This window comes from Streptomyces sp. NPDC002156, from assembly GCF_053593675.1.
The window spans coordinates 1-57,671 of sequence record NZ_JBSFDA010000041.1 but is presented as its reverse complement, the minus strand read 5'-3'; the positions used below and the strand labels follow the sequence as shown (position 1 = coordinate 57,671).

Genomic DNA, 57,671 nt, shown 5'->3' with positions numbered 1-57,671 from the left:
AAGGCCGAGGAGCAGGCCCTGGTCGGACAGTTCTACGCGGACGTGAACTTCGTCCCCGACGACCGGATCAGCGAGGGATTCCTGCTCAACCTGCGCGAGGTCACCCGCACCGGCGTCCCCGTGCGCTACGAGACCTTCGGCGTCAACGCGGACGACGGCCGCGAATACGCCTGGAGCCTCGAGATGTGGCCGGTGCGCGACGACTCGGGCCGGGTCGCCTCGGTGGGCATCGCCGCGTTCGACAGCAGCGAGGAACACTGGGCGCGCCGACGGCTCGCCCTGCTCAACGAGGCCGCGACCACCATCGGAACCACCCTCGACGTGGTCCGCACCGCCGAGGAACTCGTCGAACTGGCTGTGCCCCGGTTCGCCGACTTCGTCAGTGTGGACCTGCTCGACTGGGTGCTCGGCGCGGACGAACCCCCGACAGCGGCCGACGAGATCGTGCTGCGCCGGGTCGCCCACGGATCCGTCACCGAGGGCACCCCCGAGGCCGTCATACCGCTGGGCGCGAAGGACACCTATCCGCCGTCCACCCCGCCCGTGCGGGCGATGGCGGAGGGCCGGGCGCTGCTCGGCCGGGCCGGCGAGCAGGCGTTCGACGAGTGGGTGGCGGAGCGCAACGCCCGCGAGCCCGTCGGCCGCCCGTACCGCAAGGGCGTCCACTCCATGGTCACCGTGCCGCTGCGGGCCCGCGGCACCACGCTGGGCGTCGCCGTCTTCCTCCGCATCGCCCGCCCCGACCCCTACACCGAGGACGATGTCGTCCTCGCCGAGGAACTGGCCAGCCGCGCCGCCGTCTGCATCGACAACGCCCGCCGGTTCGCCCGTGAACGCACCACCGCGCTGGCCCTCCAGCACAGCCTGCTGCCCCGGGGACTGCCCGGCCAGGCGGCCGTCGAGGTCGCCCACCGCTATCTGCCCTGCGGCTCGGTGGCCGGCATCGGCGGCGACTGGTTCGACGTCATCCCGCTGTCCGGCAGCCGTGTAGCCCTCTGCGTCGGGGACGTCGTCGGCCATGGCATCCAGTCCTCCGCGACCATGGGACGGCTGCGGACGGCCGTACGGACCCTCGCGGACGTCGATCTGCCGCCGGACGAACTCCTCACCCACCTCGACGACCTGGTCACCCATCTGGCCGACGAGGAGGACGGCGACGACGTCGCCGAACTGGGCGCCACCTGCCTGTACGCCGTCTACGACCCGGTCTCGCGCCGGCTGACCCTCGCCTCCGCCGGACACCCGCCGCCCGCTGTCGTACCGCCCGGCGGTGTCCCCGAACTGATCGAGGTGGCGGCGGGACCGCCGCTCGGCGTCGGTGGCCTGCCCTTCGAGGCGACCGAGCTGAAACTGCCCGAGGGCTCGCTCCTCGCCCTCTACACGGACGGGCTGATCGAGGACCGCGACCGGGACATCGACCACGCCACCGCCGAACTGTGCCGCGCCCTGGACCTGCCCGGCGCCTCGCTCGACGCCGTGTGCGACGCGGTGCTCAAGGCCGTGCTGCCCGAGCAGCCGGGGGACGACGTGGCCCTGCTGCTCGCCCGTACGCACGCGCTCGGCGCCGGCCGGGTGGCCACCTGGGACGTCCCGCAGGACCCCGCGCACGTGTCCGTCGCCCGCCAGGCCGCGCTGGAGCAACTGGCCGCCTGGGGGCTGGAGGAGGAGGGCTACGTCACCGAACTCGTCGTCAGCGAACTGGTCACCAACGCCATCCGGTACGGCGAATCGCCCATCCAGCTCCGGCTGATCCGCGACCGGGCCCTCATCGTCGAGGTCTCCGACGGCAGTTCCACCTCACCGCATCTGCGCCGGGCGCACGCCTACGACGAGGGCGGCCGTGGGCTGCTGCTCGTCGCCCAGCTCACCCAGCGCTGGGGCAGCCGCCAGACGGGCACCGGCAAGACCATCTGGGCGGAGCAGCCGCTGCCCGCCGAGTGATCTCCGAGCCGGTCCGGCTCAGCCGGCGGTCACTCGAAGTCGCACCCGGGGTTCGGCGCGTCCTCCGAGAAGGGCGAGCCGTGCGGCAGCACGTACAGGACGTCCAGTACGAGGGGTTCGGTGCCCAGATTCCGGCCGAGGTGGACGTCCTCGGGACCGCCCGGCTCGCTGAGGGCGCTGCCCTTCGGATATACGCCGTCCGACGCGCAGGTGGCGTCGAAGTGGCTGAGGGTGCCCTGTTTGACGACGGCGTACACCGGGCCGTCGTGGTAGTGCCAGCCGGTGGCCTGACCTGCGGGGATGGTGATCTCGCGTAGGGTGTAGTCGGTGTCGCCGATGGTCTTCTGGGCGATGATCACGCCCGAGACTCCCGGCCCCGGCGGGGTCGCCTGGGCGGTGCCGCCGACGAGGACCACGGCGACGGTGACGGCTCCGGCCGTGGCGGTGCGAAGCAGGTTGCGCATGGTGGGGGTCCCCTCAAGGGCGAGAGTGTGAGCGCGTCCATGACATCTCAGGATGACCTTAAGGGGCGGTGCGGTCGGCGGAAAGGGGGGACGGGGGCGCCCGGTGGACAGGACGCGCCGGTGACTGCCCGTCCGTCACGTACGGGCAGTCACCGGCACAGGGCACGCGGCCGGGGTGGTCAGGCCCGTTCGGCCACCGCCCCGGCCGGGACCTGGGCCTCCGCCGCCGCCGCTTCCGGCCGTGGGTGACGCGGAATCCCCAGTGCGCACACCGCGCCCGCGAACACCACGACGACGCCGACCCACACCGCCGGGTGCAGTCCGTCCACGAACTGCTGCGGCGAACCCGTGCTGCCGTGCGCCACGAACACCGTGCTCAGTACGGCGATCCCGAGGGCCCCGCCGATCTCCCGGACGGTGGTGTTGGCGCCGGACGCCTTACCCGCGTGCTCGCGGCTGACCGAGCCCAGCACGACAGCCGCCGTCGGCGCGAACACGAAGCCCATGCCGATACCGGCCACGATCATCGGCCCGACCAGGGAGGGGTACGCGGTGTCGGTGTCCGCGACCAGGTTGATCCAGCCGAGCCCGACGCCCTGGAGGAAGAGGCCGAGCGCCATCAGCCGGCCGCCGCCCACCCGGTCGGTGAGGAGGCCCGCGACGGGCGCGACGAACATCGGCATCAGCGTCCAGGCCAGGGTGCGGACACCGGCCTCGAACGGGGTGCGCGGCGGCACGATCTGGAGGTACTGGGCGAGCAGGAAGAGGGACCCGAAGACACCGAAGTACATGGTCGCGGAGACGATGTTGGTGAGGGTGAACGCCCGCACCTTGTAGAAGGACAGCGGCAGCATCGGCTGCGGGACCCGTGCCTCCCAGGCGACGAACACGGCCAGCAGCACCGCACCCGCGGCGAACGCGCCGAGCACCTCGACCGAGGTCCAGCCGTCCGTCTCGCCGTTCACGATGCCCCACACCAGCGCGCACAGGCCGACGGCGGCCAGCACCATACCGACCAGGTCGAGACGGACCCCCGGCAGCGAGCTCTCGCGGAGCGTCAGCAGGATCAGCGGCACGGCCACGACGCCCACCGGCACGTTGATCCAGAAGATCCACCGCCAGTCCAGCCCGTCGACCACCGCGCCGCCCACCACCGGGCCCATCGCGACGGCGAGGCCGCTGACTCCCGACCACAGACCGAGCGCCAGCCCGCGCAGCCTGTCCGGGACGGCCTGCGAGAGCAGGGTCAGGGACAGCGGCATCACGGCCGCGGCGCCGAAGCCCTGCACGGTACGGAACGTGATCAGCTGCGCGCTGGTGTCGGCCAGGCCGCAGCCGACCGAGGCCAACGTGAAGACGACGATGCCGACCACGAAGACGGTGCGGCGGCCGAAGCGGTCACCGAGCGCGGCTCCCGTCATCAGCAGACAGGCGAAACTGAGGACGTAGGCGTTGACGAACCACTGGAGCTGCTGGGTGTCCGCCTTCAGGTCGACGGCCAGGGTGTGCAGGGCGGTCGAGACGACCAGGTTGTCGAGCGCGACCATGAACATGGGCACGCTGCACGCGACGATCGCGAGCCACAGCGGCACACGCCGGCCCTCGGCCGACGGCGCGCCGGCCGAGTCCTCCAGGGCCGGGTTCTCTTCGGACAGGGTCATGGCGGGGGAGTCTCCTAGGGGAGGGGAGTGGCTGATCCAGTGATCCGGCGGTGGGGCCGTGCGGCGGACGGCCAGGCGGGGTCAGGCGGCCGGGGAGCTGCCGTCGGCGTTCGCGCGCTCCTGCGCGGCCAGCCGGTCGCGCGCGTCCGACCAGTCGATGGGCAGGCCCGCCGACGGCGTCTCCCAGAAGGTGAAGACCGAGCGGTCCATCGTGGAGCGCAGACCGCCCATGATCGACTTGTGGGGCTCGGTGCGCGCGTACGTGTACAGGGCCTGCTTGTCCTCCCAGGCCGACAGCGTCCAGAACGTGCGTTTGAGCGGCTCGGCGATCAGCGAGGCGCCGTACGCGCCGGGCGCGCTCTTCACCTGCTTCCACGCGGCGAGGGACCGCAGGAAGAAGCGGGGCACGTCCCTGAGGGAGCGGACCTCGAAGCGGGACGCCATGACGTACGCCGTCGCGTCCGGAGCGGGCTTGTTGACCTTGGTCCAGGGCAGGGTGGGCATGGCTGCGGCCTTCTTCTGAGAGGCAGTCTGGGAGGCAGGGTGAAGCAGAGGCATTCTTGGATACCTCCACTATCCATGTTAGACAGTAGAGGTATCCAATGACCAGAGCGGAGCCCGACCGATGCGTATGTCCGAGCTGAGCCGCCGTAGTGGTGTCTCTGTCCCGACGATCAAGTACTACCTCCGCGAAGGTCTCCTCCCGGCCGGCCGCCAGCTGTCGGCGACCCAGGCCGAGTACGACGAGAACCACCTGCGCAGACTCCGGCTGATCCGCGCGCTGATCGGCGTACGCGGCCTGTCCGTCAGTACGACCCGGGAGGTGCTGGGCGCGCTCACCGAGGACACCGCCGACACCCACCGTCTCCTCGGACTCACCCTCGGGGCGATCCAGTTGGCCGACGAGACGGAGCCGGACTCCCCGGAACCGGCCGAAGTCGACGCGCTGATCGAGAAGTTGGGATGGAACGTGCACGGGTCCGCGCCCGCCCGCGCCACCCTGGCCGAGACCCTCGCCTCGCTGCGCACCCTCGGCTCACCACTGGACTGGCGGGTGCTTCTGCCGTACGCCCGCCTTGCCGAGCAGACCGCGGTCCTCGACCTCGACCAACTGGACGGGATCGAGGACCCGTTGGAGGTCGCCGAGCGCGCCCTCCTGCTCACCGTCCTCCTGGAACCCGCGCTCATGGCGCTGCGGCGCATGGCCCAGGAGAACGAGTCGGCTCGGCGGCACGCGGACGGGGCGGCCAACTGACGTGCCTATGCAGCCAGTTCGCGGAGCAACTGGGCCGCCGCCTCCTTGCCCGCCGAGAACGCGGCCTCGTGCGAGCCGATCTGGTCGTGGTACTGCTGCTTGGAGTGGAAGTACGAGCCGCACAGCTTGACCCGGGGGCCTTCGTTGACCCCGTAGATGGTCTGCTGGGCGCGGCGCATCGCCATGTCGAGGACCGGGTGCTCGTAGTGGAAGGTGCGGATGACCGTGTCCTCGGCGACCGGCAGCGGGTAGTCGAGCGTGACGAAGTAGTCGGTCTCCGACTCGAAGCCGTGCAGCTTGTTCATGTAGTAGGCCACGTACGTGCGCGGCTGCCCGTCCAGCGTCACCTTCCCGTAGTTCCACGCCTCCCAGCGGGACCGGTCGGCCGGCATCACGGACGGATCGGTGTGCAGGACCACCGTGGAGGCGTTGTAGCGCAGCGGGTCCAGCAACTCGCGCTGGCGGTCGGTGGGGTTCTCCAGCAGGGCCCGGGTCACGTCGGCGTGCGTGGCGAGGACGGCATGGTCGAAGCGCTCGGACCCGGCCGCCGTACGGACTGTGACCCCGTCCTCGTCCTGGTGGACGCCGGTCACCGGCTCGGACAGCCGTACCTTCGGGTCGATCGCGGCAAGTGCCTTGCGGACGTACGAGATCGAACCGCCGCCCACGGTCCGCCAGTCCACGCGTCGGCCGCCGAGGCCGCTCTCGTCGTGGGCCATGAAGAAGGCGATCACGGTCGTCGCCGGCATCTCCCAGACCAGTTCGGCGGGCACCGACCACACCGCGCTGCACAGCAGGATGAAGTAGCCGTACCGGAACTCCTGGCTGTAGCCGCCCCGGTCGAGGTACTCGCCCATCGGCATGTCGGTGCGCTTGCGGAAGAAGTCCCGGCGCCCCTCCTCGTGGAACCGGCGCGCCTCGCGCCAGATCGTGTGGAACGCCTCGGGGTAGCGGGCGCGCACCTCCTCCTCGGGCAGATCCATCTCCTCGCTGCCGTACTGGGTGCCCTCGGTCAGGTCGAAGAAGTTGAAGCCACTGAGCAACTGCTTCGATTCCACGCCGAGTTCGTCGAAGAATCCGCTGAGGTTGGGGTAGGCGGGGCGGTTGAAGACGACGAACGCGGTGTCGATGCCCAGGACCCTGCCCGCGTCCTCCACCTCGACGGTGTTGGCGTGGCCGCCGTAGTGGTCCTCACGTTCGAACAGGGTGATCTCGGCGTGCTCGCGCAGGGCGTAGGCGGCGGAGAGGCCGGCGACACCACCGCCGACGACGGCGATGCTGGGCTTGGCGGACATCGGGGCTCCTTGGGGTCGGGCGGTCGGTCGTTCGGTCAGTCGGTGAGGGTGGTGGTGATCAGGCCGCCCGGAGCGCCGTTCTCGGCGGCCACGGCGACCACATGGCCGGGGCTCGGGTGGATCAGGTCGAACTGCCAGTGCTCGCCCGTCGGTTGGGGTTCACCGGTGTCGTAGAGGCGGATGCGACCGCCGGTCAGGCCGGTGAAGGCGATCGTGGACAGGTCCCGGCGCAGGCCGGTGCCGAGCGCCTTGAGGTACGCCTCCTTGAGCACCCAGTAGGCGGCGATGTGGCCGGGGCGTTCGGTGTCCGGGACGGTGGTCAGCTCGGTGCGTTCCCGGTCGGCGAAGAAGCGGGGCAGGTGCGCGACCGCTTCGGCGCGTGCCGGGGAACGTTCGGCGTCCACCCCGCAGGCCCGGCCTTCGTCGGTGACCACGCAGGCGATCAGGCCGTCCGTGTGCGAGAGGTTGAAGCGCAGCCGGTGGTCCGTGGACGGCTCGGGTTCCGGTCTGCCGTCCGAAGTGGTGGGGAAACGCCAGGAGTTGAGGGGTCGTCCCGTGCGGGCGCTGAGCGCGTGGCGCGCCAGCAGTCGGGCGGCCAGTCGGCGCTGTTGCTCCGGCGGTGCGAGGACGCGTTCGCATCGCTCGCGCTCGGCCGGGTCGAGCAGGGCCGGACCGCCGGTGCGTGCGATGAACGCGTCAGCGGCCGTGTCCGGCAGCAGCCAGAGATGGCGGTCGGGGTTCGGCATCCGGCCCTCCGGTCCTTCGGTCTTTCGGTCAGAGCCCGGCGGCGGGCAGGTCGCCGCGCTCGGCGAGCGGGAACTGCCAGTACGAGAACAGCCGGTTCCCCCGGTGCAGTTGGCGGAGCACCCGCATCACGTCGTCGACCACGGCGGCGTCGGTCACGGGCTCGTGTGGGCGCAAGTGCCGTCGTACGCGCTCCAGTTGGAGGAGGAGCAGTGCGCCGCTGGGCAGCGGGGCGTCCAGCGCGGCGGCGGAGTGGACGTGGGTGTGCAGGCAGGCGGCGGCAGCGTGCAGGAGGCAGTACTCCTTGGCCAGGTCGAAGAGTTCGGCGGACTGGCCGTACTCGCGACCGAGTGACGCCTTGAGGGACTTGACCCGCTCCCTCAACGAGTCGGCCCCAGCGAGGAGTTGCTCCGCTGTGTCCGCTGCCCGGGTCAGCCAGTCGCGTTCGTCGGGCTTGGCCTCCTCGGCCAGTCGGCGTAGCCGTACGAGGGCGGTTGGCGCGGCGAGGAGGGCGTCGTCGCGGCCCCGGCTGTACAACTCCTGGTCCCAGGGCCGATACAGCGGCAGCTCGCGGTCGATGCCGAAGAGGACCGCCGCGCGTTCGCAGGCCTCTTCGCGCAGTGCCCGGTCGGCTGTGGCGGCAGTGGTGAGGAGTCCGTCGAGCTGGAGCGCGATGTTCTTGAGGTTCACGACGGTGTTGCCGTCGGCGAAGTTGGCGACCGGCAGATCACGCAGCATCTTCTGGTGGATCGCGTAGTGCGGATGGTCGCGCAGATAGAAGCGCGCGCCGAGGACGACATTGAGCTGGGCGAAGGTGCGCTCCAGGAGCGTCGGCACGAAGTACTTGACGACGGACGACCACACGCTGGTCTGCTCCGGGACGACTTGGAGGGCTCGCACCGCGCCCAGGCTGACCGCGTCGGCGACCATCAGATCCGCGAAGCACTCCACCAACTGGCGTCGGGAGTACGGCACATCAGTGACCGCACGGCCGAAGACCGTCCGCTGCTCGGTGAAGTCGAGTGTGACGCGCAGCCCCGTGTCCACGGCGGAGAGAGCAATGCCACTGATGAGGGCACGGGCCGTCTGGGAGGTCTTGAGGGCGATCTCCAGGCCCTGTCCTTCACGGCCGATCAGTGCGGAGTCCGGTACGAAGACCCGGTCGAGGCGGAAACCGCTCATGTCGAGCCCGCGCAGTCCGTGCATGCGCTCGCGCGGCAGCTCGTCCACGGTCCCGGCGGGAGCCTGCCGTTTGTCGAGGACGAAGACGGAGTAGCCGCCGGGGCCGCCCCGAGGGTCGGTACGGGCGTGGATGCTCAGCCCGTCGGCGACCCGGCCGTTGCCGATCAGCCACTTCTCCCCGGTGAGGAGATAGCCGCCGTCCGTCTTCTCGGCGGTCATCTCGTTGGCGAGCAGATCACTGCCGTGCCGGCGCTCGGACAGGCCCCAGGCGTAGCGGGTGCCGCGCTGGATGGCGTCCACCATGGCCCGCTTCTGGGCGTCGGTGCCCGCCACCCAGGCCGGCATGAAGCTGAGGCTGGTGATGATGAACGCGGTCGCGGTCGTCGGGTCCCGGCGGGCGATCAGTCGCATCACGTTGAAACCGATCTCCACGTCGCCCGCCTTGCCGCCCTGGGCGCGGGGGAGCGAGTGGTCCAGCGCGCCCCAGCGCTGGAGAAGGTTCACGAACTCGTAGGGGTAGTCCTCGCGTTCGTCGTATTCGAGGACGCGGGTGTACGGCATACGGCTGGTGGGGTCGTGCGGATCGCCCAGGTGGCGTTCCAGCCGACCGGCCAGTTCCGTGAGGTCCGACTTCGGCACGGGGTGTCTCCAACGGTCAGCGGGCGGTGGCTGGTGTCAGTTGTTTCGGGTGCGCGCAGAAGAGTTGGTTGCGGGTGTGGAGTTGCGTGGTGATGTCCAGGGCGGGGAGTAGGGCGGGGGCCTCTCGGCGGGGGTCGGTGCCGTCCGCTCTCGCGAGGAGGTAGGCGAGGGAGGCTGTGAGCCAGCGGGTGTCGCCTGGGGGTGTGCCGAAGAGGGGGTGAGTGGGGTTGGCCCACCAGAGGAGGAGGGCGCAGGCGGCGGCGTGGAGGTATGCGAAGCGCTCGGCTGCGTCTATCAGGCCTGTGTCGCGATCGGCTTTTTCTATGTCTTCGGTGAGTTGGGTGAGGGTTGTTGTGAGGCGGGTGATGAGGGTTGCGGTTGTTCGGTCGCAGTGGGTGGTGAGGTGGGGTGCCAGGTCGAACAGGGCTTTGGTTATAGGGGAGTTGCCTCGGGCTGTTAGGTCCAGGTGTTCTGGGGTGTATGAGGGGAGGGGTTCTGTCAGGTCGAAGAGCTTGCGTATGGGGTGGTGCTCTTTGTGGGCGGGTGCTGCGGCGTCGTGGCTTGTCGCGCAGTTCCCCGCGCCCCTGAGGTCGATCTCCTGGACGAGCGTTGGTAGTTGGGCTGCGTATGCTCGGAGGTTGGCCAAGGGGCTGGTGTCCACGACTCTCACGATGGACGCGTCTCGTTGGAGTTTCTGGAACAGGCCGTCGCCCGGGCCCTCCGTGCGGAGTACCGCGCGGGTTGCCAGGATCGTGGCGCAGCGGCGGATCAGGTCGTCGGTGTTCTCTGCGACCACGTGTTTGGCGGCGCAGCCCCAGACGCTGAACACCTCCGGGAACACATGGATGCCCCGGGCGGCGGAAAGGGCCGTGACGTCCGCTGCGAGGAGCGCTGCCGATGCGACCGCCAACTCCCGTCGGGGATACGGCGATTCGCCTACCCTCGTACGGCCTACCTGGCGGGCCGTCGCGAAGTCCAGGGCGAGGCGCAGGGCCGTGTCGGCGCAGCCGAGACTGCCGGCCATGCTCATCACCCGGACCACCTGCTGGGCCTTCATGACCGACTCCAGGGCCTGGCCCTCGTGGCCCACCAACGCCTCGGCGGGGACGGGAAATTGGTCGAAGCGGAGGTGGGCGAAGTCGATTCCGCGCATCCCCGAGGCCGGAACGGCCGGGCTGCGCTTCACGTCTTCGGAGAGGTCGAGCAGCACGGCCGAGAACGCCCCCGGTCCTCGCTCGCCCGTCCGCGCCACGAGGTACAGGGCCTCGCAGCGGCGGCCCAGGCCGACCATCCACTTCTCGCCCGTCAACTCCCAGCCGTCAGATGTCGGTTCGAGGCGAGCCGTGTTGGCGAGCAGGTCGCTGCCGTGCTCCGCCTCCGACAGGGCGAAGCCCACCGCGCCGCCCCTCGCGAGGATCTCCGCCGCATGCTTCCGCTGCTCCGGCGAGCCGTGCAGTGCCAGGCAGGTCGCCGCAGTGATGCCGAACATGGTGGCCGGCATGATGTTCAGGTCCCGGCGGGCGGCGGTGCGGACCAGGACCATGCTGTGCTCGAAGGACTCGAACCGGCCGCCCCATTCCCTCGGCAGGTAGTTGAGGTGGAAGCCGGCTTCGCGCAGTGCGCCGCTCAACTCCTCGGGGAACGCGTCCTGTTCGTCCCGACGGACGGCCGCCGCGAATCCGTACGGGTTGTCCGCGTCGTACGGATCGCCCAGCAGGCGCTCGATCTCCTCGGCGGTCGGCGACGCACTCATCGGGTCCCTTCCAGCGCCGCCTGCGGTTCCAGGGGTACGGGGCGGTAGTCGGCGGCCGACGCGGGGATCCGTACGCCGGAGACGCGGAGGTGGGCCAGGCGGGTGTGGAACGCGGCGCCGCGCATGAGGTGGTGGGCCACGTCCGCGACCCGGCGATTGCCCGGGGCCTTGAGATAGCTGGCGGTGACCCAGTCGTTGAACGCGCCCATCGCCGGGCCGCACCACACCTGGTAGTCGAGCACGCGGTCCGGATCGCCCACCGTCGACCACCGGGACGCCATCCCGAGGTACCAACGGAACACCAGCGCCATCCGCCGCTTCGGGTTCTCGGCGGCGCGGGCCAGTTGTTCGGGGTCACGACGGCCGAAGTAACCGACGCACTCCTGCCAGACGTCGTCCAGCGGGCGGCGGATGATCTGTGTTTCCAGCCGGGCGCGCTCGCTGTCGGGCAGCGCCTCCAGGCCGTCGTACGTCTGGTACAGCTCGTACAGGCGCTTGGCACGCATGGGGAAGAGCGTGCCCTTCTTCAACACCTGGAGTTCCACGCCCATTTCGAACATGTCGGCGGCCGGCGCCATCTCGCAGTCCGCGATACCCGCGTCCGCCAGCAGTGCCTTCGTCGGCTTCGAGGCGCCCGACTCCACGCACGACTGGTTGACCGAGCCGGTGACGACGTAGGCGGCGCCCATGGTGAACGCGGCCGCGACCGAGGAGGGACAGCCGAGGCCGCCGGCCGCGCCGACCCGGATCGGGGTGGGATACCGGTGATCGTGCTGGACCGCGTCGCGCAGGCGGAGGATCGTCGGGAGGAGGGCGGTGAGGGGGCGGCGGTCGGTGTGGCCGCCCGAGTCGCCCTCGACCGTGATGTCGTCGGCCATCGGGACGTATTTGGCCAGGTCGGCCTGGTCTGCGGTGATCAGGCCCTGGGCTTGGAGGGCACTCACCACTGCTGCCGGCGCGGGGCGCATGAAGCGTTCTGCCGTCTCCGGGCGGGAGATCTTGGCGATCAGGCGGTGAGCGGCGACGACCTCGCCGGACGGGCCCCGGCGCAGGCCGGCCAGGCGGTAACGCACCACGTGCGGGCTGAGGTTCATGAAGGCCGATGCCTCCACGCAGCGCACCCCGTGGCGCAGGAACAGCTCAACCGCTTCCCGCTCCAGACGTTCCTCGCTCGGGCTGTGGATCAGATTGACGGCGTAGGGCAGTCCCGGGATCTCGGCGGCGAACCGGGTGAGGGCCTTCTCGATGGTCTCGGGCAGTAGGCCGGCCGCCCCGTACGAGGCGAGGAAACCCTCTCTGGCCAGGGCGATCACCAGATCGGCCGAGGCGATACCGCCCGCCATCGCGCCCGCCATATAGGCGAACCGGACGCCGTGCGCGGCCAGGAAAGCGGGGGAGCCGAGGGCGCGCGGGGGCAGGGGGCCGGCGGCTGCCAGCAGGGGGAGTCCGTCTCCGGGTGTCGCACCGCCGCCGGAGACGGCGCCGATGCCGGTCGGTGTGCGGACGACGAAGGCGGGCCGGTCGAGGTCGGCGAGGGACTGGTAGATGCCGGCCGGGTCGGTGCCGGGGCTGCTGTCGCCGTACCACCGCAGAGGAGTGGTCTGGGTGTGCATGGTCGGGGTCGTCTCCTCTGAGCCGGTCAGGCGGCCTGGTCGCGGATGGTGTCGGGGCCGACCTCGATGGCCACGTCGGTGAGTTCGTAGATGCGCAGCCCCGGCTTCCACAGGTCGGCGTCCGCGATCACCACGAGCCGCTCACCGTCCCGGCGGACCTCCTTGACGTGCACGTCGAACCTCAACTCCCCGTCGTGGCGCAGGATCTGGCCCCGGTACTTCCAGCTCGTCGGCACGTCCACGGCGAGACCGAACCGGGGGTTCGGGATCCCCTCGGTGAGGCCCTGTTCCAGTACGAACAGGCGCAGGCCCTGGAGGATGGCCTCCACGCCGAGCGAGCCGGGCATCACCGGGTCGCGGTGGAAGTGGCAGTCGAAGTACCACTCGTCGGGCCGGACTTGGCGGTATCCATGGAGGTATCCGGCGCCGTGCCTGCCGCCGTCCGTGACCAGGTCCACGTGGTCGACGAGGTGGAAGTGGCCGCCGGGCAGGTGCAGCCGCCCGCCGGTCGGGTCGGTGAACGCGGGTGCGTCGTCGGGGAGTTCGATACGGCGGACGCGGGAGGCGTCCGGCTCCTCCTGCTCGATCCAGGGCGCGACGTACGTGCCGTTGTCCAGGCCGACCTGGTTGGTGAGCGCGGCCTCGCTGAAGTAGCCGAAGAGTGACTCGCCGGTGTAGAAGACCTCGCCGTCGGCGGAGAGTTCGTACCGGAAGTTCTGAAGTACCGCACCGGACACGGCACTTGTCATCAGGAGCGTGGAGTGGTGCCGGATCGTCTTCCCACGCAGGTCGATGTCCTTGACGTAGGTCGCCCTGCCGTCGAGGTTGCGGATCGAGTACTCGGTCTCCGGCTGCTTGAGGGTGGCGCCCAGGTAGTAGCCGTTGAGGATGGCCGCCTGGAGCGAGGTCTCCATCAGGACGCAGTTGGGCACGTGGGGGTGCGCGTTCTCGCGGTAGTACCAGGCGTCCGCCGGTGAGTCGTACTCCGTCACCATCTCCGCGCCAGGCTTCAACTCACCTCGTGTGCCGGTGAGTTGCATGATGCGGTCCACGAACTGGAAGTCCCCGTTGGGGATGTACGGAGCCCGGCTCTCCTTGTACACGTCGAACTCGGGGCCCATCGCCGTACCGAGGTCGCCCTTCGCGGCGTGCGCGAGGTGGAGTTCGTTGATCAGAGCGGGCTCGCCGTTGCGGTTGCGGCGGCCCAGGAACTCCGGGATGCCGCCGGGGCCGGCCCGGTACGGCGTACCGTCCTTCTCGCGGATCTGGATGCCGAAGTTGCGCATCCGGATCACCGCCTTGTCGCCCAGGTACACGAGGACGTCGGCGATCACGGAGGGGCGCGGCAGCAGCGTCAGCTCCATGACCTCGATCTCGTACCGGATCTCCCGGTGCTGGGGCGTGATCTGGCCGCGCACCTGCACCTCCGTCTCCAGCCCGACGATCGTCTGGAAACGGGCGTCGGGCAGGACAAGGTGCATGCCCTGATGGAGCAGATACGCCTGGAGCGTCTGGACGGCGCCCTCCGCGACCATCGACCCGGCCAGCACCGGGTCGTCGGGGAAGTGGCACTCGAAGTACCAGGCGTCCGGCTCCAGTTGCTTGCGCGCGGTGATCGCACCGAGGCCGCGCGGCCCGCCCGTACGGTCGATCAGGACCTCGTCGACCATGCGCAGCCGGGCGTCTGGGAGCCGCAGCGCCGGGTTGAGGCCGGCGTCCTGGGCGTGGTGCGGTCCGAACACCTCACCGGGCTTCCCGGCGGCCAGCAACTCCAGGTCGGCGGGAGTGAGTTGGTTCTTGTCGGTGTCGGCCAGCGGTTTGAAGGAGGCCCTGGTCAGTGCGGCGCGTCGCTTCCGGTCCCGCTCGGTGACGACGACACCCAGCGGCGTGTCGAGTTCGGCCTGGGTGAAGAACCCGGCACTGGCGTCCTTGAGTTCGAGGATCAACTCGCCGTCGGCGTAGCAGAGATAGCTGAAGAAGAAGAGGGTGGTGTCGCCTTGTCGGACGAAACGGTTGATCGAGATGTCGTAGCGCAGGGTCTGGCCGGTTCGCGGCAGGTCGCCGTGGAAGACGAGGGTGCTGTCGAGGAGCCGGTAGACCCGCTCGCCCTTGTTGCGGAAGTCGATTCCGAGATAGCTGATGAGGAGGAGGTCGCACTGCCCCGCTTCGATGGCCACGGCCGGTGGCACCCCACCGTCCACCGCGTACCAGGCGTCCTCCGGCACGTCGTACTCGGTGCGGATGAAGGACGGTTCGTAGACGCCCGTCTCGGCCCGGAGGTCGGTGACCCGGGTGACGAAGTGGTACGGGGGCGCGGGCAGCCTTACGCGCTTCGCGTAGCCGTCGATGTCCGCGAACTCGGGGCCGAACACGTCCGTGATCCGGCCGGTGGCGAAGGCGAGGAGCTGCTTCTCGTCCCAGATGACTCCGGGGGCGTTGGGGGGAGTGGTGGGTTGGGGTGCGGCTTCGAGGGCGGCGGGCGGGGGCGGGCCGCTGGGGAGTGCGGGTGCCTGTGGCGGCAGTGAGGTGGTGGGTGCCGTGGCGGGCGCGGGTACGAGGACGCCTTCGAGCAGTGCTTCCGTGCGGGCCAGGGTGTTCTCCTGGAGGACGCGCTGTGTCTCCATCACGACCGAGTGCGTGGCCACCATCTGCTGCCGGATCTCCCGTACGAGATCGGCGGCGGGGTTGCCCGACGACCACTCGGCGGACGGGGCGGGCGTCGGTGGCGGTGTCGGTCGCTCGCGTACGACGGAGGGGTGGACCGGCGCCGGAGCGGGTGCGGTTGGGTCCGCCCAGGGCAGGAAGGCGATCGGTTCGCCGTCGAAGGTGATGACCTCGATGTCGTCGAGGCTCGGGTCGGCGGGCATCGGGGCGGGTACCTCCAGCGAGACGGCTGCCGTACGGGCGGGTTGGGCGTCCTTGACGTCAACTGGCGGGGTGGTGAGGTCTGTTGAGGCGTGCATGGACACCGCACCGGTGTGTGCGGGCTCGGGCCGGACGGCAGCGGAGACGACCGGAGAGACCGCCGCCGCCCGTGCCGCGATGCCTGCCGGGATGGGTGCGCCGCCGCCGACCGGCACCCGCAGCCGGGCCGGTCGGGCGGTGCTCGGCGTCGGGTCCGGGCCAAGCAGCGCGGCCAGGTCGACCGGCAGGCCGTGCGCGGTCAGGCGGGCGGCCAGTTGGGCCACGGAACGGGCGGCCGGGACACCACGCCGGTCCACCGGCATCGCCACGTGTGCGGCGTCGCCGAGGGTGTCGTGCACCCAGCGGGTGCAGGTGGCGCCCGGACCTACCTCGACGAAGTACCGGAAGCCCCGGTCGTAGGCGGTGCGCACCAAACGTGGGAAGTCGATCGTGCCGCGCAAGGTCTGGGCGATGCGTCGGGCCACCTCCGACCGCTCCAACTCGGCCGCGGTCACCGAGTCGTAGTCGTACGCGCTGAGCAGATCGAGGCCGTCCGGGGAGCCCGTCGGATGGTCGTTGAGTTCGGCCAGGCCGGCCAACTCCCCGTCCACGACCGGGCAGTGCATCACCGAGCCGACCGGGGAGCGTGCCGACGGACAACCCAACTCCTCGACCAGGGCCCGGCATTGGGCGGGTTCACCCGCGATCACGGCCTCGCGAGGCGTGTTCACATGGGTCAGGAAGACCTTGTCGTAGGGCGTGTCGGGGCGGGAGAGCGCGGCCGTGATCCGGTCCGCGGAATCCAGCAGGACGAAGCTGCCCCACACCGCCTCGTCGGGCGTGTCCTCCGGCAGCCGCCACAGCTCGCGCACGGTACGGCGGGGCCCGGAGAGCCGGTCGCGGAACAGGGGAGTGGCGCTGATCCGATCGTCCCGGCGCGCAGAGCGCTGCCAGCCCCCGGTGGCGAACAGCATGCTGCTCTCGCCCAGGCTGTACCCGAACGCACCGTGCGCCCGCACGCCGAGCAGCTCGCGCACCAGGTCGGTGTAGAGGATCGCGAAGGTGGTCCCGGTGGCGAGCATGAACGGGATGTCCTCGCCGAGTCTGCCCTCCAGCGCCATCAAGTCCCGTCGGTCAGGGGTGACTTGGGTACGCGGATAGAGCTGGGCCGCGCGGAAGAGCCGGTCCGGGTCGGTGGCTTCGGCCTCGAAGGCGTCGAGCAGGGACGGGAAGGCGCGGAAGAAGTCCCGGCCCAGACCCGGGTACGAGTTGAACGCGCCCGGATAGACCAGGGCCACTTTCCCCTCCGGCCCGATCGGCCGCGGCGCGAAGCAACTCCCCGCTGGGGTCGTCCACTCCTCGCCCTTCGCGGCCGCGCCCGGTAGGTCACGAACCGCCAACTCCAGCTGCGCACACAGCTGTTCGGCGTCCCGGCCGACCAGGACGACACGCAGCGCGCTGCCCGGGAGGCGCTCGGCGGCGGCCCGGCCCAGTCGGTACGGATCGGCGCCCTCGGCCAACAGCCCCAGATGCCGGTCCACCTCGGCGAGCAGCCCGTCGAGGTCGGCTGCGCCGAGCGGCAGCAGCACCGGTCCGCCGGCCCTGCGCCAGTCGCTGCGGGCGACCTCGCCCCGGGTGCGGTCGGCGGACAGGACGACATGCGCATGCGCGCCGTCCGAGCCGATGGCACTGACGGCCGCGTACCGCCGTACCCCCTGCGCGGTGCGTAGCCAGGGCCGGGACGCGTCCGGCACATGGAACGCCGAGGCGGCGAAGTCGTCGGCGAGTTCCGGCGCGGGCCTGCGCCAGCCGGGCGCGCCGGGAACATACGCGTGGTGCAGGCAGAGCACGGCACGCAGCAGGCCCGCCATCGCGGCGGCGGTCTGCGTGTCACCGAGCTGCGCCTTGGCGCTGCCCAGCGCGACCGTGCCGGAGCCCGCCGGATACACCTGGGCCAGCGCCGCCAGTTCGGCGAAGTCCTGCCCGGCGGTGCCACCCGCATGGGCCTCGACATACCCGACATCGGCCGGGCCGATCCCAGCGCCGGCCAGCGCCTGCCCGGCAGCCTCGGCGAGCGCACCCGCGTCGGCCTCCGTCAGGACCCCGCCGACGGGCGCGGCATGCCGTACGGCAATGGACTCGATCCGTGCGTATGCGCGCTGCGGACGTGGGCTGGGACCGGCACCCCGACTCCCAGCCGCACCAGGACCCGGACCCGGCCCGGCACCTGGGCCTGAATCCGCATCCGCGCCCCGACCCGTTCCTGGGCCCGCACTCGGACCCGCGCCCGGGCCTGGACCTAGACCCACACCCGGGTCCAGACCTGGACCCGTATCCGCATCCGCCCAGCGCCCCGCACCCGCATCCACCTCAGGACGCCTGAGCACGACGGCCCCCGCGCCCTCGCCGATCCGCCGGCCCCGCTGCCCGTCCCCGAAGCTCAACCCCGCCCCGGACACCGGCTTCTCGCCGCGCAGCAGCAGGTTCTCCGGTGAGGCTGCGAGATCCACCGCGCCCACCAGCACTGCCTCAACAGTCTCGTCCAGCAGCAGGAGTTGGGCGATCTGGAGTGCCTCGGCGGTGCCCGCGCCGTCCGACGAGACGGTGAACGACGGGCCGGTGAGATTCCAGAGGGAGGAGATCCGGCTGGCCATGATGTTGCCGATGTAGCTCAGGACCTCGTTGGCGACGATCGGCTCGTGGACGCCTTCTCGCGACACCGCGGCGAGCGCGGTCAGTTGAGTCTCCGTCAACTTCAGTCCGGCGTCGGCATAGGCGTTGCGGAGGAAGTCGCCGAGCCCGTAACGGGCCAGGTGGAGATGGGCACTTGGCTCGATCTCCATGGCCACGACCACCGCGATCCGGCGCGGCTCGGGCGCCCTGCGGCCCGCCGGTACCGTCCGGTCGTACCCCGCGTCTCGCAGTGCCTCGTCGGCGACCTTCGACATCAGGGCGTGCTGGAGGTTGTAGTTGCGCAGGTCGGACGGGGGGATGCGGTGGTCGGCCGGATCGACGTCGATCCGGTCCACGAAGCCGCCTTCGGGCAGCGCCGCCCGGTTCAGGCCCGCCCGCTCCAGCGTGCCGCCGGTCGTGTCCTCCAGGCCGCGCCAGCGGTGTTCGGGCAGCGGGCGGAAGGCGTCGGTGCCGTCGTGCAGGGCGCGTTCGAAGGCGGTCACGTCCGTGAGGGTGCCGAAGTGCGCGCCGAGGCCGATGACTTCGAGGGCGGGGGGTACGACGGGTTCCGCGACCCCGGCATCTGCGGTGTCCGGCCGCTGGGAGAGGACTACATGGGCGTTCGTGCCGCCGAACCCGAACGCGGAGACCGCCGCCCGGCGCGGCCCCGGCCCCCTGTCGGGCCAGTCGCGGCCCGCCCGTACGACGGGCACCTCGCCCGTGCCCGGGGTGGTGAGCGGCCGGTCGATGCCGATCGTCGGCGGGAGATGCCCGTGCCCCATCGCCAGGATCACCTTGAGGAGACTGCTCAGCCCCGCCACGGTCAGCAGATGACCGAGGTTGCCCTTCACCGAGCCGAGCGGTGGGATCGTGCCTCGGGTCCCGAACCAGGCGGCGACCGATTCCGCTTCCGTGCCGTCCCCGACGGGCGTCCCGGTGGCGTGGCACTCCAGGTAGTCCACCTGCTCGGGCCCGAAACCGGCCTGGGCGTAGGCGAGTTCGTACGAGCCGAGCTGTCCCGTCGGATTCGGTACGAGGAGGTGGCGGCCGGCGCCGTCGTTCGACAGGCCGATGCCGTCGATCACCGCGTAGATCCGGTCGCCGTCCGCGATGGCGTCCGCGAGCCTGCGTACGGCGACCATGCCGGCGCCCTGGCCGGTGAGGATGCCGGTGGAGCGGGCGTCGAAGGGCTGGCTGACACCGTTCTGGGGATAGGCGTGCAGGTCGGAGAAGGAGAGGTGGATGAGGGTGGGGTCGGGTGCGCAGACTCCGCCCGCCAACACCAGGTCCGCCTGGCCGGCGGCGAGATGGTCGCAGGCCAGCTTCAGCGCGTACAGGGCCGAGGAGCAGGCGGCGTCCAGGGCGTAGCGAGGGCCGCCGAGGCCCAGGGCAGTTGCTGCCAGTCGGGCCGGGGCGCCGCTCACCCGGGCGTCGGCCGGGGACACGGTGGCCGGATCGAGCAGCGGGCCCGGGGCCGGTGCCGGGTGGCCGGATCGGCGCAGGCCCTCCAGGACGGCTTCGTGGACGAGGGGCAGGCTGATGCGGGCCGAGGCCGGGGTGGGGAAGGAGTAGTCGCCGACCACCAGACCTGTGCGGGCCATCAGCTCCGGGCGGTCGTCGTGACCGCTGTCCCGCAGCGCCTCGCGGGCCACGTGCAGCGACCAGTGGAAGACCCGGTCGAGCCCGGCGAGATCCTCGGGGCGGAGCAGGAAACCGGTGGGGTCGAACTCGAAGCCGGTGACGAAACCGCCCCGGACACAGGTGATTGCGTGATCGGGATCCCCCGTGTCCGGGGCTCCCTTCATACCGTTGCCGTCGGCGGTGGCGCCGAAGACCTCCGGGCCGCCCTCCGTACGGCTGTCGACACCCGCGCGGAGGTTGTCCCAGAACGCGCCGGGAGTGTCCGCCCCGGGGAAGAGGCAGGAGATTCCGACGATCGCGAACTTGCTGCTGCTCATTGAGGCTGTTCCCTCCAGAGATCCGGGGGCCCGGCGGAAGGCCGCACAGGCCCTCCGCCGGGGTGACCACCGGTCCGGTCGTCGGCTCAGCGGCTCGCGAACTTGGCGGCCAGCTGCGGGGTGGACACAAGGGAAACTCCTGTGAACCGAGTCAACACCCGGCCGTCGGGAGCGCATGCCGTCACTGTGAGCGCAGCGGACGTACGATTCCCGCTCCCGTTCCCGTTCACAGAGGCCGGCTCCGGCTCCACCACCACGACGAACGGCTCTCCGTCCGGCAGTGCCTCGTACAGATCGACCCGCGCCACCCCCATCGGCAGACTCGCCGTGTCCCGGTGCAGCCGCATCCACACCAACGCGGCCTGGAGCAGCAGATCGGCGGTACCGGGCGCGTACCGGCCCGTCCCGAACGCGCCGCCCGCCGGCCGGTGCTCGGCCAGCGCACACTCCAGGACCAACCGGTCCGCGCCCGACGCCAGCACCCGCCGCAGCCCGCGCAGCGACGCCCCGTGGAAGAGCGTGCCGTCGGCGTAGAACACCTGCGCGTCACTGCCACCGCCCAGCGCGGGCAGCCCGGCCACCCGCCCCGGCACCTCGACACCGGCGTCGCCCAGGATCACCCGGGCCGCGTAGTGCGGCCGTACGGTGCCGTCGGCGTTGGTCGAACGGATCGTGACGTCGGCCTCGGCACCGTCGGGCGTCGGATCGACCGAGAGCTGGAAGGGCCCGCCGACGCCAGCGCCCCCACCGCTGCCGCCGCCGTCGAAGACCACGCCCTTGTGGACCGCGAAGTCCCGCACCTGCGCGACCGTGCCACCGGTCAACCGCTCCACCGCACCGGCCGCCCAGCCGAGGGCAGCGGCGGCCGGCAGCACCGGCACGTCACCGATCACATGGTCCGCGACGAGCGGATCGGTGACCAGGTCCGTGAGATCCCGTTCCAGTACGGCCGTCGAGGTGGGCGCGGTGCGCTCGCGCGCCGACAGAGGCGTGGTCGGTCCGAGAACCGTGACCACGTCACCGGCCCGCTCCGGGGCGAACTGCTCGGTGAACATCAGCGTCCCGGTCCCCACCGGGATCAGTGCGATGCCCCGCTCCTGGAACACCGCCTTGATCTGCGGCGACACCATGCCGCTGTCCCAGGCACCCCAGTTGAGGGCGGTCACATGGGCCTCCGGGTGGCTGCGCCGGAAGGCGGCGGCCCAGGCGTTGAGCACCTCGTTGGCCATCGCGTAGTCCGACTGCCCCCGGTTGCCGAAGAACCCGGCGACCGAGGAGAACAGCACCACGTGCCGCAGGCGCTCGGCGGGCAGCGCGGCCACCACCGAGCGCAGCCCGCCCAGCTTGACCGAGAAGACCCGGTCGATCTCCGCCGCCTTCTTCGCGGCGATCAGCTGGTCGGCGAGCACACCGGCCCCGTGGACGAGACCCGTGATCCGCTCCTTGTACGGGGCCAGCGCGGCGGCGGTCGCGGCGGCGTCGCCGATGTCCACGGCCACGTACTCGACCTCGCTGCCCGCCGCCCGGATCTCCGCGAGCGTCGAGCGGACCTCGCGCTCACCGACCACGGCCTGGTACAGCTGCTCGACCCGCTTGGGCGTCGGCTTCTCGCCCGCCCGCTTCAATTGGTCCACGGCTGCCGCCTTGAGCGCGGCGGCATCGGCCAGCCCGCGCGCCCACTCGGGTTCCTCGCCGAGCGCCGTCCGGCCGAGCAGCAGCAGGCCGGGCCGGTGCGCGGCGGCCAGGGCCACCGTGCAGCGGGCGGTGATCCCGCGCCCGCCGCCGGTCACGACGAGCAGGTCGTCGGGGCCGAGGGCGGGGGTCGAAGCGGTTGGGCGTACCCCCGCGCCGGGGATGAGGTCGAGGGTGAGGGCGACCCGGCGCGTCCCGTCGCGGCCGACCTGGACCGGGCCGGCGCCCGCGTCGTACACCTCCTCCAGGACCAGCTCCGCCGCCTCCGCCGAGCCCAGGGCGGGGGTGAGATCGACGGCCCGGCAGAACAACTCGGGCGCCTCCACGGCCAGCGTCTTGACCAGACCGCCGACACCGCCGGCAGGCACCGCGTCCTCGTCCACCCCGCCCAGCCCGAAGGTTCCGTCGAGCCGGGTGACGGTGGCGAACGAGGCCCGGTGACCGCTCGCGGCGGCCTTGGTCAGCGGGCCCACCGCGTGCTTGGCGATGAGGAGGGAGTGCGCCAGCCTGCGTACGCCCTCGGCCCAGGGCAGCTCGTCGACCGCCGCGAACCCGAGCACGAGATGCACCCGCTCGTCGCCCAACTCCTCGAACCGGCCGGCGAGTTCACTCGCGCCCCAGCCGGTGAGGGGCAGATCTGTCGCCCCCGTGATCCGCTGGGCGACACCGGGCAGCCGCAGCACGCGTACCCGCCAGCCCGTCGAGACGAGCCGCGCGGCCGAGGCCTCGGCGACCGCACTGCCGTCGTCGACGACCACGGCGGCGGCACCCAGCGGATAGGCGTCGACGAGCCGGTCCGGCGTCGGCAACTCGGCGAGCGACGCCTGCCCACGGCCGAGCGCGCCCGGCGCGGTGACGGGCGCAACCTCGGAAACAGGCTGTGGGATCGACTGCGAAACCGGCGACTCCACGACAGGGGACGGGGAACCGCCCGTACCGGCCGGCGCGCCGGACAGTCCGGCGACGAAGCCCACGATGTCGCCCAACGTCCGCAGTTCCGCGAGCTGTTCGGGTCCGACCGGGGTCGGGCTCGGGAACTGCTCCTGGAGGACGCCCATGATTTCGACGCGTTTGATGGAGTCGATGCCCAGGTCCGCCTCGACATCCATGCCGAGGTCCAGCATCTCGGCCGGGTAGCCCGTCTTGGCGGCCACGACATCGAGAAGGGCACCGCGTACGGCGTCACCGTCGACTGCAGGAGCCTTGGGCGCGGCGGGAGTTGAGGCCGAGGCGCTGGAACCACCGTTCAGACTGAGCATGAAGCCGACGATCTCGTTCAACGTGCGCAGTTCCGCGAGTTGTTCGGGTCCGACGGGGGTGGGGCTCGGGAAGCGCTCTTGGAGGACGCCCATGATTTCGACGCGTTTGATGGAGTCGATGCCCAGGTCGGCCTCGACGTCCATGTCCAGGTCCAGCGTCTCCGCCGGGTACCCCGTCTTGTCCGACACGACCCCGAGCAGCACGTCCGCCACGTCCTGCGCGCCGATCGCCTCGGCAACCTGGACCCCGTCCTGGACCTGAGGAGCGGGGCTGCTCGAACCACCGAGACTGAGCACGAAGCCCACGATCTCGTTCAACGTCCGGAGTTCTGCGAGCTGTTCGGGTCCGACGGGGGTGGGGCTCGGGAAGCGTTCCTGGAGGACGCCCATGATTTCGACGCGTTTGATGGAGTCGATGCCCAAGTCAGCCTCCACGTCCATGCCGAGGTCGAGCATCTCGGCCGGGTAGCCGGTCTTCTGTGACACCACGTCGAGAAGCGCCGCCTGCACGTCGTCCGCGGTGACGTCGGACGAGGGAGGCTCGGAAGCAACCGGGGGCGCAGCAGGCGCAGGCGCGGGGAGGGAGACCAGGTCAGGGGCGACCGGAGCCGCGACCACACCCGCCACAGGAGCCGTAGACGGAGCGACAGGCGCCGCGACCTCAGTCGGAGCCATCGCGGGAGCCACGGGGGCGGTCGGTACCGCCGGACCGGTCGGCGTCAGCGTGCCGATCTCCATCGCCGCCAGGTCCCGCAGGATCTCGTTGGCCCGCAGATGCGTGCGCCCGATGGCCAGCCCGTGTTCCTTCACGGTGGCTACTCCGGGGATCACCGCATCGACTCTGCCCTGCTCGTCGGCCCGTTCCAGGATGCCCATCAGGCGCTGGGCGCTGTTCAGTTGGCCCTGGAGATAGTCGTCGTGCAGGGCCAGATGGTCGGCGATCAGTCCGGAGAGCCGATCGGTGCCCGGGGCGGTTGTGCGGTCGTGTTCTTCCACGGGCTCGCTCTCCAGGATGTGGGCGGTGGGAACGGGCGGCGCGGCGGGCGCCGACGGTCGGGCGACGGGCCGTACGGCAACCGCGGTCGAGACGGCTCCCGGCGAGGGCACGGGTGAGGAAAGCGGCGTTGGCGCGGGAGCATGCGCGACCACGGCACTCGGTACCGGCACGGCCTCCCGGCCGGTATGCACGACCCCGGCCCCACCGCCGTCCAGGTCCACGCCCGGCACCCGGTAGCCGTTCTCCAGCGCGTCCCGGTACGCGTCCTTGCGGGCCTGCGGCACATGGTTGATGCCGTTGAGCGGCACCGTCATGCCCCTCACCGGCTCGACGGCGTCCGGCTCGGACACATAGCGGTCGGTCGTGGCCAACGGCAGTCCGAGTACGGCGAGTTGGGCGACGGCCCGCTTCAACGCCGTGTCGGCGTCACCGCCGTTGCCCGGGTCGAGCTGGACCGCGAAGTGCTCGCGCTCGCCGAGGATGCGGTGCACCAGCTGGGTCAGCACACCCTTGGGGCCGAACTCGACGAACGTACGGAAGCCCGCCGCGTACATCTCCTCGACCCGGTCGGCGAACTGCACCGGTTTGACCAACTGGTCCACCAGTGTGCGTCGGTTGGCGTCGAGGTCCGAAGCGTAGGCGGCGCCGGGGGAGTTGGCGAAGACCGGGCGGCGCGGTTCGAGGATGTGTGCGTCGGCGACAGAGCGGCCGAAGGCGTCGACCGCGTGGGCGACGAACGGCGTGTGGAAGGCCGCCGACACCGGCAGCCGAACCGCCCGTACGCCGGCCGCGCCCGCCGCCTCCACCAGCCGGTCCACGGCGTCGGTCGCACCGCCGACCACCACCTGGTCCGGCGCGTTGCGGTTGCAGACCGTCAACTCGGGGTGTGTGGCGAGGAGTTGCTCCACCTGTCCGGCGGAGGCGGTCACCGCGGCCATCGCCCCGGGGTCGAAGCCGGGCTCGGCGGGCGGTGCCATCGCGGCGCCCCGCGCTCGGGCCAGGGTGAAGTACGTGTCGTCGTCGATCGAGCCGGCCGCCCACAGCGCCGCCAGCTCACCGAAGCTGTGACCGAGGAACCCGTCGGCGTCGAAGCCCAGTTCGGCCAGATAGCGGAAGTGACCGGCGGCCAGCGCACCGATGGCGGGCTGGGCGTACTCCGTGCGCCGCAGCGCGCTCTCCTGGGCCGTACGCGTCGCCTCGTCGAAGGCGGGCGGCGGGAACGCGACCCGGGACAAGGGGAGTTCGTGGTCCCCGAAGGCCGCGTTGGCCCGGTCGAAGGCCGCCCGCAGCGGGGGCAGCGCCAGGACCGCGGTCCGGCCGGGGGCGACGTACTGGCTGCCCTGACCCGCGAACAGCGCGGCCACCTTCCCGGTGGGAGCGGCGGACCGGCGGAAGAAGATGCCCCTGGGATGTGTCCAGGAGTCGGCCTCGCCCCTGCCCCGCAGTTCGGTCACCGCGAGGGCGCGCAGCTCGGCGAGTTCCTCTTCGGTGCGGGCCACCAGGGCGAGCCGTGGATGGTTCGCCGGGGGCGGGGTCGGCTTTGGCTGCGCGGCCCCTTCCAGCGCCCGTACCAGACCATTCATGTCAGGTTCATGCCATACGTATACCTGGCTCACAGGGAACATCACCCGCAGGTCGTCCCCGTCGCCGTGCTCCTCCAGCACCAGATGGAAGTTGGTGCCGCCGAACCCGAACGAGGAGACTCCCGCCCGGCGTTGCGCCCTGCGCGGGTCGCGGATCCACGGGCGGGTCCGGGTGCCGACGTAGAAGGGGCTCTCGGGCCAGTCGAGCGCCGGGTTGGGGGTGTCCACGTTGATGGTGGGCGGCAGCAGTTTGTGGTGCAGGGCCAGCGCCAGCTTGATCATGCCGGCCGCGCCGGCCGCCGCCTTGGTGTGGCCGATCTGCGACTTCACACTGCCGACCGCCGCGAACTGCCGCTCCTCCGTGTGCTCCGACACCACCGCCGACAGCGCCGACAGCTCGGTCGCCTCGCCGACCGCCGTACCCGTGCCGTGCGCCTCGAACAGCTCGACCGAGGCCGGGGAGCAGTCCGCGTCCTCGTACGCGCGGCGCAGGGCGGCCATCTGGCCCTCCTTGCGCGGGGCGTAGATGGACTTGAAGCGGCCGTCGCTCGACGAACCGATGCCCCGGATCACCGCGTAGATCCGGTTGCCGTCCCGCTCCGCGTCCGAGAGCCGGCGCAGCGCCAGCATCCCGATGCCCTCGCCGATGAGGGTGCCGTCCGCGCTCTCGTCGAACGGGCGGATGCGGCCGGCCTTGGAGAACGCGGGAGTCTTGCTGAAGCACAGGTACATGAAGATGGTGTTCTCGGCGTCGCAGCCGCCCACCAGCATCATGTCCGAGCGCCGCTCCAGCAGTTCACTGACCGCGGCCTTCACCGCGCCCAGCGAACTGGCGCAGGCCGCGTCGATCGTCATGTTGGTGCCGCCCAGGTCGAGGCGGTTGGCGATCCGCCCGGCCACGACGTTGCCCAGCATCCCGGGGAAGGAGTTCTCCTCCCAGGGCGCGAACGCCAGCTTGAACTTCTCCGCGATCTCGTCGGCGTCCCGGTCCGAGAGCCCGCAACTGCGCACGACCTCCTTGAGGACGGGCGTCTGGAGCCGGGCCGACAGCGGCTGGGTGAGCTGGTTGGCGCCGGTCACCCCGAGCACCACCCCGGTCCGCGAGGCGTCGTACCACCGCTCGCCGGAGCCCGCGTCCCGGAGCAGATCGCGGGCCACGACCAGGCTCAACAGCTGCAGGACGTCGGTGACTTCGAGGGTGTTGGGCGGCAGGCCGAACTCCAGCGGGTTGAACGGGACGGAGGGGATGAAGCCGCCCCGGCTCGAGTACGTCTTGTCCGGCGCGGAGGGGTCGGAGTCGTAGTGCTCGGCCAGGCTCCAGTGGCTCTCGGGCACGTCCTCGATGCAGTCGGCGGCGGAGACCACGTTGTCCCAGAAGGCGCGCAGATCACGCGACTTGGGGTACAGCGCGGACAGCCCGACGATCGCGATGGGGTCCCGGGCCAGCCGGCGGTCGAGTTCGGAAGGATGCGAAGCGTTCACGGGAGGCTCTCTTGGTCGGACGGCGGGGGAGGTTCGCCCCGCAGCGGTTCGGAGGAACGGCGCATGACGCACGAGAGAAGAGGGGGAAGCGGGAGGGACGGGCCCGGTCAGGACGCCCGGAGCAGCGGTGCGATCACGCCGAGGGAGTCCGTGCGGGCGAGCATCGTGTAGTGGTCGCCGGGACAGCGGTACGTGGTGAGGCCGTGCGGCGCGAGCGGGCGCCAGCCGAGTGTGGGGTCGGCCGGGACCAGGCTGCGCTCGGCCTGCACCAGCGTCAGGGGCAGCGGGGCGGATCCGGGGTGGTGCGGTGCCGTCAGCCGGTTGTTGCGCAACAGGCCGTCGACGTACGTGTCGTAGAGCTTGCGCAGACCCGGCAGCGGGGTGTCGGGCAGCAGCGCCCCGGAGGCGGTCGCGGCGTCGAGGACGGCGGTCAGCCCGTCGTCCGTGCCGCACCCGGCCAGCCGGTCCAGGCCGGGCGCGACCGGCCTGCCCCGCTTGGCGCCCAGATACATGGCGAACCAGCTGAGCAGCAGCTCCGGCAGCAGCGCGTCGTCGGGCTGCTTGTACTCCTCGACCGGGGCGATGCTGTCCAGCAGCACCAGGCGCGCGGGCAGCCGTGCGGCGGTCATCAGCCGGGTCATCGCCAGTGCGAGCACACCGCCGAAGGACCAGCCCGCCAGACTCCAACTCCCCTCTGCCGTACGGCCGTTCTCCTGCCGTGACCGCTCCAGTGCGGCCAGCAGCAGGGACGCCAGGTCCTCCACGGTGGTCGCGGCCCGGCCCCCGGTGAGCGCCGCGTCCGCGTACTCGGGGACCGCGCCCAGGTCGAGCACGGTGAGCCCGGTGCCGTCCGGGAGCGCGCCCGCGAGCCCCTCGTACACCTCGACGGCGAGGGCGCCCGGATGGACGACGTACACCGTGGGAGCGCCGGACACGGCGGTCCGGAAGGTGCGGGCGACCGGCGGCGGACCCTTACGCGGTGGCCGCACGACGGCCGCATTCCTCGGCTATGTAGGCCGCCAGGTCCTTCACGGTCGGGTGGTACCAGAGGGTCGTCGTGCTCAGTTCGAAGCCGAGCCAGTTCTCCATCTCGCCGGCCAGGATGAGCGCCTCGGTCGAGTCGAGGTCGAGTTCGTCGAAGTACACCTCGGGCGAGACCTCGCCCGTCGCCACGCCCATTCGGTGGGCGATCTTCTCGATCAGCCAGTCCTGGGCCTCACGAGCGGTCACTACGGCCATGGTGTGTCGTCCTTCCGTCGGGCGTGTTCTCGGAAATGGTCGATATGGACGGCAGCGCTTTTGTGACTGACTTCACGCGGAGTGCGGCAGAGAACAACCCGTCAGTAGACAGGTGCAGAAGGAATCCGGTCTGTCTGGTCCAGACATGTGCTTCCACATGAAAGGAGCTGCGTTCGGGAGTGGCCGCCCGAAGCACGCAGGTCACAGTCTTGCCAGCTTGTCGAATCCCGGACAACCGCTCTTCCGGAGAGTGGAAAGAAATCGTGGTTTACGGGCGTAGAACGCGAGGTCGAATCGGTTACCGGCGAGTGAAGTCCCGGCCGGTAACTTGCGTGTCAGCCCTCATTCCGCGGTCCGGCACCGCGCCGGAAGGCGCCCGGAGTCATATTCACGCGTCGTATGAAGAACTTGCCGAAGTTCGTGACTTCGGTGAATCCGAGCTGGCGGGCGATGCTGCCGACGGACAGGTCCGTGTGGACCAGCAGGCGCTTCGCCTCCAGGGCGACGCGGGCGTCGATCAGGTCCTTGGTGGTGGTGCCGGCGACACTGCGGCAGGCCCGGGACAGGGTGCGGGGCGTGCAGTTGAGCGCGGCGGCGTAGTCCTCGACCAGCCGGGTCTTGCGGTAGGAGTCCTCCAGCTCGCGGCGGAACCGCAGGAAGAGTTCGCCGTTCTCGCCGGCCGGGCTGCCGTTGTGCACCGCGTCGCTGTGGTGGCTGCGGCACATCTGGTCGATGTGGAGCAGGGCGACCGCCAGCAGATGCTTGAGGAGGTCCTCGCCCATGCCCTCGTCGGGCCGCTCGAACTCCTCCTGCAGCAGGTCCAGTACCCGCCGGAACGTGTCCAGTTCGGCGTCGGAGAGCTGCCAGTGGGAGGGGCGCAGGACGTCGTCGAGCATCCCCATGTGCGCTCGCAGCCGCAAGGGGAACGTCTCGGTGAACATGACGAGGCGGGCTTCCATGTCCGACGGCATCGCGAACTGGATCACCTGGTTGGGTCGGATCCACAGCAGGGAGCCCGCCCGGGACGGGTAGGGCGTGGAGTCGATCGTGAAGACTCCGCCGCCTTCTTCGACCAGCATGATCTGGTGGTAGTCGAGTCGGTGGGGCGCGGTGGTGAAGTCCGCGCAGACCTTCTTGCGCACGTCGCCGAGCGTGGTCATGGCCATGCCGACACCGGGTCTGCAGGCGGGGGTGTAGGGGACTACCGGAATCGGTAACGAAGCGAAATCGACCATGAGCGTTCCGGAATCGACCTTTCTTCAGGCTTCTTTAACTATCAATGATAGGCGTGGCCGCCCGTTGCCGGATCACGTCCGGCTCATGCACAGGCAACAGTCCCCACATGATGTGCAGGTGAAGGGAAGTAGACGGGATGACCACCCACCCCGGCGCCCCCGAGCGCTCGGTTGTCGACCGGACGCTCAGCATCCTCGGCGTCTTCGACCGTGACAACCGCATCCTGACGCTGAGCGACATCAGCAGGCGCTCCGGTCTTCCGGTCGCCACGGTCCATCGCATCGTGAACAAGCTCCACGGCTGGGGCGCACTCGAACGCGGGCAGGAAGGCGGATACAGCATCGGCCTGCGGCTGTGGGAGACGGCGACGCTCGCCCCCCGCTACTCGAACCTCGCCGAGGTCGCACAACCGCACCTCGTGGACCTCCACGCACAGTGCGGCGGCGCGGCGGTCCTCGCCCTGCGTGACGGAACGGAGACCGTCTGCCTGTCCTTCCTCTCCAACGACCCCGCCCTCACGGCACATTGGGGCGACCCCGGCCTCCGGCTCCCGTTGCACGTCACCGCGGCGGGCCTGGTCCTGCTGGCGAACGCGGGCACCGCTCTGCAGGACGAGATCTGCGCCGGCCCGCTGCGCGCGTACACCGCCGCCACGATCACCAACGGCACCACTCTGCGGAACTGCCTCAACAAGACCCGACGCGAGGGGTACGCCGTGGTCTGCGGCACCCTGCGCGAGGGCCGTGGGGCGATCGCGGCACCGGTGCGCAACGCACGCGGCACGGTGGTGGCGGCGGTCGGCATCGTGGCCCCACTGGGCATGCTCCAGCCGTCCCGGCTGACCCCGCTGGTCCTGGCCACGGCCGAGGCGGTCTCCCAGCACGACCGGACGGAAGGGTGGCGGATGGCGGGGGTGGGCGCGTAACCCGCCCTACGGCACGTACGCCGTCCCGCGCAGCCGGGTCAGCAGGTGGGCGCCGCCGTCGCCCCACCGGTTGACGTGCACCCGGGCGGCGCCGTCCACGGCGAGGACGGCCCGCTCGGCGCGCTGCAACAGTGGGCAACCGGAAACCCCAGTCGTACGACCGGTGCTTGTGAACCCCGCCCGGCTGGGGCGCCCCATTAGGGGCGCGGGACTGTATCAAATCTGCGGCTCCGCCGCGTGGGCGCGACCAGCCACGACGGACCCGCAGACGAGGTACCGGGGTTTCCAGTGCGGCGCTTACGCTGGCACGCTCATCAGGGAGCCGACAGTCGACCCATGACCCACGATCGGAGCGTGTATGAGGACGGACCCGACCACGAACGGCGAAGTACAGCCGACCGCCGTGGAGGTGAGGCCCGTCGCCGGACACATCGGCGCCGAGATCTCGGGCGTAGACCTGACCGAGCCCCTCGACGACAAGGCGGTCGCCGAGATCAGGGCGGCCGTCCTGCGCTGGAAAGTGGTCTTCTTCCGCGGCCAGCGGCTCGACCACGCCACCCACATCGCGTTCGCGCGAAGGTTCGGCGAGCCGGTCGTCCTGGGCCGCCGCGGCAGCGCCTCCCCACCCGACTTCCCCGAGATCGAGACGACCGCCGACCGCCTGGAACTGGGCGGCCGCTACGGCATGGAGCACGCCGAATGGCTGGAGCGCCGCCGCCACTCACTCCTGCGCGGCTGGCACTGCGACCACGGCGCCCGTATCGACCCGCCCGCCGCGACCATCCTGCGCGCCGAGACCGTACCGCCGTACGGAGGCGACACCACCTGGTCCAACCTGGCCGCCGCGTACGCCGGACTCTCCACGCCCGTACGGGAGTTCGTGGACGGACTCAGGGCCGAGCACCGGCTCGGCGTCGGCTACCAGTCACGCCCCGGCGACGATGCCTACCTCCGCCACCTGCTCGACCACCAGGTCGCCTCGGTGCACCCCTTGGTGCGGGTCCACCCGGAGACGGGGGAGCGGGTGCTGTTCGTCAACGGCTACTACCTGGAGCAGATCACGGACGTCTCCCGCGCGGAGAGCCGCCTGCTCCTGGAGATGCTGCTCGAACAGGCGACCAGGCCCGAGTACACGGTCCGGTTCCGCTGGGAGCCCGGCAGCGTCGCCTTCTGGGACAACCGGGCCACCATCCACCTCGCCCCCAGTGACAACGCCCACCTCGGCCACCCCCGCGTCATGCACCGGGTGATGCTGACCGGCGACGTCCCAGCAGGCGTGGACGGCAGGCCGTCGGAGCCGGTCACCGGCACCGAACCCGGGCTCTGGTGAAGGCTGCCGCCGATCAGCCGGCGGCCGGCTTCCAGCCCAGTGCGGGACCGAGCCGGGTCGCGATGTCCGTGAGGATCTGGACGTAGTCCTCGTGGTCGAAAGTGAACGGCAGCGCGAAAGCCACCTCGTCGACCTGCTGGAACGCGACGTGCGCGTACAGGCGTTCGGCGATCTCGGCCGACGTCCCGACGAGGTCCGGCGCGAACATCAGCCGCGCCGGACCCTGCGGGGTCGCGGTCCGCGGCAACCGCTTCGCCGCGTACTCCTCGTACTTCGCGCGCTGCTCGGACGAGGCACTGTCGGTGGGGATGACGACGAGGCCCTGGGAGACCCGGGCCCGCTCGCCGTCCGGATGACTGTCACGGAACGCCCGGATGCCCGCGAGCTGGATCTCGGCGAAGTCCGGCGCCCCCTCGCCGCCCTCGCCCCCTTCGGCCTTCACGACGCTGCTGGTCAGGAAGTTCATCCCGTGCTCACCGGCCCACTTTGCCGACCGCACACTCCCGCCGCCGTACCACAACCGCCGCCCCAGCCCCGGGGAATGCGGCTGCACCCGGTCGGAGAACACCTCGAATCCCTCGACCCCGCTGAAGTCGGTGGCCGGCTTCCCGCGTACGAGGTCCAGCAGCCGCTGGACACGCTCGTAGCTGAAGTCCTCGGCGTCCGCCGTGTCGGGGTAGAGGGCGTCCTTGACCTGGTCGTAGTGCATCGGCGGGCCCACGCTCATACCCGGGTTGAGCCGGCCCCCGGACAGGACGTCGACGGTCGCCAGGTCCTCCGCGAGGCGCAGCGGGTTCTCCCAGCCCAGCGGGATCACGGCGGTGCCCAGCTCGATCCTGCGGGTGCGCTGCGAGGCCGCCGCCAGGACGGCCACGGGGGAGGAGATCCCGTACTGGAGATGACGGTGGCGCAGCCACGCGCTGTCGAAGCCCAGCCGCTCACCCAGCTCGATGATCTCCAGCGTCGACTCGTGACCCGCCCGTGGATCGTCCCCGTCGAACAGCCCGATGGTGAGAAAGCCCAGTTTGCGCAGCGGCTGTGAGGGGGACGGCACGAGCTCCTCCAACGATCGTCGTACGGACGTTCACACGCCGTCGATTGTGCCAGGCGGCCGGGTGAGAGGCCTGGTCACCTCGGTCCCCGAACCAGGAGGCGCCGTAGCGATGCCCTACAGGCGAAGATCCGTCCGGGTCGAGGTCGGGGTCCGCTGCCAGCCCGGGGACGGCTGCCTCGGGATCTGGCGCGTGTCCTGCGCGGGCTGCTGCTGGGTACGCTTCCCGTCCCACTCGCCGTCGCCCAGGACCAGCAGCGGGTCGAACATCACCACGACCGCGGCCAGCAGCAGGAAGATGGCCGGGCCGATCAGCATCGGCAGCAGCAGCGAGGTCGGTGAGTCACCGGCCCAGGTGGTGCCGCCCGAGTCGTGCAGATGCACGCTGACGGCGGCCATGCCCGTGTAGTGCATCCCGCTGACGGCGACCCCCATCACCAGGCTCGCCCCGAGGCTGGTCAGAAAGCCCCGGATGGAGACGGCCGCCCACAGCGCGGCCGTCGCGGCGACGACGGCGATCACCACCGAGAGCGTCACGGTCACGATGTCGTAGTGGATCTCGCCGTTGAGGTGGAGTGCCGCCATGCCGAGGTAGTGCATCGCGGCGACGCCGAGACCGGTGATGGTGCCCGCGACGGAGAGCGTTCCGGGTGTGGCGCCGCGATAGCCGACGACGAACACCCCGATTCCGACGACGACTATCGCCACGGCGAGACTGGTGACCGTCAGTCCGACGTCGTACCGGACCGCGGTCTCCTCGACCTGGAACCCGATCATCGCGATGAAATGCATGGTCCAGATTCCGCACCCGATGGCCGCCGCTCCCATCGCCAGCCAACCCGGTTTCCACGAAGCCTGGTTGAGCAGTGATCTGACCACACAGCGCAGTCCGAGTGCGCCTCCCAGACAGGCCATGACAAACGCGGCCACTGGGGTGACAAACCCGTAACTGAATCCGTCAATTGTTCCTTGCATATGCCAATTCCCCCCGAGGTGCAGCGCGTTGAGGGGGGAAATTCTCGCCTCGCGTGCGATCAAAGCAAGTAGTTACCGCGAGTAGTCTGTGAATTTTGTTTGACCGAAGGTCAGGGCCGATCGGAAAAGATGAGACCCGGTCGGAATCCCCTGTTCCGGTAGCGGTGCCGCCGTCCGGCCCGCCGATCGCTATGCTGCGCGGCAAAGCGTTCAAACGAACATGGAGCGAACGGTATGCGCGAGCCGGTCGAACTGAGGCGGCAGCGGATCCTGGCCGCCGTGCAGGCACGTGGTGCCGCCCGGGTGACCGATCTCGCCGCCGAGCTGGAGGTCTCGGTGGTCACCGTCCGCCGGGACGTGGAGGAACTCGCCCGCGAGGGCAGGCTCCGGCGCGGCCACGGCATCGCCCGCTCCACCCTCCCCGTACCGGACGCCCCGCCCGAGCGCATCACCGCACCAGGGGACGGCGACACCGTCGTCCTGGTCGTCCCCGCCCGCCACTCCTACCTCTACGAGACCCTGCACGGCGCCCGCCCCGTCCTGGAGGAGGCCGGCGTACGCATCGCCCTGCACATCGCCCCACAGGTCGCCGGCGCCGAACACCCCCTGGTGGAGCGGGCGTTGGCGGACGGTGCCCGGGGTGTGCTGATCGCCCCGCGCTGGCGCACCCTCGCCGACGAGGAGGCCGACGCGAAGTGGCTGTGCGGCCTGGGCGTACCGACCGTCCTGATGGAGCGCAGGCCACGCCCCGGCAGCGCGCTGCACGCCCTGGACTCGGTCTGCTCCGACCACTGGTACGGCGCCCACCTCGCCGTGGAACACCTGATCGCCCTCGGCCACCGCAGGATCGTCTTCGCCACCCGCGACGACAGCCCCACCGCACGGGCGCTGCGTACCGCCCTCAACGAGATCGCCGGGGCCCACCCGAAACTCGATGCCTGGACCCTCACCCTCAGTTCCCCCGACGCGGGCCCCGACCGCTCGGCCGGCGCGGACCGTCCTGCCGTCGACCTGCCCGGCGTCCTGCGCGAACTGGACGCCACGGCCTGTGTGCTGCACGGCGACGTGGACGCCCTGATGCTGGTCCAGGACCTGGCCGCGCACGGCGTACGGGTGCCGGAGGACTGCTCGGTCGTCGCGTACGACGATGTCGTGGCCGCCCTCGGCAGTACCCCTCTCACCGCAGTGTCGCCGCCCAAGGGTGAGGTCGGCCGGGCCGCCGCCGAACTGCTCCTGCACCGGCTGAGGGATCCGCGCGGCGGTGGGCCGGTACCGGCGAGGCGGATCGAACTGCTGCCGGAGTTGAAGGTGCGGGGGTCGACCCGCAGCATGTAGCGATCGTTTGACCGCTTTATTTTCTTCTGATCGCTCTATTGACCGTTTCTGGTGGGCCGATGAGGATTCCCGTATCTCGATCGAACAGGACGGGAGGCACCCATGCCTGGTCGACAGAACCCCCGTCGACGAAGCCGTCGTTCCGTGCTCGCGGCGGCGGCCGCATTACCGCTGGCAGGAGCCGTGAGCGCCTGCAGCGGGGGAGCGGACCCCGCCTCGCGCGCCGGCGGCGGGAACGTCACCCGCATCACCTTCTGGTCCGCGCTGCGCGGCAGCCAGGAGGTGGTGGACGCCTTCAACAGCACCCACGACAGCATCCAGGTCGACTATCAGCAGGTCCCGTCCGGCGGTCAGGGCGGCTACGCCAAACTCAGCAACGCGGCCCGCGCGGGCAACGCCCCCGACGTGGCCACGATCGAATACCCGCAGGTGCCCGGCTTCGCCATCGACGGCGTGGCCCGCGACCTCACCTCGATGGTCAGCGACGAACTGCGCGCCAAGCTGCTGCCCCAGGCCCTCGGCCTCACCACCTTCGAACAGCGCGTGTTCAGCGTCCCGTTGGACGTCGAACCGATGGTGATGCACTACCGCGCCGACCTGTTCGCCGAGCACGGCTTCGAAGTGCCGGGCACCTGGGAGGAGTTCGAGGAACTGGCCCGCGCCGTCCGCCGCAAGCTGCCCGGCCGACGGCTGGTGCTCTTCCCCACGGACGGTGGCACCCAGTTCGCTGCCTACTCCTGGCAGGCGGGCGCCCAGTGGTTCGACACCGCCGGCGGCGCCTGGAACGTCTCCCTCGCCGACGCCCCCACCCGGCGCGTCGCCGCCTACTGGCAGCGTCTCATCGACGAGGACCTCGTCTTCGCGAACGCCGTCGAGAGCAGACAGTCCGACGCGCAGATCGCCGACGGACTCGTCCTGACCCGGCTCACTGGGGCCTGGGAGGCAGGCGCCCAGATGAAGGCACGGCCCGCGCAGGCCGGCCAGTGGCGGATCGCCCCGCTGCCCCAGTGGGACACCGGCCGCCCGTACGTCGGCACCCACGGCGGCTCGACCTTCGCGGTCACCAAGGACAGTCAACACCCGGAAGCCGCCCTGGAGTTCATCGCCTGGCAGGTCTCCCACCCCGACGCGCTGCGCGCCCGTCTCTCCAGCGGCACCAGCAGCCAGTACCCGGCCGCGTCCGAGCTGGTCGCCGTGGGCCGCGAGGCGTTCGACCGCTCGTACTACGGCGGCCAGGACATCTACACCCTCTTCGATGAGGAGGCCCACAAGATCCGCGACGGCTGGGTCTGGGGCCCCCGCTTCACCGCCACCCAGCGGGTGATGCAGGACAACTTCGCCCGCGTCGGCGGCGGCCAGGGCTCCCTCATCGACTCCGTACGCGCGGCCCAGGACGGCACGATGCCCGACCTGAAGGCCCTCGGACTGTCGACCACGCAGCACAGCACATGAGCCAGAAACTCCGTACGGTCCGCCGCCCGAAAGGCAGGTGACACCCCATGACCGCGACCACCCAGGCCCACCACCCCGCGCCTGCCGCCGCCTCCCGAACCGCCGCCCCGGTCTCGGCCCTCCGCGCCCGCAAGGCGGCCCGCCGCCGTCAACTCGCCGCGTGCGCCGTCCTGATGGCCCCCTTCTTCGCCCTCCTCGTCACCGTCTTCCTGATCCCCGTCGGCACGGCGATCTACCTGAGTTTCTTCAGCGACGACCAGCCCGGCCTCGGCTTCGGCCCCGAACGCACCGTCTTCGTCGGCCTGCGCAGCTACGCCGCCGTCCTCACCGACCCGACGTTCCTGTCCGGCCTCGGCACGGTCGCCCTGTACTGCCTGATCTACATCCCCTTGATGGTGATCGGCGCCCTCGCCCTCGCCCTGCTCCTCGACTCCGGGGTCGTACGCCTGCGCGCCTGGGCCCAGCTCGGCCTGTTCCTGCCGCACGCCGTGCCCGGCATCATCGCCGCCCTCATCTGGCTGTACCTCTACACACCCGGCATCAGCCCGGTCATCGACCTGTTCGCCAAGGCCGACATCACCATCGACTTCCTCGGCATCCACACCGTGCTCCCGTCGATCGTGAACATCGCCCTGTGGAGCAACCTCGGCTACAACATGGTCGTCTTCTACGCCGCCCTCCAGGCCGTACCCCGCGAGGTCATCGAGGCGTCGGTGGTCGACGGCGCGGGCCCGGTCCGTACGGCACTCCAGGTCAAGACACCCCTGGTCCGCACGTCGATCGTCATGGTGGCCATCTTCACCCTGATCTGGGCGCTGCAACTGTTCACCGAGCCCATGCTGCTCAGCCAGTCCTCCCCGATGATCAACTCCCGTTTCTCGCCCAGCATGTACATCTACGACGCCGCCTTCACCCGCAACAACTACAGCCTGGCGGCAGCCGCCTCGGTCGTCCTGCTCGTCTGCACGATCGCCCTGTCCTACGGCGTCACCCGCTGGACCAGCCGCGCCAACACCCCCGAGGAGACGGCCCGATGAGCACCGGCGACAGCACCCTCATGCGCCCGCGCCTGCTCGGCCGGGCCACGGTCAACGTGGTCGTCGCGCTGTCCGTCCTCTACACCCTGCTGCCCGTCCTGTGGCTGGTCCTCGCCGCCGGGAAGAACCGGGACGCGCTGTTCAGCAGCAACCTGCTGTCGCTGAGCGACTTCTCCTTCGTACAGAACCTGCGCGACCTGTTCGCGATGGACGACGGCCTGTACAGCCGCTGGTACGGCAACAGCCTGCTGTACGCCGTCCTCGGCGCCGGAATCGGTGCCCTGGTGAGCGTGGCCTGCGGATACGCCTTCGACAAGTTCAGCTTCCGGCACAAGGAGAAGCTGTTCGGCCTGGTCCTGGCGGCCGTCATGGTGCCGCAGACGGTGCTTGCGCTGCCGCTGTACCTGATGGCCTCGGAGGCCGGCCTCGTCAACACCTACTGGGCCGTGTTCATCCCCGTCCTGTTCAACCCGTTCGGCGTCTACCTCGGCCGGATCTTCAGCCAGGGCTATGTCCCCGACGAGGTCCTGGAGGCCGCGCGCGTCGACGGAGCGGGCGAACTCACCACCTACGTACGGGTGGCGCTGCGGATGCTCGGCCCCGGACTGGTCACGGTCTTCCTCTTCCAGCTCACCGCCATCTGGAACAACTTCTTCCTGCCCATGGTGATGCTCTCCGACCAGGACCTCTATCCCGTCAGCCTCGGCCTGTACCAGTGGAACAGCTCGGCTTCCGTGTCGCCCGAGTACTACCCCGTGGTGATCATGGGCTCCCTGCTCGCCGTTGTTCCGCTCATCCTCGCCTTCGCCCTGCTGCAACGCTTCTGGCGCAGCGGCCTGACGGCAGGCTCGGTCAAGTGAGCAAGTAGCGGTCCTCGTACCGGAGTTGTCGAAGTCGTCGACCAGCAAGGAGTACCCGACCCCGAATGACCGTGTCCTCGCCGGGCCCCGGCTTCCGCCCCCGCGGCGCCTTCGCCATGTCCCCGGACGCCGCAACCGCCGTCCTCGACCCCGCCTCGCTGGACGCCCTCGCCGCCGTCTGCGACCTCGCCCCGCTGCCCGTACTGGACGACTTCGGCACCGAACGCGCCCGCAAGATCCTCGCCGACGTCGACCTCCTCGTCACCGGCTGGGGCTGCCCCGTACTCGACGCCGACGCCCTCGCGGCGGCACCCCGGCTGCGGGCGGTCGTACACACGGCGGGCAGCGTGCGCCCGCATGTCACCGAAGCCTGCTGGGAGCGCGGCATCGAGGTGTCGTCCGCCGCCGCCGCGAACGCCCTGCCGGTCGCCGAGTACACCCTCGCCATGATCCTGCTCACCGGCAAACACGTCCTGGAACGCGCCCAGGCGTATGCCTCCACCCAGACCCGGGACGACTGGCTGCGCACCTCCCGCACGATCGGCAACTACCGCCGCACCGTGGGCATCGTCTCCGCCTCCCTGGTCGGCCGCCGAGTCATCGAACTGCTCCACCCCCACGACTTCGAGTTCCTCCTGTACGACCCCTACGTCACCGACGCCGACGCCGCTGAACTCGGCGTGGAACGCGTCGAGTTGGACGCCCTGTTCGCCCGCTCCGACACGGTCAGCCTGCACACCCCGCTGCTGCCCGCCACCCGGGGCCTGGTGAGCCGCACCCTGCTCGACTCCATGCGCCCCGGCGCCGTGTTCATCAACACCGCCCGAGGAGGCGTCGTAGACCAGGACGCCCTCACCGATGCGGTCCGGGAGCGCCGTATCCGCGCCGTGCTCGACGTCACCGACCCCGAAGTCCTGCCGCCCGAGCACCCGTTGTGGACGTGCCCCGACGCTCTCCTCACCCCCCACCTCGCCGGCTCCCAGGGCAACGAGTGGCGCCGCCTTGCCGACCTCGCCGTCGGCGAGACGGAACACTGGGCGTCCGGCGCCGGATTCCGCCATCCCGTACGACGCGAAAGGCTGGCCTTCCTCGCATGAGCAGCACGACCCGCAACAGCAGCAGCGGCATCCCCTTCGAACTCCCGCCCGAGGACCGCGAGTCGAGCCCGCACACCGGCTACACGCGGGCCCACTGGGAGGCCGTGGCCGACGGACTGCTGGCCGCCGCCTGGCGCTGGAGCACCCCGGGCGGAGCCCTGCTCGACCTGCCCGGCGTGCCGTCACGCTCGGGCGTGCGCTCCGACGGGCTCGAAGGCTACGCCCGCACCTTCCTCGCCGCAGCCTTCCGTGTCGCGGGCGCGGACGGCGACGACCCGCACGGCTGGCTCGACCGCTACGCCCAGGGCCTCGCGGCGGGCACCCGCACCCCCGGCCGCGCGGACACCGAGTCCTGGCCGCTCATCCTCGACCACGACGTCCAGGGCCAGCCGATGGTGGAGTCGGCCTCGGTGGCCCTGGGCCTGCGCCTGACGGCGCCCTGGCTGTGGAAACGGCTCGACTCATCCGTACAGGACCGTGCGGAGGAATGGCTGCGCGGTTCGCTGCGGCACACGCCGGCCCCGAACAACTGGTACCTCTTCCCGTACACGGTCGCCGGGTTCCTGGAGTCCGTCGGGCGCGGCGACGCGGAAACGACGAGGGTCCGCGAGCGAGCCCTGGATCTGATGGAGACCTGGTACCGGGGCGACGGCTGGTACGCGGACGGCGACGGCCGGGCCTTCGACCACTACAACGGCTGGGCCCTGCACCTGTACCCGGTGCTGGACGCGTACCTGGGCGACGACCGGGACCTGTCGGCGTTGTACGGTCCCCGCCTGCGAGAACACCTCGAAGGCTTCGCACTGATGTTCGGCGGAGACGGCGCCCCGATCCACTTCGGCCGCTCGCTCTCGTACCGCTTCGCCGCATCGGCGGCCGTCGGCCTGGGCGCCCTCACCGGCGACACCCCGCTCACCCCCGGAACGAGCCGCCGCCTCATCAGCGGCAGCCTCCGCCACTTCCTGGACCGGGGCGCCCTGACCGAGGACGGCCTGCTCACCCTCGGCTGGCACGGCCCCCACCAGGCCACCCTCCAGACATATTCGGGCCCGGCATCCCCGTACTGGGCCTCGAAGGCCTTCGTCGCCCTGCTCGCACCCGCCGACGCCCCCCTCTGGACGGCCCGCGAGGAACAGGCACCGGTGGAGGAGAGCGACCGGGTGCTGGCGCTGCCCGCCCCCGGCCTTCTGGTTCAGTCGACCCGAGCGGACGGGATCGTACGACTCCACAACCACGGCAGCGACCACGTCCGCCCGCACGAGGGCGAGACGGCGGCCGAGAACGACCCGCACTACGGCCGCCAGGCCTACTCGACCCACTCCGGCCCGACCGCCCCCGCCAACATCGCCGACAACCACCTCTCCGTGGAGATCGCCGGCCGGGGCAGCGTCCGCCGCCGTATCCACCCCCTGGGCGCGGGCCACGGCGACGACTGGGGCTGGGCGGCCTCCTGGCACCGCCCGGTCTTCACCGCGGGCCCACCCATGGTGCCGGGCCTGCGCGTGGAGAGCATCACGGTCGTACGGGGCCGCCACGAACTCCGCGTCCACCGGGTGATCGGCGCGCCGGCGGGGACCCGAGTCACGCACACCGGCTGGGCGACGGGCCCGGAGGAGACGGTGACGTCGACACTGCACGGCCTGTACGGCTGGACCCCGGAGGCGGAGGAGACCCGGGCCCCCCAGGGCACGGCCTACACCCGCTGGGCCGTCGTCCCCCGCCTGACCGGCGAGACATCCGGCACCACCGTGCACGTGTCCCTGGCAGCGCTGACAGCCGACCCGGACCCGCTGGTACCCGAGCAGGTGGTGTCCGACGTCGAGGTGACAGACACGGCGGTGGAGGTGACCTGGGCAGGGGACAGTGTCCGCACGCGGATCACCTTCGACCCGGTGCTGGTGCAGCAGAACTAGGCGGCTCTGGACTCGCACAGTTCCGACAGGCGGAAGGGAGGACGGCGTGGCCGTTCGAGCAGGTCCCCCGGCACTTCGGTCGGCTCGACCCGGCTGACGCCGACCTGGCCAGCCCGTGGCCGGCCTGGGCGAAGTACCTCGCCCACCGGCTCGCCGAGGCCCCCGGCTGGGGACGCACATCCGCTTCGCGGTCAACCGGGGCCTGGCCGTCGTCCTCACCGGTCACGTCGAAGGCGACGTCATCCAGCACACAGAGATCTTCTTCCCGCTACGGGCCCTGGACCTGCCTGTCGGCCACATCGTCGCGGTCCTGGAGGAGATGGAGATCTTCGAGCGGTCAAAACGAGTACGCCGTGCTGCAACCGCTCCTCCCTGAGCAGGTCGAGTGCTCCGTCGCATCGACCCGGACGCGCCATGAAGGGAATCATGGACGAGTGACGTCGACCGAAGCAGCGGCAATCGCTCTACATGGGGTGTGACCGAGATACGCGCCAAAGGGGCAACGGGATGATCTTGAAGCCCTGAGCGCCGGGCTCGTCCCGTATTTCAGAGGGACACCCGCGCTGCTCTGCCAGCGGCAGAACACCGGCCGGACCGGGCTCGACGATCACTACAGTCCAGTCTCATGACGACGATTACGACGCGTACGGTCGAGTACCCGGCCGACGGTCTGACGATGATCGGGCACCTCGCGCTCCCGGCCGGTGTCGACCGCCGGCCCGCGGTGCTGCTCGGACCAGAGGGCATGGGGCTCAGCGACGTCGAGCGCCGCAGGGCCGATGCTCTCGCCGAGCTGGGATACGTAGCGCTGGCCTTCGACCTTCATGGCGGGCGCTATTTGGGTGACCCCGAGGAGATGCTGGCCCGTTGCATGGCACTGCTCGCTGATCCCGACCGGATGCGGGGGATCGGCCGTGCGGCGCTCGACGTGTTGCGCACCGAGCCCCGGACCGACCCCGACCGGATCGCCACCGTCGGCTACGGAACCGGGGGCGCCGTCGGGCTGGAACTCGGGCGCGGCGGCGTCAACCTGCGCGCGATCGGGACAGTCAACGCACTGACCACGGGTCGACCGGGCGAGGCGGCGCGCATTCGCTGCCCGGTATGGGCCGGGGTCGGGTCGGAAGACCCGATCATGCCGCCCGCGCAACGAAACGCGTTTGCCGCTGAGATGCAGGCCGCGGGCGTCGACTGGCGCCTCGCGGTCTACGGCGGCGCCTTGCACGCCTTCCACCACCCGCCGGTCGACCACCCCGTGGTCCCCGGCGTCGGCTACCACCCACAGCACGCGCAGCGAGCCTGGCGCGACGTCGTCGACCTGCTCGCCGAGTGCCTGCCTGTGATGGAGGACCTGGGGGCATGACCCAGGCAAACATGCTGGTGCCAGGCCTGGTCGGCGTCGCGCACTGACAGTCTCCTCCCCTCAGGCCCGCACAGCAGACCCGCATTCGGGCAGTTGTGCGGTCGCGGAGGCGTATTCCCAACTATCGCAGTAAATAACGGATTTACTGCGACGGAGCCCTGGCCGTGATCGTCGCGACCTGCGGCGGACCGTTCCGGCTTCCAGGGCGAGATGTACTCGGGCTTCAGCCCGAGGAGCAAGTCAAGGCAGCAACTTGTCCAACGCGGCAGGACCCTCCTCCGCCAGCTTCCGCTCCGCCCACGCCAGACTGCGCGGAGTGACATCACGCCCCGTGGCAAGCACCAAATCCTCGGCGGAAGCCCCATGCTCCGCACCGGTATGCAGCAGCGCATCGGGCGTCGTGGCGTCGTCGGACGGAGAGGGCGAATCAGAGCGCTTGATCGGCATGACGTCTCCTTGCTCGACCGGACTCCCTACCACCATGCACAGCCCACGCCCCGCGCGCACCCCGCACCGCCACGAGGCCCCTATTCGTCCGCTCCGCCGAGCGGCTCGTCGGACGCCGGAATGATCCTTGCCGCGAGGTCCGGCTCCCCCATCTCCGGATCGAACGGAAACATGGGCCGCCGGATCCGCCGGTGCCCCAGCCGCACCAGATCCTGGTCGACGCCGCCGGGGGTGAGCGCGAGCTTCCACCCCACAGCCATGTCGAACAGCTCGGGTTCGAGATAGCCGATCTTGACGAGGACTAGATCGGCCCCGCGCGGATCAAGATCCAGGTCGGTGAAGTCGTGCTCGTGGTGGTACGGCTTCCGCAGCCCCGTGAGGATCACGTGCACGCTGCCGACCCGCAGCACGACCTCGGTCCCGGCGTCCCGGTCCCCGTGGCGCACCGCGTGCACGACCCCGGTCATGGTGAGCGGCCCGGCATGCCGGTCGTCCACCTCGGCACCGGCGGTGACTGTGACAACCGCCCCGACGCCCGCCGCCACCGCTGCCTCGACGGCGGCGGGCCCCGGCACGGAGGCGTAGATCACGGTCGGACCGTCGGGGTCCTTGAACTCGGGCCGGTCCAGGACGCGCCCGAGCCCCCAGGTCACATCACCCGCACCGCCCGCCGTCGGGTTGTCGCCGGTGTCGCTGATGAAATACGGCCGGTCGTCCGACGCGAGCGCCTCGTCCAGACACGCGTCCAGCGAGCCCGTCGGCGCGACGAACGCGAACCTGCTCCGCGCCTCCCAGAACCCGCGCGCCAGCCGCTCGGCACCGGCGGAAGCCGCTGCCTCGTCGGACCCGGTGACGACGACCGCCGCCCGGTTGCGCGGCTCGTCCGCCCACGCGTATCCGACCCAGATCGCGGCGTCCAGCACACCATCGGCCGCCTCCACCTCGTCCACGGCCGCGTACACGCTCCGCGCGGGCTCGATCCGCGTCGAGGTCTGCTCACCGGCCAGCAGCACCGGCACCGGGATCCAGGCCTTTACCGGCCGCGCGGCACCGCTGACCAGGACGTTCACCAGGTTCCGTACCGCCCGTTCCTTCGTCTCCATGTGGTCCTCGTGCGGGGCCATCCGGTAGCAGGTGATCAGGTCGCTCTGATGCGCCAGCTCGCGCGACACGTTGCCGTGCAGATCCATGGACGTGGACACGATCACGTCCGGGCCGACGACCTCCCGGATCCGCTCCAGCAGGACCACCTCGGCGTCATCCACGCCCTCCACCGTCATCGCGCCGTGGATGTCGTACCAGAGGCCGTCGACGGGCCCCAACTCCCGCAAGCGGTCGATGAGTTCGTCGGAGAGCAGAGCGAAGGCGGCAGCCGTCACCGTCCCGCCGGGGAGTGCTTTGCCGACCAGCGCGCCCCGCCACTCGGCTGCCTCCCGCAACGGCTCACCGGGAACCAGGAACGGGTAACGCGTGAGGACGTCCGCGCCGCGCTGGGGATGGAAGGCGGGCGCCTCGGTGCGTGCGGGGGAGAAGGTCGACGACTCGATGCCGAGCCCGGCGACGGCGATCACCGGGCGGGCTATGGCGGTACGGGACTGAGGCATGGCTCCTCGGCAGGGGTTCAGGAGTGAGGGGAAGGAGAGGGCCCGGTCAGGGCCTCCAGAGCACGCGCCAGCGCCCGTTGCAGCGCGAACTGGCCCGCGCCGACCAGTCCGGCGTCGGCGCCGAGACTCGCCCGCTCGATCACCAGCTGCTCGGTGACGAGGGGATGGCAGCCCTCGTACAGCTGACTTCGCACCGCTGCCACGAACGGCTCCAGCGTCGACAGCAGACCCCCGAGATACACGGCGTCGGGGTTGAAGAAGTTGACGTTCGCGGACAGGACCGTGCCGAGATAGCGGCCGGCCCGGCGCACGGCACCGGTCGCCTCCGGGTCGGCGTCCATGGCCAGCTTGACCACGTCCTCGATGGAGTCGACCCGGGCGCCCCGCTCCCGCAGGATCCGCACCAGCGCCGCACCCGACGCGACCGTCTCCAGACAGCCCGTGTTGCCGCACGAACAGGGTGTGCCGTTCTCGTTCTCGACGCGGACGTGGGTGATCTCGCCGGCCGCTCCGGTGCCGCCCCGGTACAGCCGGCCGTCGGCGATGACACCGGCGCCGATGCCGGAACCCATCTTGACCATGATCGACTGGCGCCGTTCGGCGGGCTGGACGCTGTGCTCGCCCACGGCCATGCAGTTGGCGTCGTTCTCGATCGCCGCCGGGACACCGAAGCGGTCCTCCAGCCAGGCGCGCACCGGGAACCTGTTCCAGCCGGGCATCCGCGCCGGGAGGGTGACGACGCCCGACTCGACGTCCACCGGGCCCGGCAGACACAGCCCGACGCCCCGCAGCAGCTCCCGGCCGTGCCGGGCTGCCAGTGTCTCCAGGGTCTCGGCGAGACCGGGCAGTGCCGCCTCCGGGCCCTCGGCGGTGGCGAACGGCACCGTCGACACATCGGTGAGTCCGCCCCCGGGGAACACCACCCCGACCCGGGCGTGCCTGCTGCCCAGGTCCGCCGCGACCGCGAACCCGTCGCTGCCGCCGAGCCGCAGCACCTTCCGTGGCCGCCCGCCCGTGGAGGACCGGGTGCCGTGCTCCGCGACCAGCCCGTGGGTCACCAGCTGGCCGACGGTGAAGGAGATCGTCGAGGGCGCGGCGCCGAGCAGATCGGCCAGCTCGGTCCGGGTCGTCGCCTGCCCGGAGGACAGCAGTTCGAGCACACGCTCGGCCAGCGAGGAGACACCGGGGGAGGTCCTTCGGTGCGGGGCACTTTTTTCGGTCATGGACGAAGTAACTTCCGACGACGGGGCTGTGGGTGACGAGCATAGGTCGCCTTTCGCGCCCTCCGGCTTTTTCCAGAACAGCAGAAACAGGCTTTTTACGGCGGGGCGTCTGTTTCTTCGTACCCGCGAGTCGTTGACTGGCTCATCGATCGCACATCACATCTCCGGTGATCCGAGGAGAACCATGTCGTCCCCTGCTCGCACCGCGCTCGTCGCCGGTGTCATCGTCTCGGCGAGCGCGCTGCTGCTCGCAGGCTGTTCCGGCACGAGTGACACGTCGTCCGCGTCGAAGGACTCCATCAACTACGCCCTGCCCGCGAACTTCACCCCGAACTGGATCCTGCCGATCGGCACCGCGGCCCACCTCAACACCAACAACAACTCCATCGCGGCCAGCCTGTGGGAGCCGCTCATCGCGTACGACGGCTCCACCGGGAAGATCGCCTGGAACAAGAAGGCGTCGATCGCCACGGCCGCCGACTTCGCGGCCGACGGAAAGAGCGTCACCATCACGCTCGGCGACCGGAGTTGGAGCGACGGCAAGCCGATCACGGCACGGGACGTCGAGTTCTGGTTCAACGTCATCAAGGCGAACAAGGCGGAGTGGGCCGGCTACAACCCGGGCAAGGCCCCAGACAACTGGACCGCGTTCAAGACCGTCGACGACCGGCACTTCACGATCACCTTCGACCAGGCCTACAACTCCCAGTGGATGCTGGCCAACGAGCTGAGCCAGATCACCCCGCTGCCCCAGCACGCCTGGGACAGGACCGGCGCCTCGGCCGCCGTCTCGGACGCCGACCGCACGGCCGCGGGCGCCAAGCAGGTGTGGACGTACCTCAACACGGCCGCGAAGAACATCTCCGGCTACGACAGCGACGCCCTGTGGAAGACCATCAGCGGCCCCTACTCGATCAAGTCGTTCGCCACGTCCGGGAAGGTAGTCCTCGCTGCCAACACGAAGTACGACGGTGGCGAGAAGGCGAACATCGCCACCGTGAACCTCCTGCCGTTCACGACGGCCGACGCCGAGAAGAACGCCCTGCGCTCCGGAAGCGTCGACTACGGCTACATAGAGGCCACCGACCTCGACCAGAAGGACAGCTTCACCAACCGCGGCTACGCCGTGCAGCCCTGGTCCGGCTGGGCGATCACCTATCTGCCGTACAACTTCAACAACCCCACCATGGGCGCCGTGTTCAAGCAGCTGTACGCCCGCCAGGCCGTCCAGAAGTCCATCGACCAGGCCGGTCTCGCCAAGGTCATCTTTAACGGCACCGCCGTGCCCGGCTACGGCCCGATCCCGCAGGCACAGTCCTCCGACTTCCTCTCCGCCACCCAGAAGAGCAACCCGTACCCCTTCTCGACGGAGGAGGCCAAGTCCCTTCTCGCCGCCCATGGTTGGACGGAACAGGGCGGGGTCATGGTCTGCACGGACGCGGGCACAGGAGCGACCCAGTGCGGTGAAGGCGTCGCCAAGGGAACGAAGTTCGAGATGCAGGTCCTGTCGCAGTCCGGTTCGACCGTGACCGACAACATGATGAGCGCGATCCAGTCGTCCCTCGCGAAGACCGGCATCAAGTTCTCCATCAAGACCGCGCCCGTCAACTCCGTGCTGGCGCAGACCCCGCAGTGCACCGCGAGCCAGGCCATCTGCAAGTGGCAGCTGTCCTTCTTCGGTACGGCGGGCAGCTGGTACTTCAACGCCTTCCCGACCGGCGACTCGCTCTTCCAGACCAAGGGCGGCTCGAACTTCGGCAACTACTCCAACCCGGACGTCGACAAGCTCATCACCGCCTCCACCACGTCCACGTCCAACCAGGCCATCCAGGACTACAGTTCGGCCCTCGCCAAGGACCTGCCCGTGGTCTGGCTGCCCGAGCCCGTCTACCAGATCTCCGTCGTCAAGAACGGCCTCGGCGGCTTCTCCCAGGACTCGCTCGCCAACTTCCACCCCGCCCAGTGGAAGTGGACCAGCTGAGGCCCCTCGCATGGACACCTTCCTCTACCTGACCCGGCGGATCCTCCAGGCGCTCGCGGTGATCCTCATCGTGACCGTGGTGGTCTTCTGCCTCCTGCACGCGCTGCCCGGGGGTCCCGCACGCGGGATCCTCGGCCCGCAGGCCACCGCCCAGCAGATCGCCGCCTTCAACCACGAACAGCGCCTCGACCAGGCGTTGCCCGTCCAGTACGTCCACTACGTGGGCACCCTGCTCCACGGCGACCTCGGCACCTCTTACACCCTCAACGAGTCCGTCTCGACCCTCATCGAACAGCGCCTGCCCAAGACCCTCGTTCTCACTGTCCTGTCCGCGTTCGTCGGGCTGCTGCTCGCGATCCCGCTGGGCATGTGGCAGGCGGTGCGGCGCAACAAGCCCGTCGACTACGTCATCACCACGCTCGGCTTCGTCGCGTACGCCACGCCCGTCTACTTCCTCGGCCTGATCCTGGTGCTGGTCTTCACCCAACTGCTGCCCTGGTTCCCGTCCCAGGCACCCCAGGGCGAGACTCTTGGGCAAGTCCTCTCCCAGCCCAACGCGTTGGTCCTGCCGGTCGTCGCAGGCGCTGCCTCGATGGTCGCCGTCTTCAGCCGCTACATGCGCGCCGCGACTCTGGAGAACCTCTCCGAGGACTACGTCCGCACAGCACGGGCCGGTGGCTCACGACAGGGCGCCATCCTGCGCCGACACGTCTTCCGTAACTCCCTCACACCCGTCGTCGCGATGCTCGGCTACTACGTGCCCGTCCTCTTCGGCGGCGCCCTGGTCGTCGAGCAGCTCTTCAACTACCCAGGAATGGGGCTGCTGTTCTGGAGCGCGGCCCAGTCCTCCGACTACCCGGTGCTGCTCGGCTGCGTCCTCGTCATCTCCGTGGCGACGGTCGTCGGCACGCTGCTCGCCGACATCGTGCAGCGACTGGTCGACCCCCGAGTGAAGGCAGGCCGAGCATGAGCGCCGTACTGCAGACGACGACCCCACCGACGGAGGCGGTCGCCGGATACCGCCTGCCTCTACGCCGGTTCGCGCGCAACCGACTCGCGGTCGCCGGCCTGGCGGTGGTCGTCCTGTTCCTCCTCTTCTGCTTCGTGGGCCCGCTCCTCTACTCCACCGACCAGACCCACACCGACCTCACCCAGGTCAACCTCGCCCCGAACGGCTCCCATTGGCTCGGCACGGACGCCGTCGGCCACGACGAACTCGGGCGGCTGATGTACGGCGGGAAGGTGTCCCTCCTCGTCGGGCTCGCGGCGGGCATCCTCGCCACCGTCATCGGCACGCTGTGGGGAGCGATCGCGGGATATGCGGGCGGCTGGATCGACGCGGTGATGATGCGCGTCGTCGACGCGGGCATCGCCATCCCGGCGCTGTTCATCCTGCTCGTGGTCTCGGCGATCACGACACCGGACACCCTCGGCCTGATCGTCATCCTGGGCCTGGTGTCCTGGCTGGTCCCGTCCCGCCTGATCAGGGCGGAAACCCTCACCCTGAAGAACCGCGACTACGTCCTCACCCTGCGCGCGATCGGCGGCACCCACGGCCGCGCCATCACCCGGCACATCCTGCCCAACTCGGTGTCGACCATTGTCGTCGCGGCCACCTTCCAGGTCGCCGACGCGATCCTGCTCGTCGCGTACGTCTCCTACCTCGGCCTCGGCGTCCAGCCGCCGTCGACCGACTGGGGCGGCATGCTGTCGGCCGGTCTCACCGCCGCGTACTCGGGCCGCTGGTGGCTCATCGTTCCGCCGGGCCTCGCCATCATCCTCGTCGTCTGCGCGTTCAACGCGATCGGCGACGGGCTGCGCGACGCCTTCGACGTCAAGGGGCGTGGATGAACATCCTGGAGATCGAGAACCTGGACGTCACCTTCACCACGGAGACCGGCGACGTACCCGCCGTCCGTGAGGTGTCGCTGCATGTCCGCCCAGGCGAAACCCTCGCCCTCGTAGGCGAGTCGGGCTCCGGCAAGTCGACGGTCGCGCTCGCCGCCCTGGGGTTGTTGTCGGGCAACGCCCGGGCGACGGGCCGAGTCGAGATCGGGGGAGTGGACGTCGTCGGCGCCAGCGAGGCGGACCTGTCCCGCCTGCGCGGCCGTACGGCGTCGATGGTGTTCCAGGAGCCCGCCACCGCCCTCGACCCGCTCACCCGGATCGGCGCCCAGATCGCCGAGGTCGTACGCAACCACCGCCCCGTCTCCGCCAAGGAGGCAGCCGGGGAAGCGGTCGAACTCCTGCGCCGCGTAGGCATCCCCGACCCGGAGCAGCGGGCGACCGCCTTCCCCTTCCAGTTGTCCGGCGGCCAGCGCCAACGTGTCGTCATCGCCATGGCCATCGCCAACTCGCCAGGCCTGCTCATCGCCGACGAACCGACCACCGCCCTCGACGTCACCGTCCAGGCCGAGATCCTCGACCTCCTGCGCGCCCTGGCCGCCGACTCCGGCACCGGCGTCCTGCTCGTCACACACAACATGGGCGTCGTCGCGGACTTCGCCGACCGGGTCGCCGTGATGCTCCAAGGGGAGATCGTCGAGACGGGACCGGTCGAGGAGGTGCTGCTGCGCCCCGCGCACGAGTACACGCGCCGATTGCTGTCGGCTGTGCCGCGACTCAGGGTTGCTGAGCCGGGGGAGGGACTGGGGTGGCTCTCCGGCCCTGGCTCCGAGGGCATGACGGTGGCTGAGTCGGGGGACGGCCCGGAGCGGCTCCCGGGCGCCGGTCCCAAGGGACTGACGGTCGCCGGGCCGGGAGACGTGCCCGCACCGGCACCCGGGGTCCCCGCCGCCCCTCCGGTGGTCGAACTCCGGGACATCTCCGTCCACTTCGGCCGAGGCCGCCGTACCGTACGGGCCCTCCAGGACGTCTCCCTCACCGTCGCCCCCGGCGAAACCGTGGGCCTGGTCGGCGAGTCCGGCTCCGGCAAGTCGACGGCGGCCCGGGTGGCTCTGGGCCTCGTCCCGCCGACGTCCGGCTCGGTCGCGCTCTTCGGCACCGACCTGGGCCGGGCCCGGGGACGGGCAAGGCGCGCCCTGTTGGCCGGGGTCGGCGTGGTCCTCCAGGACCCGGTGGCCTCCCTGGACGCCCGGATGAGCGTCGGCGAGTGCGTTGCCGAGCCGCTGCGCGTCCACCGCCGGGGCATGTCGGCGGCGGAGCGCAGGGCGCGGGTCGCCGAGGTGCTCGAACGGGTGCGACTGCCAAGGGAGTTGGCGGGGCGCGGCCCGCGCGAACTGTCCGGCGGTCAGCGTCAACGGGTCAGCCTCGCCCGCGCGCTCGTCCTCGAACCACGGCTCCTGGTGGCCGACGAACCGACCAGCGCCCTCGACGTGAGCGTCCAGCAGACGGTCCTCGAAGTCATCACCGAACTCCAGGACGAACTGGGCTTCGCCTGCCTGTTCGTGTCCCACGACCTCGCCGTGGTCCAGCAGTTCGCGCAGCGCGTGGTGGTGATGCGGGCGGGGCAGGTCGAGGAACAGGGCTCGACGGAGACGACCCTCCTGCACCCGGGCACGGACTACACACGACGCCTGATCGCGGCCGTGCCGGTGCCGGATCCGGTGGTGCAGCGTCATCGCCGGACGCAACGGCGGGCCGCGTCGGCGGTGGGTGGAACGGGGGCCTTGGCATGACGACCTCTCTGCATGCCGGTGCGGGCCGCGCCCGACGTCGGATCGGCGAAGCCCCGGTCCCGCAACGTCGGCGTCGCACGGAATGCCGGGCCGCCCTCGTCCTCGGCGGAACGGGGCTTCGACATGACGAATCTCCTGTGCCCCGGCGCGGACTGCGCCCGGTGCCTGATCGCCGCGGTCCCGGTGCCCGACCCGATTCCGCAGCACCGCCGCCGGACGGAGCACCGGGCCGCACTGGCGGGCGGTGGAAGGAGAGCTTCGGCGTGACGAGTTCACGGTGTCCCGGTATGGACTGCACCCCGCGCCTCGTCGCCGCAGTGCCCGACCCGGTCCCGCAACGCCGGGCCACCCCCACCCCCAGTGCAACGGGGGCCACCGCGTGACCCTCCCCCTCCCCGAGGTGTACGCCGGTGTCGACATCGGCGGGACCACCACCCAGGTCGTGCTGTGCGCGCCCGACCTCGCGGTTCTCGCTCGGACCGAGGTACCCACCCCGGCGGCGCACGGCGGGCAGGCCGTGATCGACGCGGCGTTGGGTGCGCTCGCCGGGCTCCTCGCCCGGACACCGGCCCGGCTTCTCGGGGTCGGGGTCGGTGCGGCGGGGATCGTGGACGCGGACGCCGGGCGTGTGCTCGTCGTCAGCGACTCCTTCCACGGCTGGGCCGGGTTCGAGGTGACGGCGACGATCCGGGGCGCGCTCGGGGTCCCGGCGTACCTCGACAACGACGTCAACGCGTTCCTGCGGGGCGAGGCGACGAAGGGTGCCGTGGCGGGCGTACCCCATGTGCTCGGGATGACGCTGGGCACGGGGGTCGGCGGTGCGCTGTGGATGGGCGGGGCGCTGTACGAGGGTCCGCACGGGGCCGCCGGGGAGATCGGGCACGTACCCGGCTTCGGCGACCTGCCCTGTACGTGCGGTGGCCGTGGGCACCTGGAGACGCTCGCCTCCGGGCGGGCGATCGGGCGGCGGTACGGGGAACGCACCGGACGTGCCGGGCTCACCGCGGAAGCGGTTGCGGCGGCCGCCGATGCGGGTGACCGTGACGCGGCCGTCGTCTACGAGGAGGCGGGGGCCGCCCTCGCCCGGGCGATCCTCATCACCGCCGGGCTGGTGGACGTCACCGACTACGTCGTCGGCGGCGGTGTCAGCCGTGCCTGGCATCTGCTCGAACCGGCCGTCCACGCGGCCCTCGCCGCCGAGCCGCCCGTCAGCGGACGGCCCGTCAGCGTCGTACGGGCCCGGCTCGGCGGCGACGCCGTGGCCGTCGGCGCGGCCTCCCGCGCGCGGGACGAACTCGGGGCGTACGAGGTCAGGGAGCCGTCACTCGAACCGTGACGTGTCGCCCGCGCCCCGGCGGACGATCTCGGCCTCGCCGCTGGAGAAGTCGATGACCGTCGTCGGCTCCGTGCCGCAGTCTCCGGAGTCGACGACCGCGTCCAGGACATGGTCAAGCCGCTCCTTGATCTCCCAGCCCTGCGTCAGCGGATCCTTCTCGTCGGGGAGCAGGAGGGTGCTGGACAGCAGCGGTTCGCCCAGCTCGGCCAACAGGGCCTGCGCGACCGTGTGGTCGGGGATGCGCACGCCCACGGTCTTCTTCTTCGGGTGCAGCAGCTTGCGCGGCACCTCGCGGGTCGCCGGGAGAATGAACGTGTAACTGCCCGGCGTGGACGCCTTCACGGCCCGGAACACGTCGTTGTCGACCTGCACGAACTGGCCGAGCTGGGCGAAGTCCCGGCACACGAGGGTGAAGTGGTGACGGTCGTCGAGCTGCCGGATCGACCGGATGCGGTCGATGCCGTCACGGCTGCCGAGCTGGCAGCCCAGCGCGAAGCAGGAGTCCGTCGGATACGCGATCAGCGCACCGGAGCGGATGCTGTCGGCCACCTGACTGATCGTGCGGGGCTGCGGGTTGTCGGGATGGACGTCGAAGTACCTTGCCATCCGCCGAGCCTATGCCCTCCGTGAGGTAAATTCCGGACCGGGAAGCGGTGTGAACGTGATTGACCAGGGGAGAGGCGTCGTGGCAGGCAGCAGGACCGACTACGGGCACGACGGCGTAGGCGCCTCCGGCAGCTGGGCGGACGAACTCCTCGACCAACTGCGGCCGGGCGCCCGTGACATCGGCAGAGTGGCCGCCTGGCTCGCCGCAACCATCGACGCGGAGGTCTCCCTCCAGGACGTCACCGGCACCCTCCTCGCCGGTGACCGGCTGCCCGCCGCCGACGACCTCATCATGGACGTGGCCACCGGCAGAATCGCTTCTGCGGCGGTGCACACCCAGGGACGCCATGTCCGGCTGGCCGGACTCGGCCACCCCGTCACCAAGGGCGTGCTCGCGGTCGCCCGCAGCCGGCCCTTCGACCGGCGGGCCACCGACATCGTCGCCCGCACGGTCTGGGTGCTCGAAGTGCTCCTGCGGGAACGCGAGACGGTCAGCGCCGAACGCCGGCTCGACCGTGCGACCTCCGACCTCCGGCTCGCCATCCTCCAACTGCTGATGGTGGGCGACATCATCGCCGCCCGCCGGGTCGCCGCCGGCCTCTGGCCCGGCCTGTTCGACACCGACACCGCCTGCGTCTACGTCCTGGAAGGCCACGCCGCACGACGCGACGACCTCGCCGAGGACTGCCAGGAGGCGGCGGACGGCCACGCGCTCATCGTCCGCTGCCCGGCCGTGGACGAGCATCTGATCGTCGTGGCGCCCATCGACCGGGGCCAGGACAGGGCGGGCCCGGAACTGCGCACCCTCGTCGGCGAACGCCCCGACACCTTCATCGGCGGCAGCGTCCGGCAGAACCTCGTCCAGACCGCCACGGCGTACGGACAGGCCGTCAGCGCCCTCGCCGTGGCCCGCTTCCGCCCCGACCGGGCCGCCGTGTACGCCGAACGCACCCACCCCGAGCGGCTGATGAACCCCCTCGCCCTGCGCGGCTGGGCCGACCGGCTGCTGCGGCCCCTCGACGACCTGCCCCACCACACCCGCGCCGAACTCCTCGCCACCACCCGCCTCGGCTTCTCGTTCACCGCCGTCAAGACGGCGATCATCCTCGGCGTCAGCCGCAACACCGTGCGCGCCCGGATGGAACGAGTGGAAGGCCTGCTCGACGCCGACTTCTCGGACCTCACCACCCGCGCCGCCGTCCAACTGGCCCTCAACACCCAGGCCGCCGTCCCGGACGGACCGCGCCCGCCCGCGACTCCACCCGCCGGAGTCACCGAACTGCTGCGCACCGACCCGCTGCTGGCCTGGGCGGACGGTCTCCTCGGCCGCCTCGCCACGGACACCCGGGACCTGCGCCGGACCGTCCGCACCTGGATCGCCGCCGGCGGCAACGCGGAACGCACCGCACAGGTCCTCGGCATCCACGCGCAGACCGTGCGCGACCACGTACGCAGCGCGGAACCCGTCCTCGAACGCCAGCTCCTCGCCGGCGGCAGCGACCTCTACGAGGTCGTCCTCGCCCATCTGGCCCTCGGCGACCTCGACGAACCCGCCGTCGGCCGGGCGAAGCGGGACCATCCGGACGTGACCGTGCACGAGTGAGTCCTCGGCGCACAAGAGAGGGCACCGGCGAGATACACACCGCGACTCGACGCGCGTAGGTTCATCTGGACGCCGGTGCTCCGGTAGGCGCGCCTCCCCGAGAGGTGTGCCCGGGCGCCGGTGCCCATGGCGGGTGCCCGGCCGGAAACGGCCCTCAGGACCCGCGGGTGCGGGGGCGCGGCCGGCACGGGGGTCCGGCCGTTTCCCGCACCCGCGGCATTCACCCCTTACGCCGGGTTCGGGTGGGCCGGGTGAGTAACCGGCGGTTTCCTGGGCACTCGGCGGCCATGGACACGGCACGAGCAGCAGCAGACACGGGACAGGTACTCGCCGCATCGAGCGACGTACTCAATGTGATCGCCGCCTTCGCCGGTGGCCTGATCGTGGCGGGCCTGCTGATCTGGGCCGTCCGGTTCGGAGTGCGGGTGAAGGACGCGGAGGCGCCCCGGCCCAGGCCGGACGAGCAGCCCAGGCTGCCGGACTCCGGGGCGGTGCACGAGCAGAGCGAGCGGCGCGAACCCAACGAGGTGCCGCACACCTCGGACGAGGACGAGCGCCTCAGGCCGCACAACCTCCACCCCTCCGGCACCAAACGCGGCGAGGACCAGACCCGCCCGCGCTGGTCGCCCGGCAACAGCGGCTCCTTCGGGAGCGGTGGCTCGGGCAGGACCTGACTGCCTAGAGTGGGCCGCATGGGGGAAACATCTGACATCCGGCCCACCTCGGAGTTCCACGCGCGCAACTTCGCCACGGCGGACGTCGACAGGCTCGTGGCGGGTCTGGACGCACAGGACGCGGCCGACGGCGTACGACGACTGCGCGCATGGGCACAGAACGCGCTCGCCCCGCGTCCGGGCGAACACGCGATCGACATCGGAAGCGGCACGGGAACGCAGACGCTGGCCTTGGCGGCGGCCGTGACCCCGTCCGGCGACGCGCTGGGCATCGAGGCGAACCCCGTGATGCGCGAGGTCGCCGAGCGGCGGGCGACCGCGGCCGGCAGCCCGGTCCGCTTCCTGGACGGCGACGCGCTCGCCCTCCCGGTGCCCGACGCCACGGTGGACGTGGTCTGGTGCGAGCGGGTCCTGCAACACCTGTCCGAACCGGACAAGGCCGTCGGCGAGATCGCGCGGGTCCTGCGGCCCGGCGGCCGGGTGGCGCTCATCGACTCCGACTGGGGGACCGCCCTCCTGCACCCCGGTGACCCCGACACGGTGGCCGCGCTGACGGCGGGAGTCCTGGCCATGGCGGCCAACCCGTACTCCGGGCGCCGGCTGCTGAGTCAGCTGACCGACGCGGGACTGGTCGTCGACGATCAGGGCTCGCAGGCGCTGATCCAGGACAGCGGGACGGTGACCTGGCCGTTGGTCCGCATGATGGCCGAGTCGACCGTACGGAGCGGACTGATGACCGAGGCGCAGCGCGACCGCCTGTACGCGGATCTGACCGAGGCGGCAGAGCGGGGCGCGCTGCACATGTCGGTGACGATGTTCGCCGTGGTGGCACACAGGCCCGCCTGACCCGCCTGACCCGCCTGACCCGTCGGTGCTCGGCATGCGGCCGGGCCCGGGGCGTGATGCGCTGTGAGGCCGAGGCGTGCGACGACGGACCCTGTGGCGGCGCGATGTGCTGGAGTGCGACGGCGGACCTGGTGGCGGGCGTGGGCATCGCCGCCGTGGGTGTGGCCTGCGTGACGACGGTGACGCGGGCGGGCCGCAGCCGTGATCTGCCGCTGGCCACGCTGCCGTTGCTCCTGGGCGCCCACCAGATCGTCGAGTCCCTGGTCTGGCGGGCGGACGGCGGAACCGGTCCGGCGACCGTGGCCTGGGCCGTCATCGCCCTCCCACTGCTGGCCCTCTGGGTACCGGTGGCCGTCCTGTGCGCGGCCCCCAGGCGGGCGAGGCCCCGCCTTCTGCTGCCGCTGGGCGCGGGCATCGTGACGAGCACGGCACTCGCGTACAGCCTGTCGGACCACCAGGTGACGGCGGACATCCGGGGCCACACCGTCGGGTACGCCGTCGACCTGTCCCACTCCGGGCTGCTCGTCGCCGGCTACCTGCTCGCCACGGTCGGCTCACTGCTCCTCTCCGGCGACCGCCGTCTGGTCCTGTTCGGGCTGCTGGCCGGTGTGGGCGCGCCGGTGTGCTGGGCGCTGTGGCAACTGGAGTTCGTGTCCACCTGGTGCGCCCTCGCCGCGCTCTGCTCCCTGGTCCTGCTGGGCTGGGCCCGGGGACGCCACCCGCTGCCGGGGCACTGACGCGGGTGACTTCTCTCGCCCCCGCCGCCCCTACCCGTCCCATCCCTGGGGGCTGCCGCCCCCAGACC

General features: G+C 70.9%; 42 protein-coding genes (1 of these 42 running past the window's edge). 22 read left to right on the top strand and 20 right to left on the bottom strand.

Going from position 1 to position 57,671, the window contains the following annotated elements:
• Window positions 1–1,941 carry the 3' portion of a SpoIIE family protein phosphatase gene (locus ACWCRB_RS19090; RefSeq protein WP_450997156.1) on the top strand. Its footprint begins 426 nt before the window's first position, so 1,941 of the gene's 2,367 nt are visible here — the last part of the coding sequence; its start codon lies beyond the left edge, outside the window; the stop codon is at window positions 1,939–1,941.
• A 29-nt stretch (window positions 1,942–1,970) separates the two neighbouring features.
• On the opposite strand, the gene ACWCRB_RS19085 is transcribed toward ACWCRB_RS19090, so the two are convergent.
• The 3 genes from ACWCRB_RS19085 to ACWCRB_RS19075 all read right to left on the bottom strand — a co-directional run bounded on the left by ACWCRB_RS19085 (window position 1,971) and on the right by ACWCRB_RS19075 (window position 4,570).
• On the bottom strand, window positions 1,971–2,405 hold the full coding sequence (locus ACWCRB_RS19085; RefSeq protein ID WP_450997155.1) for a cupin domain-containing protein: 435 nt from the start codon (window positions 2,403–2,405) through the stop codon (window positions 1,971–1,973).
• Window positions 2,406–2,584: 179 nt separating this feature from the next.
• Window positions 2,585–4,066, bottom strand: coding sequence for an MFS transporter (locus ACWCRB_RS19080; RefSeq protein ID WP_450997154.1), 1,482 nt, complete (start codon window positions 4,064–4,066; stop codon window positions 2,585–2,587).
• Between the two features lie 81 nt (window positions 4,067–4,147).
• Window positions 4,148–4,570, bottom strand: a complete 423-nt coding sequence (locus ACWCRB_RS19075) for a DUF3291 domain-containing protein (RefSeq protein WP_450997153.1) — start codon at window positions 4,568–4,570, stop codon at window positions 4,148–4,150.
• A 121-nt stretch (window positions 4,571–4,691) separates the two neighbouring features.
• Here ACWCRB_RS19075 and ACWCRB_RS19070 point away from each other — a divergent pair, with 121 nt between their 5' ends.
• Complete coding sequence (locus tag ACWCRB_RS19070; RefSeq protein ID WP_450997152.1) at window positions 4,692–5,321, top strand: MerR family transcriptional regulator; 630 nt, start codon at window positions 4,692–4,694, stop codon at window positions 5,319–5,321.
• A 5-nt stretch (window positions 5,322–5,326) separates the two neighbouring features.
• Here the strand turns inward: ACWCRB_RS19070 and ACWCRB_RS19065 are convergent, their stop codons facing one another.
• The 10 genes from ACWCRB_RS19065 to ACWCRB_RS19020 form a co-directional block, all read right to left on the bottom strand.
• The gene (locus ACWCRB_RS19065; protein WP_450997151.1) at window positions 5,327–6,616 is read right to left on the bottom strand and encodes an NAD(P)/FAD-dependent oxidoreductase; all 1,290 of its coding nucleotides are present in this window, start codon (window positions 6,614–6,616) and stop codon (window positions 5,327–5,329) included.
• A gap of 35 nt (window positions 6,617–6,651) precedes the next feature.
• Window positions 6,652–7,362, bottom strand: a complete 711-nt coding sequence (locus tag ACWCRB_RS19060; protein WP_450997150.1) for a 4'-phosphopantetheinyl transferase family protein — start codon at window positions 7,360–7,362, stop codon at window positions 6,652–6,654.
• A 28-nt stretch (window positions 7,363–7,390) separates the two neighbouring features.
• Window positions 7,391–9,181 carry an acyl-CoA dehydrogenase family protein gene (locus ACWCRB_RS19055; RefSeq protein ID WP_450997149.1) on the bottom strand — a complete coding sequence of 597 codons (1,791 nt, stop codon included), beginning with the start codon at window positions 9,179–9,181 and terminating at the stop codon, window positions 7,391–7,393.
• 16 nt (window positions 9,182–9,197) lie between these two features.
• A complete protein-coding gene (locus tag ACWCRB_RS19050; protein ID WP_450997148.1) occupies window positions 9,198–10,934 on the bottom strand; it encodes an acyl-CoA dehydrogenase family protein in 1,737 nt (578 codons plus the stop codon).
• The gene (locus ACWCRB_RS19045) at window positions 10,931–12,547 is read right to left on the bottom strand and encodes a PfaD family polyunsaturated fatty acid/polyketide biosynthesis protein (protein WP_450997147.1); all 1,617 of its coding nucleotides are present in this window, start codon (window positions 12,545–12,547) and stop codon (window positions 10,931–10,933) included. Before ACWCRB_RS19045 ends, ACWCRB_RS19050 begins: the two co-directional genes overlap by 4 nt.
• Window positions 12,548–12,573: 26 nt before the next feature.
• Window positions 12,574–20,082 carry a beta-ketoacyl synthase N-terminal-like domain-containing protein gene (locus ACWCRB_RS19040; protein WP_450997146.1) on the bottom strand — a complete coding sequence of 2,503 codons (7,509 nt, stop codon included), beginning with the start codon at window positions 20,080–20,082 and terminating at the stop codon, window positions 12,574–12,576.
• An 86-nt stretch (window positions 20,083–20,168) separates the two neighbouring features.
• Window positions 20,169–27,095 carry an SDR family NAD(P)-dependent oxidoreductase gene (locus tag ACWCRB_RS19035; protein WP_450997145.1) on the bottom strand — a complete coding sequence of 2,309 codons (6,927 nt, stop codon included), beginning with the start codon at window positions 27,093–27,095 and terminating at the stop codon, window positions 20,169–20,171.
• A 107-nt stretch (window positions 27,096–27,202) separates the two neighbouring features.
• Window positions 27,203–28,084 carry a thioesterase domain-containing protein gene (locus ACWCRB_RS19030; protein ID WP_450997144.1) on the bottom strand — a complete coding sequence of 294 codons (882 nt, stop codon included), beginning with the start codon at window positions 28,082–28,084 and terminating at the stop codon, window positions 27,203–27,205.
• A complete protein-coding gene (locus tag ACWCRB_RS19025) occupies window positions 28,068–28,334 on the bottom strand; it encodes an acyl carrier protein (protein ID WP_105968940.1) in 267 nt (88 codons plus the stop codon). Before ACWCRB_RS19025 ends, ACWCRB_RS19030 begins: the two co-directional genes overlap by 17 nt.
• 335 nt (window positions 28,335–28,669) lie before the next feature.
• The gene (locus tag ACWCRB_RS19020) at window positions 28,670–29,500 is read right to left on the bottom strand and encodes an AraC family transcriptional regulator (RefSeq protein ID WP_450997143.1); all 831 of its coding nucleotides are present in this window, start codon (window positions 29,498–29,500) and stop codon (window positions 28,670–28,672) included.
• 206 nt (window positions 29,501–29,706) lie between these two features.
• Between ACWCRB_RS19020 and ACWCRB_RS19015 the strand changes: the two genes are divergently transcribed.
• Window positions 29,707–30,495, top strand: a complete 789-nt coding sequence (locus ACWCRB_RS19015; protein ID WP_450997142.1) for an IclR family transcriptional regulator — start codon at window positions 29,707–29,709, stop codon at window positions 30,493–30,495.
• Between the two features lie 6 nt (window positions 30,496–30,501).
• On the opposite strand, the gene ACWCRB_RS19010 is transcribed toward ACWCRB_RS19015, so the two are convergent.
• Complete coding sequence (locus ACWCRB_RS19010; RefSeq protein ID WP_450997141.1) at window positions 30,502–30,624, bottom strand: hypothetical protein; 123 nt, start codon at window positions 30,622–30,624, stop codon at window positions 30,502–30,504.
• A gap of 229 nt (window positions 30,625–30,853) precedes the next feature.
• Here ACWCRB_RS19010 and ACWCRB_RS19005 point away from each other — a divergent pair, with 229 nt between their 5' ends.
• Window positions 30,854–31,825 (top strand): TauD/TfdA dioxygenase family protein, encoded by a 972-nt coding sequence (locus ACWCRB_RS19005; protein ID WP_450997140.1) that lies wholly within the window; start codon window positions 30,854–30,856, stop codon window positions 31,823–31,825.
• 13 nt (window positions 31,826–31,838) lie between these two features.
• Here the strand turns inward: ACWCRB_RS19005 and ACWCRB_RS19000 are convergent, their stop codons facing one another.
• The gene (locus ACWCRB_RS19000; protein WP_450997139.1) at window positions 31,839–32,879 is read right to left on the bottom strand and encodes an LLM class flavin-dependent oxidoreductase; all 1,041 of its coding nucleotides are present in this window, start codon (window positions 32,877–32,879) and stop codon (window positions 31,839–31,841) included.
• Between the two features lie 114 nt (window positions 32,880–32,993).
• Window positions 32,994–33,851, bottom strand: a complete 858-nt coding sequence (locus tag ACWCRB_RS18995; protein ID WP_450997138.1) for an MHYT domain-containing protein — start codon at window positions 33,849–33,851, stop codon at window positions 32,994–32,996.
• Window positions 33,852–34,085: 234 nt separating this feature from the next.
• Between ACWCRB_RS18995 and ACWCRB_RS18990 the strand changes: the two genes are divergently transcribed.
• From ACWCRB_RS18990 to ACWCRB_RS18955, 8 genes are all read left to right on the top strand, one after another.
• Entirely contained in the window at window positions 34,086–35,186 is a 1,101-nt protein-coding gene (locus tag ACWCRB_RS18990) for a substrate-binding domain-containing protein (RefSeq protein ID WP_450997137.1), read from the top strand.
• Between the two features lie 102 nt (window positions 35,187–35,288).
• Window positions 35,289–36,638 carry an ABC transporter substrate-binding protein gene (locus ACWCRB_RS18985; protein WP_450997136.1) on the top strand — a complete coding sequence of 450 codons (1,350 nt, stop codon included), beginning with the start codon at window positions 35,289–35,291 and terminating at the stop codon, window positions 36,636–36,638.
• Window positions 36,639–36,685: 47 nt separating this feature from the next.
• Window positions 36,686–37,675 carry a carbohydrate ABC transporter permease gene (locus ACWCRB_RS18980; RefSeq protein WP_450997135.1) on the top strand — a complete coding sequence of 330 codons (990 nt, stop codon included), beginning with the start codon at window positions 36,686–36,688 and terminating at the stop codon, window positions 37,673–37,675.
• Window positions 37,672–38,535, top strand: a complete 864-nt coding sequence (locus ACWCRB_RS18975; RefSeq protein ID WP_450997134.1) for a carbohydrate ABC transporter permease — start codon at window positions 37,672–37,674, stop codon at window positions 38,533–38,535. The genes ACWCRB_RS18980 and ACWCRB_RS18975 overlap by 4 nt, the downstream gene beginning before the upstream one ends.
• A gap of 65 nt (window positions 38,536–38,600) precedes the next feature.
• Window positions 38,601–39,632 carry a hydroxyacid dehydrogenase gene (locus ACWCRB_RS18970; RefSeq protein WP_450997133.1) on the top strand — a complete coding sequence of 344 codons (1,032 nt, stop codon included), beginning with the start codon at window positions 38,601–38,603 and terminating at the stop codon, window positions 39,630–39,632.
• Window positions 39,629–41,545 (top strand): DUF2264 domain-containing protein, encoded by a 1,917-nt coding sequence (locus ACWCRB_RS18965; RefSeq protein WP_450997132.1) that lies wholly within the window; start codon window positions 39,629–39,631, stop codon window positions 41,543–41,545. The genes ACWCRB_RS18970 and ACWCRB_RS18965 overlap by 4 nt, the downstream gene beginning before the upstream one ends.
• A gap of 115 nt (window positions 41,546–41,660) precedes the next feature.
• On the top strand, window positions 41,661–41,921 hold the full coding sequence (locus tag ACWCRB_RS18960; protein ID WP_450997131.1) for a hypothetical protein: 261 nt from the start codon (window positions 41,661–41,663) through the stop codon (window positions 41,919–41,921).
• 249 nt (window positions 41,922–42,170) lie between these two features.
• Window positions 42,171–42,908, top strand: coding sequence for a dienelactone hydrolase family protein (locus ACWCRB_RS18955; protein ID WP_450997130.1), 738 nt, complete (start codon window positions 42,171–42,173; stop codon window positions 42,906–42,908).
• A gap of 240 nt (window positions 42,909–43,148) precedes the next feature.
• Here ACWCRB_RS18955 and ACWCRB_RS18950 read toward each other — a convergent pair whose 3' ends face one another.
• From ACWCRB_RS18950 to ACWCRB_RS18940, 3 genes are all read right to left on the bottom strand, one after another.
• A complete protein-coding gene (locus ACWCRB_RS18950) occupies window positions 43,149–43,355 on the bottom strand; it encodes a hypothetical protein (RefSeq protein WP_450997129.1) in 207 nt (68 codons plus the stop codon).
• An 80-nt stretch (window positions 43,356–43,435) separates the two neighbouring features.
• Complete coding sequence (locus tag ACWCRB_RS18945; RefSeq protein ID WP_450997128.1) at window positions 43,436–44,959, bottom strand: M81 family metallopeptidase; 1,524 nt, start codon at window positions 44,957–44,959, stop codon at window positions 43,436–43,438.
• Between the two features lie 17 nt (window positions 44,960–44,976).
• Window positions 44,977–46,182: an ROK family transcriptional regulator gene (locus ACWCRB_RS18940; RefSeq protein ID WP_235472582.1), complete on the bottom strand. Its 1,206-nt coding sequence runs from the start codon at window positions 46,180–46,182 to the stop codon at window positions 44,977–44,979.
• Window positions 46,183–46,366: 184 nt separating this feature from the next.
• On the opposite strand from ACWCRB_RS18940, the gene ACWCRB_RS18935 reads away from it, so the two are divergent.
• From ACWCRB_RS18935 to ACWCRB_RS18910, 6 genes are all read left to right on the top strand, one after another.
• A complete protein-coding gene (locus ACWCRB_RS18935; RefSeq protein ID WP_450997127.1) occupies window positions 46,367–48,163 on the top strand; it encodes a peptide ABC transporter substrate-binding protein in 1,797 nt (598 codons plus the stop codon).
• Window positions 48,164–48,173: 10 nt separating this feature from the next.
• Window positions 48,174–49,133 carry an ABC transporter permease gene (locus ACWCRB_RS18930; RefSeq protein ID WP_450997126.1) on the top strand — a complete coding sequence of 320 codons (960 nt, stop codon included), beginning with the start codon at window positions 48,174–48,176 and terminating at the stop codon, window positions 49,131–49,133.
• Window positions 49,130–50,014, top strand: a complete 885-nt coding sequence (locus tag ACWCRB_RS18925) for an ABC transporter permease (protein ID WP_450997125.1) — start codon at window positions 49,130–49,132, stop codon at window positions 50,012–50,014. The genes ACWCRB_RS18930 and ACWCRB_RS18925 overlap by 4 nt, the downstream gene beginning before the upstream one ends.
• Entirely contained in the window at window positions 50,011–51,801 is a 1,791-nt protein-coding gene (locus ACWCRB_RS18920) for a dipeptide ABC transporter ATP-binding protein (RefSeq protein ID WP_450997124.1), read from the top strand. Before ACWCRB_RS18925 ends, ACWCRB_RS18920 begins: the two co-directional genes overlap by 4 nt.
• Window positions 51,802–51,924: 123 nt before the next feature.
• Window positions 51,925–52,068, top strand: a complete 144-nt coding sequence (locus ACWCRB_RS18915; RefSeq protein WP_450997123.1) for a hypothetical protein — start codon at window positions 51,925–51,927, stop codon at window positions 52,066–52,068.
• Window positions 52,069–52,180: 112 nt separating this feature from the next.
• Entirely contained in the window at window positions 52,181–53,137 is a 957-nt protein-coding gene (locus ACWCRB_RS18910) for an ROK family protein (RefSeq protein WP_450997122.1), read from the top strand.
• On the opposite strand, the gene ACWCRB_RS18905 is transcribed toward ACWCRB_RS18910, so the two are convergent.
• Window positions 53,123–53,743, bottom strand: a complete 621-nt coding sequence (locus tag ACWCRB_RS18905; protein ID WP_235472576.1) for an L-threonylcarbamoyladenylate synthase — start codon at window positions 53,741–53,743, stop codon at window positions 53,123–53,125. The two genes, ACWCRB_RS18910 and ACWCRB_RS18905, sit on opposite strands and share 15 nt — an antisense overlap.
• Before the next feature lie 79 nt (window positions 53,744–53,822).
• Between ACWCRB_RS18905 and ACWCRB_RS18900 the strand changes: the two genes are divergently transcribed.
• The 4 genes from ACWCRB_RS18900 to ACWCRB_RS18885 all read left to right on the top strand — a co-directional run bounded on the left by ACWCRB_RS18900 (window position 53,823) and on the right by ACWCRB_RS18885 (window position 57,603).
• Window positions 53,823–55,346, top strand: coding sequence for a helix-turn-helix domain-containing protein (locus ACWCRB_RS18900; RefSeq protein ID WP_450997121.1), 1,524 nt, complete (start codon window positions 53,823–53,825; stop codon window positions 55,344–55,346).
• A 287-nt stretch (window positions 55,347–55,633) separates the two neighbouring features.
• Window positions 55,634–56,020, top strand: coding sequence for a DUF6479 family protein (locus ACWCRB_RS18895; RefSeq protein WP_235472574.1), 387 nt, complete (start codon window positions 55,634–55,636; stop codon window positions 56,018–56,020).
• A gap of 18 nt (window positions 56,021–56,038) precedes the next feature.
• Window positions 56,039–56,866, top strand: a complete 828-nt coding sequence (locus ACWCRB_RS18890) for a methyltransferase domain-containing protein (protein ID WP_450997120.1) — start codon at window positions 56,039–56,041, stop codon at window positions 56,864–56,866.
• A 104-nt stretch (window positions 56,867–56,970) separates the two neighbouring features.
• The gene (locus tag ACWCRB_RS18885; protein ID WP_450997167.1) at window positions 56,971–57,603 is read left to right on the top strand and encodes a DUF6629 family protein; all 633 of its coding nucleotides are present in this window, start codon (window positions 56,971–56,973) and stop codon (window positions 57,601–57,603) included.
• Window positions 57,604–57,671: the final 68 nt, after the last annotated feature.

Bases quoted from the DNA above. Each gene is read 5' to 3' on its own strand.
- ACWCRB_RS18930 (WP_450997126.1), top strand. From the start codon at position 48,174: ATGGACACCTTCCTCTACCTGACCCGGCGGATCCTCCAGGCGCTCGCG.
- ACWCRB_RS19085 (WP_450997155.1), bottom strand. From the start codon at position 2,405: ATGCGCAACCTGCTTCGCACCGCCACGGCCGGAGCCGTCACCGTCGCC.
- ACWCRB_RS19075 (WP_450997153.1), bottom strand. From the start codon at position 4,570: ATGCCCACCCTGCCCTGGACCAAGGTCAACAAGCCCGCTCCGGACGCG.
- ACWCRB_RS19015 (WP_450997142.1), top strand. From the start codon at position 29,707: ATGACCACCCACCCCGGCGCCCCCGAGCGCTCGGTTGTCGACCGGACG.
- ACWCRB_RS18945 (WP_450997128.1), bottom strand. From the start codon at position 44,959: ATGCCTCAGTCCCGTACCGCCATAGCCCGCCCGGTGATCGCCGTCGCC.
- ACWCRB_RS18995 (WP_450997138.1), bottom strand. From the start codon at position 33,851: ATGCAAGGAACAATTGACGGATTCAGTTACGGGTTTGTCACCCCAGTG.
- ACWCRB_RS18965 (WP_450997132.1), top strand. From the start codon at position 39,629: ATGAGCAGCACGACCCGCAACAGCAGCAGCGGCATCCCCTTCGAACTC.
- ACWCRB_RS18920 (WP_450997124.1), top strand. From the start codon at position 50,011: ATGAACATCCTGGAGATCGAGAACCTGGACGTCACCTTCACCACGGAG.
- ACWCRB_RS19060 (WP_450997150.1), bottom strand. From the start codon at position 7,362: ATGCCGAACCCCGACCGCCATCTCTGGCTGCTGCCGGACACGGCCGCT.
- ACWCRB_RS18950 (WP_450997129.1), bottom strand. From the start codon at position 43,355: ATGCCGATCAAGCGCTCTGATTCGCCCTCTCCGTCCGACGACGCCACG.
- ACWCRB_RS18940 (WP_235472582.1), bottom strand. From the start codon at position 46,182: ATGACCGAAAAAAGTGCCCCGCACCGAAGGACCTCCCCCGGTGTCTCC.
- ACWCRB_RS18895 (WP_235472574.1), top strand. From the start codon at position 55,634: ATGGACACGGCACGAGCAGCAGCAGACACGGGACAGGTACTCGCCGCA.
- ACWCRB_RS19050 (WP_450997148.1), bottom strand. From the start codon at position 10,934: ATGAGTGCGTCGCCGACCGCCGAGGAGATCGAGCGCCTGCTGGGCGAT.
- ACWCRB_RS18890 (WP_450997120.1), top strand. From the start codon at position 56,039: ATGGGGGAAACATCTGACATCCGGCCCACCTCGGAGTTCCACGCGCGC.
- ACWCRB_RS18955 (WP_450997130.1), top strand. From the start codon at position 42,171: ATGACGACGATTACGACGCGTACGGTCGAGTACCCGGCCGACGGTCTG.
- ACWCRB_RS19080 (WP_450997154.1), bottom strand. From the start codon at position 4,066: ATGACCCTGTCCGAAGAGAACCCGGCCCTGGAGGACTCGGCCGGCGCG.
- ACWCRB_RS19040 (WP_450997146.1), bottom strand. From the start codon at position 20,082: ATGAGCAGCAGCAAGTTCGCGATCGTCGGAATCTCCTGCCTCTTCCCC.
- ACWCRB_RS18975 (WP_450997134.1), top strand. From the start codon at position 37,672: ATGAGCACCGGCGACAGCACCCTCATGCGCCCGCGCCTGCTCGGCCGG.
- ACWCRB_RS18935 (WP_450997127.1), top strand. From the start codon at position 46,367: ATGTCGTCCCCTGCTCGCACCGCGCTCGTCGCCGGTGTCATCGTCTCG.
- ACWCRB_RS18905 (WP_235472576.1), bottom strand. From the start codon at position 53,743: ATGGCAAGGTACTTCGACGTCCATCCCGACAACCCGCAGCCCCGCACG.
- ACWCRB_RS19065 (WP_450997151.1), bottom strand. From the start codon at position 6,616: ATGTCCGCCAAGCCCAGCATCGCCGTCGTCGGCGGTGGTGTCGCCGGC.
- ACWCRB_RS19025 (WP_105968940.1), bottom strand. From the start codon at position 28,334: ATGGCCGTAGTGACCGCTCGTGAGGCCCAGGACTGGCTGATCGAGAAG.
- ACWCRB_RS19045 (WP_450997147.1), bottom strand. From the start codon at position 12,547: ATGCACACCCAGACCACTCCTCTGCGGTGGTACGGCGACAGCAGCCCC.
- ACWCRB_RS18990 (WP_450997137.1), top strand. From the start codon at position 34,086: ATGCGCGAGCCGGTCGAACTGAGGCGGCAGCGGATCCTGGCCGCCGTG.
- ACWCRB_RS18885 (WP_450997167.1), top strand. From the start codon at position 56,971: ATGTGCTGGAGTGCGACGGCGGACCTGGTGGCGGGCGTGGGCATCGCC.
- ACWCRB_RS19070 (WP_450997152.1), top strand. From the start codon at position 4,692: ATGCGTATGTCCGAGCTGAGCCGCCGTAGTGGTGTCTCTGTCCCGACG.
- ACWCRB_RS18980 (WP_450997135.1), top strand. From the start codon at position 36,686: ATGACCGCGACCACCCAGGCCCACCACCCCGCGCCTGCCGCCGCCTCC.
- ACWCRB_RS18925 (WP_450997125.1), top strand. From the start codon at position 49,130: ATGAGCGCCGTACTGCAGACGACGACCCCACCGACGGAGGCGGTCGCC.
- ACWCRB_RS19020 (WP_450997143.1), bottom strand. From the start codon at position 29,500: ATGGCCATGACCACGCTCGGCGACGTGCGCAAGAAGGTCTGCGCGGAC.
- ACWCRB_RS19005 (WP_450997140.1), top strand. From the start codon at position 30,854: ATGAGGACGGACCCGACCACGAACGGCGAAGTACAGCCGACCGCCGTG.
- ACWCRB_RS18915 (WP_450997123.1), top strand. From the start codon at position 51,925: ATGACGAATCTCCTGTGCCCCGGCGCGGACTGCGCCCGGTGCCTGATC.
- ACWCRB_RS18985 (WP_450997136.1), top strand. From the start codon at position 35,289: ATGCCTGGTCGACAGAACCCCCGTCGACGAAGCCGTCGTTCCGTGCTC.
- ACWCRB_RS18970 (WP_450997133.1), top strand. From the start codon at position 38,601: ATGACCGTGTCCTCGCCGGGCCCCGGCTTCCGCCCCCGCGGCGCCTTC.